Source organism: Roseibaca calidilacus (genome assembly GCF_001517585.1).
GTDB lineage: Bacteria > Pseudomonadota > Alphaproteobacteria > Rhodobacterales > Rhodobacteraceae > Roseinatronobacter > Roseinatronobacter calidilacus.
In genome coordinates this window covers 1507501-1564397 of sequence record NZ_FBYC01000004.1, presented here as the reverse complement: position 1 = coordinate 1564397, position 56897 = coordinate 1507501, and the positions used below count along the sequence as shown (strand labels likewise).

Here is a 56897-nt window from a genome sequence, read left to right as displayed (position 1 = left end):
CACTTCGCCATGCATCAGGTGTGTCGGGATCACCCCGAAGCTGCCACCACCCGCCCCAATGCAGGCACGCGCGACTTCGCCCATCAGCCCCACATCGCCCGCGCCATAGACCAGCCGCCAGCCATGGGCGGCAATTGCACGGCCCATGGCCTGTGCATCTGCGATAAAAGCCGGGTCAATCCCGGCACGCGCGCCACAAAAGACACAAATTGAAGGGGTCGGGCTTGACATGCGGGGCAGACCTTGTAGCGAAATGTTTTGCCAGCAGGTAGCTGGCTTGGTAGCTATGTGCAAGTGGCGGTATCCCTTGCATAGGGCACCGTTGGGGGTGCGTGATGTTGAAGTTTTTCCCAAAGGACGTATTGGCGCAATGGGCGGTCGGCTCTGTTGCGGTCGCCGGTGCGGCCGGCGTCGCGTATGTGGTGGTGTTCCCGCCGCAAGACGCCCCGCAACTGCCGCGCCCGGAAATTGACCTGAGCGCCCCGGCCGTGTCGGAAGCGCCATCGTCTGACACTCCTTCCGATGTCAAAATCGCAGCAATGGATGCCGTGCGCGCCGCAGCGCCGCAATTCGATATCGTGCGCGTGACCGACCTTGGCAATGTGCTTCTCGCGGGCAAGGCACCGCCGCGCGCTCAGGTCGCCGCGCTGATTGACGAGGCGCAGGTGGCCAATACCGTCAGCACCGGCGCGGGCGAATTCGTGATGATGTTCGATGTGCTGCCAAGCCGCACACCCCGCGTGCTGGAGTTGGAGGTGCGCCTGCCCGAAGGCGGGCGCGTGCGCAGTGCCGATACCATCATGCTGACCCCCAGCGCGGCGGCGATGGCCGGTGTGAATACCGATGCGCCCGCCGGGATGGTGGCGCGCGAGGTCGCCACGACCCCGCTTTTCGGCAACGCGCCCGAAACGCCCGCCCGACCTGACGTGCCTGCCGAGAGCGCAAACAACACACCGTCACGCGAAGGCACAACACCCGAACTGCCACAGACCTTGGACCGAACAGAAGAACCCGGCACCGATGCGGCACCGCTTGCGTTGTTGTTGCGCGCCGATGGCGGCGTGCAGGTGCTGGGCGAAGCGCCGCGCCTGCCCCAGACGGGGCAAGCGCAAGGCAATCAAGGCAATGTCGTGATCGATTCCGTTGTCTATGACCGCGAGGGAGAGGTCGTGATGGGCGGGCGCAGCGGACGCGGGCTGGCCGATATCCAGATCTATCTGGATAACCAGCCGATCCTGCGCACCCGTGCGGATGCAGATGGCGCATGGCAGGCGCAGCTTGCAGGCATTGATCGCGGTGTTTACCGGCTGCGGGTGGATGAACTGGACGCCGCCGCGCAAGTCACCTCGCGCGCGGAAATTCCGTTCGAGCGGGTGACACCCGATCTGGCACGCGACGCGGGCGGCCCACGCGCGCTGATTGTCCAGCCGGGCAACACGCTATGGGATATGTCAGAGCAGAAATACGGCGATGGGCGCCGCTACATGCGGATTTTCGACGCCAATCGCGATCAGATCCGCGATCCCGATCTGATTTATCCGGGGCAGGTTTTCGTGGTTCCTGACGCGCCGGCGCAATAAGCGCGCTCTGGTCATTGGCGTGCCAAGGGCCTAGATAGCCGCAAAGCCAGTCGGAAAGCCCGAACATGACCAGCCCAGACACCAGCCTTGACGCGCAAGGGACAATTCCCACCCCCTCTGCGAGCGAGGCTGCGCGCGAACGCGCCAGCGGTTGGCGCACCATTCGCCGGGTATTGCCCTATCTGTGGCCCGAGGGGCAGGATTGGGTGAAATACCGGGTCGTGGCCGCGCTGGCCATGCTGGTGTTGGCCAAGCTTGTCGCGGTCAGCACGCCGTTTTTCTACAAGGCCGCGGTCGATGCGCTCGGCGGTGATGGCACGGGCTGGTTGCTGGCGGTGGGCGCAATTGGCCTGACGGTCGCCTATGGTGTGGCGCGCCTGATGGAGATCGGCTTTCAGGAATTGCGCAACGTGCTGTTTACCCGCGTGGGGCAGCGCGCTTTGCGGCAATTGGCGCTGGAAACCTTCGGCCATATTCACCGCCTGTCCTTGCGCTATCACATCTCTCGCAAGACCGGCGGGCTAAGCCGGATCATCGAGCGTGGCGTGAAGGGCGTGGATTTCCTGCTGCGCTTCATGCTGTTTTCGATCTTTCCGCTCATCCTGCAATTGCTGATGATTATGGCAATCTTCATCTGGCAATTCGATTGGCGCTATCTTCTAGCCGTCGCGGTCACAATCGCACTGTATGTGTGGTTTACCTTCAAGGTCACGGAATGGCGCGTCAAACAGCGCCGCGAGATGAATGACCAAGATACCGACGCCAACCAGAAAGCCATCGACAGCCTGCTGAATTTCGAAACCGTCAAGTATTTCAACGCCGAAGCCATGGAAGCCCGGCGCTATGACGCAGCCATGCAGAAATACGAGGTTGCCGCCGTCCAGACCAACTACTCGCTGGCATTTTTGAATTTCGGGCAGGCGCTGCTGATTACGAGCGGGCTGGTCGTTGTCATGGTGCTGGCGGCCATCGGCGTGCAATCGGGCGATCTGACAGTGGGCGATTTCGTGATGGTCAATGCGTTCATGATCCAGATCACTTTGCCGCTGAATTTTCTGGGCACGGTGTATCGCGAGATCCGTCAGGCGTTGGTGGATATGGGCGATATGTTCGACCTGCTGGACCAACCCACCGATGTGCGCGACAAACCCGGTGCGCAGCCCCTGAAGGTGCAAGGCGCAGAGGTGGTGCTGGACAATGTGCGCTTTGGCTATGACCCCGCGCGGCCCATCCTGCATGGCGTCAGCCTGCGTGTGCCACCGGGGCAAAGCGTGGCCATTGTCGGCCCGTCCGGTTCTGGCAAATCGACCATCGGGCGGCTGTTGTTCCGGTTCTATGATGTGACGGGCGGCGCGTTGCGCATAGACGGCCAAGACCTGCGCGACGTGACACAAGACAGCCTGCACGCGGCCATCGGGGTGGTGCCGCAAGACACGGTTCTGTTCAATGACACCATTGCCTATAACATCGCCTATGGGCGCGAAGGGGCCAGCCGCGCCGATGTGGAAGCGGCCGCCAAGGCCGCGCGCATTCATGATTTCATCCTGTCGCTGCCCGAAGGCTATGACACGCAGGTGGGCGAGCGCGGGCTGAAATTGTCGGGCGGGGAAAAACAACGCGTGGGCATTGCCCGCACGCTGCTGAAAGACCCGGCGATCCTGCTTCTGGACGAGGCCACAAGCGCCTTGGACACGCAGACCGAGCAGGACATTCAAGACAGTTTGCGCCGCGCGGGACAAGGGCGCACAGTGCTGATGATCGCCCACAGGCTGTCGACTGTGGTCGAGGCTGACCGGATCGTGGTGCTGGAAGCCGGGCAGATCGTGGAAGAGGGCACGCATGAGGCGCTTCTGGCCAAGGGCGGACGCTATGCCGCGATGTGGGCGCGCCAGCGCGCAGATGCCGACAATGCCTGACCGATCAGGGGGGACGCGCAGCCACCGGCCCCTGCAAGGGCAGGGGCGCGCTGGCCGCGCGTGCCCGTTCCGCGCGGCGCCCTATGCCGATGGCGGCGCGGGGCGGCAGAAGGCGGTGTCGTGGATATTTTTGCAAGGATGAAAGGATGAGCGCGTTCGACGTTATCATTCTTGGGGCCGGGGCGGCCGGTATGTTCTGCGCGATCGAGGCCGGGCGGCGCGGGCGGCGGGTGGTGCTTTTGGATCACGCCAAGGCACCGGGAGAGAAGATCCGGATTTCCGGCGGTGGGCGGTGCAATTTCACCAATCTGCATATCGCGCCCGAGCGGTTCTTGTCGGACAATCCGCGCTTTGCCCTCTCTGCGCTGAAACGCTACACGCAATGGGATTTCATTGACCGGGTGTCGCAGGCCGGGATCGCGTGGCACGAAAAAACGCTGGGCCAGTTGTTTTGTGACGGCTCTGCGCGCGAGATCATCGCCATGCTGCGCAGCGATATGGAGGCCGCGGGCGTGACACTGGTACTGGGGGCTGAGATTGGCGCGGTAACGCAAGCGAAGGGTTTTCAGGTGGCCAGCAGCGCAGGCATGTTCACCGCGCCGCGGCTGGTGGTGGCGACCGGTGGCAAATCCATTCCCAAGATGGGGGCGACCGGCTTTGGCTACGCGCTGGCGCGGCAATTCGGGCTGGGGCTGGTCGAGACGCGACCGGGATTGGTGCCCTTGACCTTCTCGGGTGAGATGCTGGAGGAGACGCGCGCGCTGGCGGGGCTATCAGTGCCCGCCGTGGTGCGGCATGACAAAACCGCCTTCGAGGAAGGGTTGTTGTTCACCCATCGCGGTCTGTCCGGCCCGTCGATCTTGCAGATTTCCAGCTATTGGCGCGAAGGCGACGAGATTTCGGTCGATCTGGCACCGGGAGGCGCGCTTGCTGCCGCGCTGAGCGAGCAGAAAGCCCAAGCCGGGCGGGTCGAGGTTCAGACCGCGCTGGCCCGCCATCTGCCCGAACGGTTGGCGCGCGCGGTCGTGGCGCGGGCCGGGGTTTCGGGGCGGCTGGCCGACCAGACCGGACGGGCCTTGGACCGGCTGGCCACCGAAGCGCAGGACTGGCGCATCCGCCCCGTGGGCAGCGAAGGCTACCGCACCGCAGAGGTAACGCTTGGCGGCGTCGACACGCGCGATCTGGACGCGCGCAGCATGGAAGCGCGCAAGGTGCCGGGCCTGCACTTTATTGGCGAGGTGGTGGATGTCACCGGCTGGCTGGGCGGCTATAATTTTCAATGGGCGTGGTCCTCTGGTTGGGCGGCGGGGCAGGCGGTCTAAGCCGTGCCCCAGCAGCCCTAACCAGAAACCTGTTCGCGCAGCACAGACCCGGTCATGGAAGCAAAGAGATAGATGCCCGCAAAAAGCAGGAAGGCCAGCGAGGAATTGGCCAGCTTGCGCGGATAAACGGCTTCGTCCGAGGCGATGGGTTCGACCGTCAACGCCAGATAGCGCACTTGGCGGCTGACCTCCATCCGGGCGGATTCGAGTTGTTGCATCGCTTGTGCGCGCATCATCTCTCGGGTCTGCACTTCGGCTTCGGCCGTGATAAGCTGGCTTTGGATGCTGGCCAGCGACGCATCTTCCCCAGTGCCTTGGGTCATGGAATTGCGCAGCCCGTTGATCTGCTGTCGCAAGGCTTCGGCCCGGCGTTCCAGCGGGCGCAATCGCGCCGGGTTAGGCCGGGCATTGCTGCGCATTTCCTGAATGCTCAGCTGTGTCTGCGTCAATTCGGTTTCCAGCGCCACGATCTGCTGCGAGATCAGCTGCACTTCGACATCGCCCGACAGAACAGAGGATTTTTCCTGAAGCGCAACGATATCCTGACGCGCCGCGATCAGCGCGGCCTGTGCTTCTTCCAGGCTTTGGCGGGCTTCGCGCATCTGGCTGTCGCGCAGGCGCTGGGTCATCATGTCGACATGTTCTTCGGCATAGGTCAGCAGCGCGCGGGCAAAGCGTTCGCTGTCTTCGGGCGTGGCGGCGATCACCTCCATGCGGACCACGCCTTCGGTGGGATCGTAACTGATGCGCACATGCCGGCCATAGGTCTTGAACGCATCATCATTCGAGGCATCGGCAGGCAGCCTGCGCCAGATATCCAGATCGGGCTGGCTGAAATGGGCGCGAAACCCCTCTTCCTCGTTCAGGCGCAGCATGGCACCGCGCGATTGCAGAAAGCTTTGAACCGAGGCGGCCTCTTGCTGGCCCCCGATGCCCATACCGGCGGCAGAGGGCAGCATGGACCCAAGATCACTGGCCATGGAGGGGCCGGAATCTGCCTGCTGGATCACGAATTCGGATTCGGTCGCATACATGGGCGTGGCGATCATGTAGAAATAATAGGTCGCCAGAAAGGTTGGGAAGGTGACAAAGGCCAACAGCCGCGCGCCCAAAAGCAACAGCCGTTTGCGGCGGCGTTTGACGATTTCGCGCTGCATCTTCTGCAATTCGCGTTCGCGTTCGGCGGCAATGCGCGCCATCCGCTCTTGTGCAGAAGACAGCGTTTCATCGCCAATGGCCGGGGAGGTTTGCGGCGCGGTGGTCAGTGCGCGGCTGGTATCCTCGGCAGTGTCGTTGCGCACCAGTTCCAGCATGGTCGCACGCGAAAACGGGTCGACCCCGATTTTGCGCAGCGCCAGAACCGCCTCATAGGCAGAACCCGCGCGGATGCCATGCTTCTGCGCGACACGCATTGCCATACGCAACTGGCGTGCGGTCAGACCTTCTTGGCGGATGATGTCCAGATCCGACTCAGGCTTTTGGCCATCGCTGGGTTGCACCGCGGGGGGCGTGCTGGTCGGTGGCCTGTCGGCATTGACCGGCGCTGTCTGCGCTTCGGTCGAAAGGCGCGCGCGCTTTTGCAAAACGATACGCGGCTTGACAGTGGTGTCGGCGGATGAGGGCGCTGCCTTGGCTGGGGACTGGTCTTTGACCGGGGCAGGCGCGGTCGTGTCCGCCTGCGACGGTTGCGAAGGCGCACCAGCGCCGTGGCGTAGCCGAAAGCGTTTGGATTTAACCGGCGTAGTCATAAAGCTCTTTCGCCTCTTCCAGCGTATCGAAAAAATATAGCTTGCCATCGAGCAGGACGGCAGCCGTGTTGCAGAATTTCTGCAAAATTTCTTGCTGGTGCGACACGATCACCAGAGTCGAGCGTTCAAAGCGTTCGCGCATGACCGCCCCGGCCCGCTTGTTGAACGCAACATCGGTGGTTGTCGGCATCCCTTCGTCGATCAGATACAGGTCGAAATTCATTGCCAGCATCAGCGCCAGCGACAGGCGCGCGCGCATCCCGCTGCTATAGGTGCCGATGGGCATGTCGAAATATTCGCCAATATCGCACAGCCAGCGGCAAAAAGCTTCGACATAATCGGCATCCAGCCCGTAGATGGCCGCGATATAGCGAACATTTTCCGTGCCGCTATGTTTGGTGACCAGCCCGCCCATGAACCCAAGCGGAAAGGACACAGAACAATTTCGGTGGATCGCGCCGTCATCTGGCCGCTCCAGCCCGGCCATCATGTTGATGACCGTGGTTTTGCCAGAGCCATTCTTGGCCAGAATCCCAAGATTCATGCCGCGCCGAATAGAGAAACTTGCTTGTTCCAGGATGACCTTGCGCTGCGTCCCGGTCCAGAAGGATTTGCTGACATTGACGAAATCCAGCATTGCGCGACGTCACCCCGGTTCAACCTGCCTATTACGCTATACTAATGGGCGGCAAGTTTGCCGCGCGTCGTGCTTCCATGCCTGACTGTTTCTGTCCTAGCAACAGAATGCGGCGAAAATGCGTTGTGAATCAATCGCGAATGCGAAGTTGGACCCGTCTTAGCGGCCCCAAGTGCGCACCACGCCGCAATCCATATGCACGAAGTTGGACCCGGAATAACGACCGACGCCGCCAGCCTTGCACGCCACGGCAGCGCGGGCGATTTCACTGACAGAGCGTGACTGAAGCCGCACATCGGCGGCCTGACCCTTCAAGTGCAGCGAATTTCGCGCCACGCCACTTGATCGCGCGCGCAACATTGCATTGGTTTCGGGCGAGCGGTAGCCGGACAGAAGCATATAGGGTTCGTCCACGCGCAGCAGGTTATGCGCGGCGGCCAGAATATCAACTGTGCGCGCGTCAATCGTGTGGACCTTGTTGTTGCGCCAGTCGCGGAAGAAGTGATTAATCTCTGCAAGGGATTCGGGAATATACTCCCCGTCGATGCAATAGATGATGTTGATCTTCTCGCCGGTGCGGCCAGAATAGAAGTTCAACTTGCGGATATCGCCCGCCCCGCGCGCATAGGCTGTCACCCCGGGGAATTGAGGTGCCGCCGCAACAACCGTGGCCGCGAACGCGCCCAACAATGCGCGACGGGTCGTGGTTGTGCCAATGATTGGGGCCATGATGACTGTCCTCGGGTCTTTATCCGGGTTGGGCGCCTGTCGCCGCGCAGCCCGTTTATAAGTTGGTCGGGCAATGACTTGCCACAAATACTTCACGTCACCAAGGCTTTCTGAACGCGCATTCGTGGCCAAGTGAGCGGATGGGCAGAAATCCGCCAACTGGGCAGTGCGGTATTTGGGGGTGCGCGGTCTTGTCATGCGCTCAGATTGCATCAAATTTCTTAAAAAAAACTGTTTCCGGGGGATTTCCGTCTCGCAGCCTTGTGACTGGACGTGATCGGCAATAATTTGCCAATCTTCTTTGGAGCATTTTGGAGGAGGAGTTGATGTTGGTTTTGAAGGCACCGCGTGCGCTGCCACGATTTGTCGTGGCCGGGATGACAGCGGTTTTGCTGACAGGCTCTGCCGCGGTGGCGCAGCATTTCCCAGCCTTCCAGCAAGCGGTGGCCGAAGGGGTGTCGGGCAATTCTGGCCTGTCGGAGTTCTACCGCGACACCGCGTATGACGACCTGTGGACGGGGGCGGATGACGCGCCGCGCCGCACGGCATTCCTGACCGCGCTGATGCGTGCGGGCGAGCATGGCCTGCCATTGCAGCGCTATGACGTGCCCGGATTGATGGAGGCGTTTGATGCCGTGCGCAGCGAGCGGGACCGTGGCGCGCTGGAAGCGCGCATGTCGCGCATCTTTCTGCAATTCGCCACAGACCTGCACAGCGGCGTGCTGGACCCGATCCGCGTGGACCCCGACATTGTGCGGGTATTGCCGCGCCCGGATGCTGCGCAATTGATGGCCGATTTCGCCAAGGCGCCCGCTGCGGGGTTCATTCGCAATCTTGCGCCCGCCGCCCCGGAATATGCCCGGCTGTTCCGCGCCAAGCACAAGCTGGAAACGGCAATCGCCCAAGGTGGTTGGGGTCCTGCCGTGCCGCAGGTTCGGTTTGCGCCCGGCAGTTCGGGGCCAGCCGTCATTGCCCTGCGCAACCGGCTTATAGCCATGGGCTATCTGGAGCGCTCTGCTGTCGGCAGCTATGACGGTGTTTTGCAGGCCGCCGTGCAGCAGTTCCAGATGAACCACGGTATAGAGCCGGACGGTATTGCCGGGGCTGCGACGATCCGCGCGCTGAATGTTACGCCGCAAGAGCGGTTGCGCTCTGTTATCGTTGCCATGGAACGTGAACGCTGGATGAATATTCCGCGCGGCGAGCGGCATATCTGGGTTAATCTGACCGATTTCTACGCGCGCATCGTCGATAATGATATTGTCACCTTCGAGACCAAGGCCATCATCGGCGCGCGCTCTGATGACAAGCATACGCCGGAATTTTCCGAGACGATGAAATATCTCGAAATCAACCCCGACTGGACATTGCCGCGCTCGATCATTGCGCGGTCCTATTGGGGCGCGCTGGCCTCTGGCGGGGCGCGGCATTTGCAGATTGTCGATGCCAGCGGGCAGGTGGTGCCACGCGAAGCCATCAATTTCGGGCGCTACACGCCGCGCACCTTTCCGTTCAATGTGCGACAGCCTCCGGGGCCGACAAACGCGCTGGGCGAGGTGAAATTCATGTTCCCCAACCCCTATGCCATCTACCTGCATGACACGCCGGAGCAGCATCTGTTCAACACCACGGTGCGCGCGCATTCCTCGGGCTGCGTGCGCTTGGATGATCCGCGCGAATTCGCCTATGAACTTTTGTCGCGTCAAAGCGACAGTCCGCGCGAATTGTATCATTCCATCCTGAATACGGGGCAACAGACCCGCCTGTATCTGGACAACCCGGTTCCGGTGCATCTGGTATATCGCACGGCCTTTACCAATGTGCGCGGCGAACTGAACTTTCGTGACGACATTTACGGGCGTGATGACCGCATTTACCGTGCCCTTGTCGCGGAAGGGGCGGTTAACCCCGCAACCTGATCCTGCCTTGCCTATGGCCATAGCATGCCCTCTCCGGATGGAGGGGGCATGTGGCGTTTGCGCTCACTGGCACCGATTTGAGTTGTCCAATGTCATGAAGCTGTTACATTTGGAACAGATACGGGGCGCATCCCTCTTGCCAAGGAGATGCCCGATGGGACTGGACTTCATGTTGGACGAAAACGTGATCGCAACGCGGGTCAAGCAGATCATTGCCGAACAGGCGCTGGTCGATCTGGCCGATGTGCGCGAGGACATGACGCTGGAAGATCTGGAGCTGGACAGCCTTGGGCTGATCGAATGCATCTTCGGAATTGAAGAGGCTTTCGATGTCGCCGTTCCCTTCAATGCGAACAACCCCGACGAAAGCGGCTTTGACATTTCGTCGGTGGGCGCGATTATCCGGCAGGTCGAAGGCCTGATCTCGCAACAGGCCGCATGAGGCGGGTCGTCATCACCGGCGCGGGTACGCTGAACCCGCTTGGGGCCGATGTGGCGTCCACCTTTAAGGCCATGCAGGCTGGCCGATGTGCCATCGGCCCACTGACCTGCCGCGATGTTGAACGCCTGAGCGTTCAGATCGGGGCAGAGGTTTCGGGCTTTGACCCGGTCAGTCATTTCACCCGCGCACAATTACCCTTGTTGGACCGCTTTACCCAGTTCGCGCTGGTCAGCGCGCGCCAAGCGATGGCGCAAGCGGGGCTGGACCTTTCGGAAGCAGAACAGTTGCGCGCAGGCGTCGTGCTGGGCACGGCGGGCGGTGGCAACCTGACGGTTGATGATAATTATCGCACGGTCTATGAAGAAGGGAAGAACCGCGTTCACCCTTTCGTGGTGCCGCGCCTGATGCACAATGCCGCCGCGTCGCATGTGTCGATGGAATTCGGGCTGAAAGGGCCGGGCTTTACCACCTCTACCGCCTGCGCGTCGGCCAATCATGCCATGGGGCAGGCGCTGATGATGATCCGCGCGGGGATGGCCGATATCATGCTGACCGGCGGGTCCGAAGCGATGCTGGGCTTTGGCGGAATCAAGGCTTGGGAAGGTTTGCGCGTGATGAGCCGCGACACTTGCCGCCCCTTCTCGCGCGACCGCTCTGGCATGGTGCAAGGCGAAGGCGGCGCGGTTTTCGTGTTCGAGGAACGCGAGCGCGCCATAGCGCGCGGCGCGGTGATCTTGGCCGAGGTTGCGGGGTTTGGCCTGTCATCTGACGCCAGCGACATCGTCATGCCCGACCGCGACGGCCCGGTGCGCGCCATGCGCATGGCTTTGGCCGATGCCGGGCTTGCGCCCAATGCGATCGGCTATGTCAACGCCCATGGCACCGGCACGGCGGCCAATGACCGGACCGAAGCGCAGGCGCTGGCCGAAGTGATGGGCGATCATCTGGCGGTTTGCCCGGTATCCTCGACGAAATCCATGCATGGCCATCTGATCGGCGGCACAAGTGCTGTTGAACTGCTGGCCTGCCTGATGGCGCTGCAAGAGGGGGTGATCGCCCCCACCGCCAATTTCACCGAAGCCGATCCCGATTGCCAGCTCGATGTGGTGCCGAACGAAGCGCGCGCGGCGCGTGTGGACGCTGTGATGAGCAATGCTTTCGCTTTTGGCGGGTTGAATGCCGTGATGGTGCTGCGCCGCGCCGCCTGACCGACAGGTGATTTGACAGGGGTGCGCCACGCCCGCACCTTATGGGCAAAGCTTGAGGGCGCGCATGAGCAGACCGGACAGTCTTGGGATGATCCGCTTCGGCCTTGGCATGCGTCCGGGCTGGGCCGTGGTGGATGGTGCGGCGCTTCTTGCCGATCTAGACCGCGACGACCGTGCAAAGATCACCCCCTTTGCCACCCGCTTGGCCCGCGCCGCCGAACGCGCCGCTTTGCGCCGCGCACAGCGCGAGGGCCGCCGGGAGAATGCGCAAGATGCGCTGAACACGATCAACCGCCACGAGGCGCGCGACAGCCTGTCCGATCTGCGCGCGCAGATCGCGCAACTGGTCGCGGCGCCGATCGGGTTCCAAGAGCGGGTGACCGCTTTCTGGGCCAACCATTTCGCCGCCGACACGCGCCGGGGCTATTTCCGCTTTGCCCGCGCCAGCTACATCGCAGAGGCCATTCAACCGCATATCGCGGGCAATTTCGCCACGCTGTTGCGCGCGGCGGTCACGCATCCGGTAATGCAGGGGTTTCTGAACCAGAATGTGTCGGTCGGGCCGTTCAGCCGGGTCGGGCGGCGCACCGGGCGTGGCCTGAATGAAAACCTTGCGCGTGAATTGCTGGAACTGCACACACTGGGCGCAGGCTATACCCAAGCCGATGTAACCCAGATGGCGCGGCTGCTGACGGGCGTGACCTTCGATCTGGACAATGGCTACAAGTTTGACCCGCGCATTGCCGAGCCGGGCCTGATAGAGATTTTCGGCAAACGCTACGGTGGCCGCCCAGTGATGGAGCGCCATGTGTTTGACGCGCTGGACGATCTGGCCTTGCGCCCGGAAACGGCGGCGCATTTGGCGGGCAAACTGGCACGGCATTTCGTGTCGGATGATCCCGACCCGCAACTGGTGGCGCATATGCAGGCGGTCTATCTGGCCTCTGGCGGCAACCTGCGCGCGCTTTACCGCGCCATGTTGGAACACCCGGCGGCGTGGGCGCCAGAGTTGCGCAAGACCCGCGCCCCAATGCTGTGGGTCGCCGCCAGCCTGCGCGCGACAGGGGTGACGGCAGACCAGATCCGCGCGCTGTCCGACCGCGACACGCGCCGCGACCTGCTTGGACCTTTGCGGGCGATGGGCGAACGGTGGGAAGCCGTGCCATCCCCCGCCGGATACGACGACAGCGCGCGCGGCTGGATCACGGCGCAGGCCATGGCCGCGCGGATCACATGGGCGATGGGGCTGGCGGACCGTTTGCCCCATGCCCCGGACCCGCGTGATTTCGTGACAAGCGCCATGGGCGGCATGGCCAGTCGGCAGCTTGCGCGCGCCGCAGCCGGGGCAGAAACGCGCGGGCAGGGGGTGGGGATTATCCTATCCGCACCCGAGTTCAACCGCTGCTAGGGGGCAAGATGCGTTCAAAGACCAACCGGCGCGCGTTTCTGGGGCAGGTGGCCGCGCTTGGCTGCTCTGCCGCCGCCAGCCCGCTTTTGACCCCTATCGCCATGGCCAGTGCACCGGGCGAGAACCGGCTGGTGGTGCTCATCCTGCGCGGCGCGCTCGATGGGTTGGATGCGCTGCGCCCTGTGGGGGACACGGCATTCAAGGCGTTGCGCCCCAGCCTGTCCGACGGTGGCACGCCCTTGGGCGACGGGTTCTTCGCGCTGCACCCAGACTTGTCGGGGCTGGCCCCGCTATGGCAGGCGGGCGAGCTAGCCTTTGTCCCCGCCACATCCACCCCCTATCGTGACAAGCGCAGCCATTTCGACGGGCAAGACCTGCTGGAAGCCGGGATCGCGGGCGACCCGGCCCAAGTCCGCGACGGCTGGCTGAACCGCGCGCTGACGCTGATGCCGGGCACCACCGCGCGCACCGCCTTTGCCTTGGGGCGCGAACGAATGCTGGTGCTGGATGGCGCGGCCCCGATTACCCATTGGCAACCGGGCACCGAACTGGACCTTGGCCCCCAAGCGCGGCTGTTGATGGAGTATCTGTTCACCCAAGACACGCTTTTTGCCGAAGCCGGGCGGACCGCGCTGGAGATGGGCAGCGAAGCCGACATGGACACACGCGGCCCCGCGGGCGAGGTGCTGGCGCGCTATCTTGCCGAACAAATACGCGGGGAAACCCGGATCGCCAGCCTGTCTCTGTCGGGGTTCGACACGCATCAATGGCAGAAAAACCGCCTGCGCCCCGCGCTGCGCAACCTGCAAACCACGCTTTTGACCCTGCGCGCCGAACTGGGGGCCCTTTGGGCGCGCACCACGGTTCTGGCGCTAACCGAATTTGGCCGCACCGCGCGCGAAAATGGCACAAATGGCACCGATCACGGCACCGGGGGCATGGCGCTTCTGGCCGGGGGCGCGTTGCGCGGCGGGCGCATGATCGGTGGCTGGCCGGGGCTGGCAGAGTCTGCGCTGTATGACCGGCGCGACCTGATGCCACTCAGCGATGTGCGTGCCTATGCCGCTTGGGCCTTGCACGACATGTTCGGGCTGCGCGCGTCGGACCTGACGCGCACGGTCTTTCCGGGGCTGGACATGGGCGACACGCCCAGCCTGTTGCTTTAACGCTTCCAACACACGCCCACGCAGCCTATATGCGCCCCATGGCACAAGCACCCCTGTTACAACTCTCTGGAATCGGCCTTGGCTTTGGCGGCAACCCGCTGCTGGAGGGGCTGGATATGAATGTTCAACCCGGCGACCGCGTGGCGCTTGTGGGGCGCAACGGGTCGGGCAAATCCACCCTTATGAAGATCATGGCCGGGCTGGTCGAACCCGACACCGGCACCCGCACCCTGCCGCCGGGCATGTCGGTGGGCTATATGGAGCAAGACCCGGATTTCGCGGGGTTTGCGACATTGGGCGACTACGCCATGCAAAGTCTGGACCCGTCGGAACAATGGCGCGTGGATATTGCCGCCGAGGGGCTGGAATTCGACCCGGAGCTTGATCCCGCGCGTGCCTCTGGCGGGGAACGCCGCCGCGCGGCGCTGGCGCGGCTGCTGGCCGAAGCGCCTGACCTGATGCTGCTGGACGAACCGACGAACCATCTGGACATCACCGCCATTCACTGGCTGGAAGCGCGCCTGCGCGAAACCCGCGCGGCCTTTGTGCTTATCAGCCATGACCGCGCCTTCCTGCGCGCGCTGACCCGTGCCACGCTTTGGGTGGACCGGGGCCAGGTGCGCCGCCGCGAAGCTGGGTTCGACGGGTTCGAAGACTGGCGCGACAAGGTCTGGGCGGAAGAAGATGATGCCCGCCACAAGCTGAACCGCAAGATCAAGGCCGAAGCGCGCTGGGCGGTCGAAGGCATCTCTGCCCGCCGCAAACGCAATCAGGGCCGGGTGCGCGCGCTGGCCGAGCTGCGCGCCGAACGCGCGGGCCAGATAAAGCGCCAAGGCACGGCGGCGATGGCCTTCGACGCAGCACCCGCCTCTGGCAAGCTCGTGGCGGAACTGGACGGCGTGTTTAAGGCGTATGGCGACCGGACCATCCTGCGCGATTTCTCGTTGCGGGTGATGCGCGGCGAATGCGTGGCCATGATCGGCCCCAACGGCGTGGGCAAGACCACGCTTTTGCGCCTGATGACCGGGCAGGAAGGGGCCGACCAAGGCACGATCAGGCTGGGCACCAACCTGCAAACCGCCGTGTTCGACCAGACCCGCGCGCAGCTCGACCCCAATTCGTCACTATGGGAGAACCTGACGGGCGATCCGCTGATGGCGGTGTCAGGGCAGGCCGATCAGGTCATGGTGCGCGGCACGCCCCGGCATGTGGTGGGGTATCTCAAGGAATTCCTGTTTGACGAATCTCAGGCACGCGCGCCGGTGCGGTCCCTGTCGGGGGGCGAAAAGGCGCGGCTTCTGCTGGCGCGGATCATGGCGCAACCGGCGAACCTGCTGGTGTTGGACGAACCGACGAACGATCTGGACGTGGAAACGCTGGACCTGCTGCAAGACCTGCTGGGCAGCTTTGACGGCACGGTGCTGCTGGTCAGCCATGACCGCGATTTCATCGACCGGCTGGCGACGACGACGCTGGTGTTCGAAGGGCAGGGCCGCGTGACCGCCTATGCGGGCGGTTGGTCGGATTATCTGGCGCAACGGGCAGAAACGGCGGCACCTGCAACCGCGCCTGTGGCGAAGGCGGGGAAGGCTGTGAAGCCTGCGGTGAAACCTGCGGCGAAGGCGAAGGGGTTGTCGTTCACCGAATCGCACCGGCTGGAGAAGCTGCCATCCGAGATTGCCCGGCTAGAGGCCGAGATCGCCAAGCTGGAGGAGCTGTTGTCAGATGCCGAGCTGTTCACCCGCGAGCCGGTGAAATTCCGCAAGGCGACCGAGGCTTTGACCGCGCGCCAAGAGGCGCTGGCGGCGGCGGAAGAGGACTGGCTGGATTTGGCGGAACGGGCGGAGGCGGGGTAGGGCCGACCCGGTTCGGCCTTAATTATTGATGCAAGATTTAGGTAACATAACTAATCATAAAACCTCTTACCTATCTCTTTGAAAAGCTTCAAGAAGGGCTGGTATTCTTCCTTCGAAAGACTAGTCACTTTAAACTTCTCAAGTGTGAGTTTTTTAAGCTCGTTCTTCGCGTGCTTCTTCCCTGCTCCATCAGAAGCAAGTGCCATAACCAAGTCCGGATTTTCAGAGTAGACTGCCGATCTCACTGACGCTGGCGTTAGACCTTCAACGCAATCACAACCGGGTTTTGCTATTCCGATCGCACAAAAATCCACGTCTGGCGACAGTCCAATTCTTTTGAGGGCTGTTGAGCAACTATCGAAGGCGTCAAGGTCGAAAGTAATAAAAACTCGCTCAAAACGGCTGATTACAAATTTGATTAACGTTGAGTTCTTTAGTGTATCTTTTCCGCCATATGGAATAAACTCAACCGCTTCCGGGAGAATGCTCTTGAATTCCTTTTGATCTCGGAGATGGTCAAAGTACTCTTTGTCAATTGGTCCTTCAACCAAAACCGCAAGACTTGCTTCCTTTGTAAAGATACTGGCTAACGATGCAAAGTCTTCTGGGATAATTCCAAGGTTCTCTGAAAACGGACGCATCCAGTTCTTCTCAGATGTGTCAATTCTATATGTTTCCTTGGGGAGTCCCCGAAAAGTCTTACGATCCAACAAAATATTAGCGCTTGGATTGACTTGATTAAGCATGTAAGGACTGTGGGTTGTGGCGATGATCTGTATCTTTAGCTCAGTTGACATTTGATTAAGGATTTTTCCGAACTCAGCTTGTGCGGACGGATGGAGAAAACTCTCTGGCTCCTCAATTATAACGACTGGCGTGACGCGGTCACTTCTATCAGTTGTTGCGCGCGCCCTTGCTGCTGAGAAGACTGATATCAAGGCTCTGGTGCGGTTTTGTGTTCCTGCGCCCCATTCCCTTATAGGTACTTCCACACTCTTATCAGTTAATTTAATGCTCAGTGGAATGTTGTTTTTTCCAAACTGCTCTGGTGGAGAAAGTTCTACTTCAAGTCTGTCTTTAAGTCGTCCAAGGTGTTCACTCAGCGCAGTTTTGTGTCGTTGTGCGGCTTTCTTGAACTGGTTTTGTAGTCTAGTTTTCGCATCATTTATTTTCTTATTGTCGTCATCGCTGAAGTTAGCCTCAATTATCTCAACTATATCATCACCAGAATAATACATTCTGCTTCTTGGGTTTGTTGAGTTGTGCATTATAAGATTTTGAGCAGAACGAAATTTCTTAATTATCTCGACAGAGTCTAAGTCTTCAAGAACTTTACCATTTAGAGAGACGGTGTTTGACGTCTTGTTTTCGTCAAACTTGCTTTTAAAAATTACTATGGCAGGCTCTTCTTCGAGTGGTGTCTGAGATATTCTTCCGACGAAGTAGTAGAGTTCGGAGTCGTCATCTGGGTAAATTGTTATCTCAAGTGATATTTCTATTTCGCCTTTTTCCCACTGTGTTGTGTCAGTTTTATATCTTATGGGGTTTTGGTCTGAAAAGTAGAAGTTTTCCTCTTCTTGAAGAAAAAAGGAAATAATTTTTACAAAAGCGCTCTTGCCGGAGTTGTTTTTTCCAGAGAGAGTACAATAGCTTCCATCAATATCTAGTTCAATATCTTTGAGTGTTCTAAAGTTTTTGGCAGTAATTCGATTTATTTTCATCTAACCATCCATCTTCAACGCTGAAATAAACGCCTGCTGCGGGATCTCCACTTTGCCGAACTGGCGCATCTTCTTCTTACCCGCTTTCTGCTTGTCCAACAACTTCCGCTTGCGCGAGACGTCGCCGCCGTAGCATTTCGCCGTCACGTCCTTGCGCAAAGCTGCCAAAGTCTCGCGCGCGATGACCTTGCCGCCAATCGCCGCCTGAATCGGGATTTTGAACATGTGGCGGGGGATCAGCTCTTTCAGCTTTTCGCACATCACCCGGCCCCGCCCCTCGGCGCGGTCGCGGTGGACCATCATCGACAGCGCATCGACGGGTTCGTCATTGACCAGCACCTGCATTTTCACAAGGTTGTCCTGCCGGTAGCCCGTGATCTCATAGTCAAAAGACGCATAGCCCTTGGTGATGGATTTCAGCCGGTCGTAGAAATCGAACACTACCTCGTTCAGCGGCAGGTCATAGACGACCATCGCGCGCGCGCCCGCATAGGTCAGTTCCTGCTGGATGCCGCGGCGGTCCTGACACAGTTTCAGCACATCGCCCAGGTAGTCATCGGGCACAAGGATCGTGGCCTTGATGCGTGGTTCTTCCACATGGTCAACATGGGTTAGGTCGGGCAGGTCGGCGGGGTTGTGCAGTTCGATCACTTCGCCCGATTTCATATGCACATGGTAGACGACCGAAGGGGCGGTGGTAATCAGGTCAATGCCATATTCGCGTTCCAGACGGTCGCGGACGACCTCTAGGTGCAGCAGCCCGAGAAAGCCGCAGCGAAAGCCAAAGCCAAGCGCGGCAGAGCTTTCCATTTCATAGGTGAAGGACGCGTCGTTCAACGCCAGTTTCTCGATCGCGCTGCGCAGGTCTTCGAATTCGGCCGAATCGACCGGGAACAGCCCGCAGAACACCACCGGCACAGAGGGTTTGAACCCCGGCAGCGCCTTGGCGCAGGGTTTCTTGTCATGCGTGATCGTGTCGCCCACCTTGGTGTCGCGCACCTGCTTGATGCTGCCGGTGAAGATGCCGATCTCGCCCGGTCCCAGTTCGGGAACATCGACCATGGCGGGTTTCAGCACCGCCAGCTTGTCGATGCCGTATTTGGCGCCCGTCTGCATCATGCGGATGTTGTCGCCCTTGCGGATGACGCCATCCATCACGCGGATCAGCACGACCACGCCTAGGTAAGGGTCATACCAGCTATCGACCAGCATGGCTTTTAGCGGCGCGTCGCGGTCGCCTTGTGGCGCGGGCAGGCGTTTGACAATGGCTTCCAGCACATCGGGAATGCCAAGGCCGGATTTGGCGGAGATCAGCACGGCATCGGACGCATCCAGCCCGATCACATCCTCGATCTGGGCGCGCACGGCATCGGGTTCGGCGGCGGGCAGGTCGATCTTGTTCAGGACGGGGACAATCTCGTGGTCGGCATCGAGCGCGGTATAGACATTGGCCAATGTCTGCGCTTCGACACCTTGGGACGCATCCACCACCAGCAAAGACCCTTCGACCGCCTGCATGGAGCGCGACACTTCATAGGCGAAGTCCACATGCCCCGGCGTGTCGATCAGGTTCAAAACGTAATGGTCCCCGTCCTGCGCGATATAGTCGATGCGGACCGTGTTGGCCTTGATCGTGATACCGCGCTCGCGCTCGATATCCATCGCGTCAAGCATCTGCTCTTTCATGTCGCGGTCGGATACGGTGCCGGTGGACTGGATCAGCCGGTCCGCCAGCGTGGATTTTCCGTGGTCAATATGCGCCACGATCGAGAAGTTCCGGATATGGGAAAGCTGTGTCATGTCCGCTGATATGTCGCGCTTTCCCGTCCCGGTCAATATGGCTTGAAAGGCTGGCGCTATTCGGGCGCGTGGCGGCGCGAATAGCGGTTGTTCGACGGCGCATACCAGCCGTCCAACTGGCCTGCCTTCGGGGCGTAAACGGTCACATCCAGTGGGTGGCAGGTGGCGGCGTCAGAGCTGTGTTCAGACCCGCAATCGCCGCCGGGGCAGGCGGACAGCACGCCCAGCAGGTCGATTTCGGCGAAGAATTCGATGTAATCGCCCGCGCGCGCCGGGCTGGCCTTCATGAAATACTGGCCGGTGTCGCGGGTAAAGCCGGTACACATGAATACATTCAGCACATCGTGAATATGCGCTTCGGCCTCTGCCAGCGGCAGGCGCATTTCTTCGGCCAGCGCGCGGGTCAGGTTGGAATGGCAGGTATTGTGGTAGTCCTGCCCGCTAAGCAAATGGTGGGTATAAGGATCGCAGCGCGTGCCGATCACGTCATGCACCCGGCCGCCATATTCGTCCTGCCCATACCATGCCAAGCTGTCGGCGGTGATAGTGGCCATCGGGCGCAGATAGGGCAGGCAGGACCACAGCCGGTTGCCCACGCCCACATGGCTGCCATAGAGCGCGCGGGTTTTGCCGGAAAAGAACCGCTCTTCCAGATTGCGCGCGGCAAACAGGTTCAGATCGCCCACCTGCGCACCTTCGGGGCAGGAAATGCGAAAGAAGCTGCCCGCCGTGACGTGAAAGCAGCGCGCTTCGCGCGGGGGGATGCGGGTTTGCGCCGTGGCCTGTGCGGTGGCGCGGGCCGCGCGATACTGCTCCATCGGCGGCAGGCGCAGCGTGTCATTCGGATAGCAGATCACGGGCGCCACGGCGCGGCGGGCGGCGGCATCGGCGGGCGTGTTGGTCATGGGCGATCTCCGGCCAAGCAGTGCTTGGGGCTTTTTCCATTTGGCAGCGCCAGTTCGGCCCCGCAGGCGGCGCAGAGATGCAGCACCCGACCATCGGCCAGCGCGCGCCTGTCCTCGCGCCAGCGGCAGCCGCGCCGCTGCCATGGGCGCAGGATCAGGATAACGGCAAAGACGACAAGCAGGCCAAGGATCAGGATCATACCTTGGAAATTGGACCGCTTGCGCGGCGATTTCAAGCCATCCCGCCCGCTGCTATTGTCGCGCCGCCCAAGAGAGCGAGGCCCGGTTGCGGGTGTAGAACTCTCCGAGCATCCCCACAATGATAACGCACAAGCTGAAGATAAGAGGGTAATAGAGCCATGTATTCATCGGGTTGTAATTGATGAAGGCAAAGCCGCGCGCTTGGTCGATCGCGTGAAACAGCGGGTTCCACAGGAAATACGGCAACACGCTGGAGGGCAGCGTATTGGCCAAAAAGAACTTGCCCGATGCCACCATGTTCAAGCGCGAAATCAGCGTGGTCAGCAATTTGGCGGCAGAGGGGAACCAAGGCTTGAGCGCATACATCACGATGCCGATGGCCAGCCCCGAGAACCAGACCGACAACAGCATGGCGAAAGCGCCGAAGGGTTTGTCGATCTCTACGGGTGTCCAGATCGTGTGATACAGGAACAGAATAACCGCGACAGACAACACCTGAATATATAGCTCTGCCAGTGCCGCGCCGCCTATGGCGACGATCGGGTTCATGGGCCGGTGTTTCATCATGGCCGAATTCGGCCCCTCGGCTGTGGCGACCGCCGATAGGGTCTTGATATGTGCCATGAACAGGACAACCCCGCTCATCAGGTAGATCAGCGTATCCCCCCGGATCGCCGCCCCGCGCGCGCCGGCAAAAACGAAGATCAGCAGGAACACGCCCACAAGGATCATGGTCTGGGCAATGTTCAGCAGCAGCCCGATGATGGCATTGCCATGGCTCTTGCGGACATTGCGCACCGATTGGGTGAAGATCAGCTCCAGCGTGTGCCAAAGCCGCCACCAGAATGAGCGCGAGGTTGAGGGGCTGAACATATGGGCCGGTTTCCGATTGTCGCCTGTTAATCCTGTCACTATAGAAAAATTTAGACGAAATCACGGCAGGGAACAATCTTGCCAGCGCCGAAAGGAATTTGCATGTTGCCTGCCGCCGACCGTGTCGCCCTGTTTCGCCGACTTGCGCTGGAAGCGGGCGCGCAGATCATGCAGGTTTACGACAGCGCCGATATGGGCGTCGAAAGCAAGGCCGATGACAGCCCTGTCACACGGGCCGATCAGTTGGCGGATGATGTCATCAGTGCGGGGCTGCGGGCCCAGATGCCCGATATCGCCCTTGTGACCGAAGAACAGGCCGCGACCCATGGTGCGACCGCCGCGACCTTCCTGATCGTGGACCCGCTGGATGGCACCAAGGAATTCATCCAGCGGCGCGGGGATTTCACCGTCAATATTGCGTTGGTCGAAGATGGTGTTCCGGTGGCGGGGATTGTCTATGCTCCGGCAAAGGGGCGCATGTTCTACACCGCAGCCGACGGCACCAGTGTTGAAGAAATTGGCCCGTTCGACCCAGACACCCCCGGCGAAACGCGGCCATTGGCGCTGAGTGCGCCCAATGCGGATGCGCTGATCGTGGTCGCGTCAAAGTCGCACCGCGATGCCGCGACAGATGCCTATATCGCGCGCTACAGGGTAGCCGATATGCGCAGCGCCGGATCGTCGCTGAAATTCTGCCTTGTCGCAGCCGGAGAGGCCGATCTTTACCCCCGCCTTGGCCGCACGATGGAATGGGACACGGCGGCGGGCGATGCGGTGCTGCGCGGGGCGGGCGGGCAGGTGCTGCGCTTTGACGACCATACGCCCTTGCGCTACGGCAAACCCGGCTTTGAAAACCCGTTTTTCATTGCGCGCAACCCGGCTGTGACGTTGGTTGCCCCGGAATAAGGCAGCGCGCGCTTAAGAAATCGTTAACATTTACCAATCTGCTCCGATTTCCACCGTAAACCTGCCGTATTCCACGGGCCTTCTGGCGCCATATCAACTGGCACCAGAATGGAGCATGGAATGAAACGCAAGGTCACGAAAGCCGTCTTCCCTGTCGCAGGCATGGGCACCCGCTTCCTGCCCGCCACAAAGTCGGTCCCCAAAGAGATCATGACCCTTGTCGACCGCCCGCTGATCCAATACGCGATCGACGAGGCCCGCGCTGCCGGCATTACCGAATTCATCTTTGTCACCTCGCGCGGCAAGGGCGCGTTGGAAGATTATTTCGACCGCGCGCCAGAACTCGAAGCTTCGCTATTGGCCAAGGGCAAGACCGCGCTGTTGGAAACGCTGGAAGCGACCAACATGGATAGCGGCGCGATTGCCTATGTCCGCCAGCATCAGGCGCTGGGCCTTGGCCATGCCGTATGGTGCGCGCGCCATCTGATTGGTAATGAGCCCTTCGCGGTGCTGCTGCCCGATGACGTGATCGCGGCGGACAAGCCCTGTCTGAAGCAAATGGTCGAAGCCTATGCGGAAACCGGCGGCAATATGATTGCGGCGATGGAAGTCGCGCCGCATATGGCGTCAAGCTATGGCATTATGGATGTGCCGCCCACGATTGGCCGCACCCTGCCGATGCGCGGCATGGTCGAAAAACCGGCACCGGGCACGCAGCCTTCCAACCTTGCCGCGATTGGTCGCTATATCCTGTCGCCCGATGTGATGACGCATTTGGGCGAAATTAAACCGGGCGCGGGCGGTGAAATCCAATTGACCGACGCGATTGCCCGCGAGATTGCCGAGAAACAGAATGTCTACGGCTATCGTTTTGATGGCGAACGCTACGATTGCGGCTCTAAGGCCGGGTTCCTGCAAGCGACCGTGGCCTTCGGCCTTGCCCGCGCAGAATTGCAAGAGGAACTGGACGACTTCCTGACCGACCTGATGGCGCAGCGTCAGGCCGCGCAGTAACACCCGTAAGCCCAGTGTAAGGGGGGCGCTTTGCTGGCGTCCCCTTTTGCTGCGCGTCTTGGTGCTTGCGCTTGCCCCTTGGGCGGGGTTGACTGGCGCAAATCAGGACAGGCGCGCATGTTTTCTGAACTGCCCCCTTTGCAGGACCGTTGGTTTCGCTTCCGGATGGACTGGAAGCGCCGCCGCTACCGTGCGCGCGCCATCGCCAAGGCGCACGAACTGCGCGCCGCCAAGCGCGGGCGCTGGGGCAGGGGGGCGATCCTGCTGTTTTGCACCATCCGCAATGAAGCGGAGCGCATCGACTGGTTCTTGCATCATTATCGGGGGCTGGGGGTGGATCATTTCTGCTTTGTCGACAATGGCAGCGATGACGGCACGCTGGAAACGCTTTTGGCGCAGCCCGACGCCTCTGTCTGGCGCACGCAGGCCAGTTATCGCGCGTCGCGCTTTGGCGTGGACTGGCTGAACTGGCTGATGCTGGCCCATGCCCGCGGGCATTGGTGCGTGGTCGCCGATGCCGATGAACTGCTGATCTACCCGCATTGGCAAACCCGGCCCCTGCGCGCGCTGACCGATTGGCTGGATGGCCAAGGCCAGCCGATCTTGCCCGCGATGATGCTGGAACTCTATCCCAAGGGTGCGCTGGACAGCCGACGCGTGGTGCCCGGCCAAGACCCGCTGGATGTGCTGCACTGGTTTGACCCCGGCAATTACACGATCACGCGCAAGCCGCTGCTGGATTGCCTGCTGATCCAGGGCGGGCCGCGCGCGCGGGCGTTTTTCGCAGACCAACCCAACCGCGCGCCAACCCTGACCAAACTGCCGCTGGTGAAATGGTCGGCGCATAACGCTTGGGTCAATTCGACCCATTCCATCCTGCCGCGCCATTTGAACGCGGTCTATGCGCGGGGCGCGGGCGAAGGGATTTCAGGCGCGCTGCTGCACACCAAATTCATGGCCCAGATCGTGGACCGTGCCCCGGTGGAAAAGGCCCGCGCCGAACATTTCGGCAATGCACCGGTTTTTGACAGCTATTACGATGCCGTGGCACAGGCCCCCGATCTGTGGTGCGAACACTCGGCCCGGTTTACAGGCTGGCAGCAATTGGAAGAGCTTGGCCTGATCTCGCGCGGGGGGTGGGCCTGATGACACTGATTTACGCAACAAAAACCCGAATGGGGCAAGATTGTTGCAATTGTTCCGCCGCTCGGGCATGACAAGATCAAGGCCGCCACAGTTGGCCGAATTACGGGTGCGAGTAGTGTCATGGGATTGAAAACGCAGTTGAAATTGCGCGCCCGGCGGCAGGTCAAGCTAATGCGCGCCCTGCGCAAAAGCCTAGAGTTGCGCGCCCGCGTCAAACGCACTGATCGCATTCGGCAAGGCGATATCCTGTGTTTCACCACGCTGCGCAACGAATTTGTGCGCTTGCCCTATTTCCTTGAGTATTATCGGAATATGGGTGTGGCGCATTTCCTGATGGTCGATAACGGGTCCGAGGACGGGTCTGCCGAATATCTGGAAACGCAGCGCGACGTGTCGCTCTGGACCACGCAGGGCAGTTACAAGGCATCGTCTTTTGGGGTGGATTGGCTGAACCACCTGCAATGGCGCTATGGCGCGGATCATTGGTGCCTTGTGGCGGATGTGGATGAATTTCTGCTCTATCCTTATGCCGATACCCGGCCGTTGCACGCGCTGACCGACTGGCTGGACAGCCAAGGACGCAAGTCCTTCTCGGCCATGTTGCTGGATATGTATCCCAAAGGGCCGATTGCCGCGCAGCCCTATCGCGCCGGGCAGAACCCGTTCGAGATCGCGCGCTGGTTCGATGCCGCGAATTACTCGCTTCGGAAAAACCCGCTGATGGGCAATCTGTGGATACAGGGCGGCGTGCGCCAGCGCCTGTTCATGTCCGACAGCCCCGAACAGGCCCCGGCGCTGAACAAGGTGCCGCTGGTGCGCTGGTCGCGCAAATATGCCTATGTCAGTTCCAGCCATATGGCATTGCCGCGCGGGCTGAACCGGGTCTATGACGAAAGCGGGGGCGAGCAGGCCTCTGGCGTGTTGCTGCATGCCAAGTTTCTGGACACGATCATGGACAAGGCGAATGAGGAATTGCAGCGCGGCGAACATTACGCCGAAAGCCGGGAATACCGCGCCTATGACCTGACCTTGCGCGACGGGCAGAACCTGTGGTGCGAACACTCGACCGAATACATCAACTGGCGCCAGTTGGAAATTCTGGGGCTGATGTCGAAAGGGGATTGGGCATGACGGCGGCGGCCCCGACTTTGGGTGTGGTCATGCTGTGCCACACGGCGCTGGACCGCGCTGCGCAGGTCGCGCGCTTCTGGCTGGATGCGGGCGTTGCCGTGGCGCTGCATGTCGATAGCGCGGTGCCGCAGCCACAGGTTGCCGCGCTTCAGGCGGGACTGGGCGCGCACCCGTTGCTGCGCATGGTCCCGCGCCATCGCTGCGACTGGGGGTCATGGGATATTGTCGCCGCCAGCCAGACCGCTGCGGAAATGCTGCTGCGCGATTTCGGCAGTCTTGGGCATGTGCTGCTGACTTCGGGGGCCTGTCTGCCGCTGCGCCCGGCGGCAGAGCTTGTCGGCCATCTGCGCGCAAGCGAGGGCACGGATTTCATTGAATCGGTGGCTGTCGACCATGGTGACTGGATCACCGGCGGGCTGTCGCGCGAACGGTTCACGCTGTATTTTCCGTTCTCTTGGCGCAAACAGCGCTGGCTGTTCGACGCTTGGGTTGATCTGCAACGCCGCTGGGGTATCGCCCGCGAAATTCCCCGCCCGCTAGAGCCGCATATGGGCTCGCAATGGTGGTGCCTGTCGCGCGCCACGCTGGAAGCGATCCTGACCCACCCCAAGCGCAAGCGCTACGAGCGCTATTTCAAAGGCTGCTGGATTCCCGATGAAAGCTATTTCCAGACCCTTGCGCGCCTGCATGGACAGCGCATTGAAAGCCGGTCGCTGACGCTGGTGAAATTCGACCGCAACGGGCGGCCCAACCTGTTCTATGACGACCATTTGCAGCTTTTGCGCCGCTCTGACCGCTTTTTGGCCCGCAAAATCTGGCCGCAGGCGCACAAGCTTTACGATTTCTTCCTGACCGATGCGGCGGGCAAACTGGCCCCTGTGCCAGCCGAACCGGCCAAGATTGACCGCTATTTCGAACTGGCCGAACGCCAGCGCACCGAAGGGCGGGCGGGTCTGTATATGCAAAGCCGCTTTCCAAGCGACGATAGCGGACAGGCGGTCACGGCGGGGCCGTATTCGGTGTTCAGCGGCTTTGACCAGTTGTTCCGCGGCTTCGACTATTGGCTGGGGCAGGCGACGGGCACGCGGGCGCATGGCCATCTTTATGCACCGGAACGCGTCAATTTCCATGGCGGGGCCAAGGTCTGGCACGGGGCCATTTCCGACAGTGCCGCCCTGCGCGACTACAATCCGCGCATGTTCCTGACCAATCTGCTTTGGGCCACGCGCGGCGAGCGGCAGTGCTTTTCGATCAGCGCGCGCGACAATGTGCCCCCGGACCTGATGTGGTTCATGGCCAAGGACCGCAACGCGCAGATATCGCTGATAAGCGGCTGCGCTTTGTTGCCGTTGTTTCGTGGCGATTACCGGCCTGACGACCTGCTAGGCCATGTCGCATGGTTGCAAAAGCGCGAGCAGCACATGCTTTCGGTGCTGCAATCGCGCTGGGTCAATGCTGATGTGCGGGTCTGGACGCTTGCGGAATTTCTGGAAGCACCGGAACGCAACCTGTCGGCGGTTCTGACCAAGATCGTGCCCCAAGCCTTCGTCACCGACGCGGGCCTGCCACAGATGCAATCGCTGGACGGGTTGGAGGATTTCCTGAAAGAGTTGCGCAACAAGGGATTGCCCCCGGCGCTGTTGCGCGATTTTGAGGGCCTTTCAATTGCCTGATAGGGTCGCGCAATGACAGATGATTCCCCATTCGACTATTTCGTGGTGCTGGCAGAGATGCGGACAGGGTCCAACCTTGTCGAGGCCAATCTCAACGAATTTGACGGCATCACCTGCGAGGGCGAGGTGTTCAACTCGCATTTCATCTCGCATGAGGGTAAGGGTGAGCTGTATGGTGTGACGCTGGCAGAACGCGACCGCAATCCTATGGCGCTGCTTTTGGCCATTCGCACGCAGCCCGATCTGACCGGGTTCCGCTTCTTTCACGACCATGATGCACGGGTGCTGCCTACGTTCATGCACGATCCGCGCTGCGCCAAAATCATCCTGACGCGCAACCCGCTGGACAGCTATGTGTCGCTGAAGATCGCGCAGGCCACGCAGCAATGGAAGCTGGGCGATGTGAAAACCAAGCGCACGGCGCAGGTCGCGTTTGACCCGGCAGAGTTCGAAGCGCATGTGACCCGCATTCAGGAATTCCAAACCCATATTCTGCGGATGCTGCAAACCACCGGGCAGACCGCGTTCTACCTTGCCTATGAAGATGCCAATGATGTCGAGGTGTTGAACGGGCTGGCCGCTTGGCTGGGCGTGCGCAGCCGGATTGACGCGCCCTCGCGCAAGCTGAAACGCCAGAACCCCGAACCGCTGGACCAAAAGCTGACCAACCCCGAGGCGGTGCGCGACGGCATGGCGCGGCTGGACCGTTTCAACCTGTCGCGCACACCGAATTTCGAACCGCGCCGGGGCCCGATGGTCTGGGGTCTGCGCGCTTGCGCGACCTTGCCCCTGGCCTACCTGCCAATGCCCGGTGCCGCCGATCCGGGCGTGCTGGACTGGATGGCGCAGTGCGACGGCGGGCGGTCCGTACAGGCCGAATTCACCGCCCAAAGCTGGCGTGACTGGCTGCGCGCGCATCCGCGCCGCAGCGTCTTTACCGTGCTGCATCATCCGTTGGCTCGCGCGCATGAGGTCTATCTGCGGCAGATCGTGCATGGCCAACGCGCGAATGTACGCGCGTTTTTGGCCCGCGTGCATGGGGTTGACCTGCCCGAGAAAGACGCGATGGACAGCTATGATACAGCGCTGCACCGCGCCGGGTTTTTGGCGTTCCTGCGTTTTGTGGCCGCCAATCTGAACGGTCAGACGGCCATTTCGGTGCTGCCCGCATGGGCCAGCCAGACAAAGGTGATCGAAGGCGTCATGGGGCAAGCGCCGCTGCATCGCTTGCTGCGCATGGGCAGCTTGGCGCGGGACCTGCCCGATCTGGGCCGCGATCTTGGGCTGAACCTGCCCGAGTTTGCGCCCATGACCCAGCCGCGCCGCTTCACGCTCGGCGGGATATACGACGCCGAGATTGAGGCCGCAGGCCGCGCGGCCTATGCCTTGGATTACGATGCGCTGGGCTTTCAGGATTGGACCGGCTGAATTCTGGCCGCTGTCGCAAGGGGGCTTTGCCCCCCGCCCAAGCTTGGCCCCCAATTCGTGTAACGAGGATAGGGCAGGGTCAAAGGCGCGCGAGGCGCTCTGTCAGAAGCGTGAAGAAGCCATCTGCATCGACATCGCCGATAAACAGCGCGTTGGGCGCGCGACCTGTCACGCGCCACCAATCCGCGACCGTCATGCCAAGGGTCAGGTCCGATCCGGTCTCGATCTCGACATTGATATGTCGGCCGGTGAACAGGTCGGGCTGTAGAAGATAGGCGATGGTGCAGGGGTCGTGCAGCGGCGCACCGGCGGAGCCGTATTTTTCCTTGTCGAAGCGTTCGAAGAAATCTGTCCAACTGGCGACCGCCGGGCCGACCTGACCGGGCAAGGCGCGGAAGGCGGCAATGCGCGGCGCGGTCACCAGCGCCTTGTGGGTCACATCTAGCGGCATGACCACAAGGTCAACGCCTGCGCCAAAGACGATCTTGGCGGCTTCCGGGTCGACATAGATGTTGAATTCCGCGGTGGGGGTGATGTTGCCGACCTCGAAATAGGCGCCGCCCATCAACACGATCTGCTGAATGCGCGGGATGATGTCGGGGGCGCGCTGCATCGCCATGGCGATATTGGTCAGCGGGCCGATGGGCACGAGCGTGACGGTGCCGGGCGCTTCGCGGCGCAGCGTGTCGATCAGGAAATCGACCGCGTGGCCCTCGGCCAGTGGCAGTGTGGGGGCGGGCAGATCCACGCCATCCAACCCGGTCTTGCCATGCACATGTTCCGCCGTTACCAGCTTGCGCACCAAAGGGGCATCGCAACCGGCATAAACCGGGATATCCGCCCGCCCCGCCAATTCGCAGACGCGGCGCGCATTCACATGGGTCAGCGGCAGCGGCACATTGCCCGCGACGCAGGTGATGCCCAGCAGCGTCAGTTCCGGCGCGGCCAGCGCGAGCAGAATGGCCACCGCGTCATCCTGTCCGGGGTCGGTGTCGATGATGATCTTGCGTGTCATGGCATGTCCTTGTTTTGTGCCGCGCAGGATGCGCAGCCTATGCGCGCGGCGCAAGGGCTGTTGATCCGCGCGCGGTGCCGATTTTGTCGTGATTACGCAATCGCGCCGTGCCAAGCTGATGCGGTCACGTTATCGGAAAGGGAATCGTCATGATGCGTTGTCTATTCTTTTGTGTGCTGTTGCTGTCTGGCCCGGCGGCGGCGCAAGACCTGTCCTTTCAGATTGCGCCGACCGAATCCTGCCTGTGGGACAGCGGGAATACGGGCGAAAAGCGCGCCTGTATCGGGCGTGCGGCGGCGGCCTGCATGGAACAGCCGGGTGGCAGCAGCACCGTGGCGATGGGTTTTTGCCTAGATCAGGAACTGGCCTATTGGGATGACATGTTGAACGACGCATATGGTCAGTTGATGCAGGCGATGCGCGCGGCTGACGAAGGCTTGCCCTCGCATTTGGCTATACAGGCCAACAGCTTGCGCGACATGCAGCGCGCGTGGATCCCGTATCGGGATGCGCGCTGCACGCATGAGGCCTCGCTTTGGCAGGGCGGCACCGGGGCCAGCCCGGCCTATCTGAATTGCATTTTGCACGAAACCGGCGAACAGGCGCTGTATCTTGGGGCGCTTTATTCCGGCGAGGGGTGACATGGTCATGGTGTCGCTGCTGCACTTGCGGCGAAAACCCTTCGCAGGCGCGGCAAGTCATTCAAATTAATGAATGTTGAATGTATGCGATGGTATCCCGATATGTGTTTTTCCGCGATCAGGCGGGCTAGTTCAGTTGACCAGTCCATCGTTGCGGAGTAGATGGTGGGCAGCCAATGCTGGCGTGGCACTCTCGCTGGCAAAGTTCGGTGCAGCATACGCTGCCTGCGAAAGGAGCCAAAGGTGCAAGACCTCCTCGCGTCCTACCTGCCCATCGTGATTTTTCTGGCCATTGCCGTGGGCCTTGGCCTTGTGCTGCTTCTGTCGGCCATCGTGATCGCCGTGCGCAACCCCGACCCGGAAAAAGTGTCGGCCTATGAATGCGGGTTCAACGCATTCGATGACGCGCGCATGAAATTCGATGTGCGGTTTTATCTGGTGTCGATCCTGTTCATCATCTTCGACCTAGAGATCGCGTTCCTGTTCCCATGGGCCGTGGCCTTTGGTGACATGTCGATGACGGCGTTCTGGTCGATGATGGTGTTCCTTGCAGTGCTGACCGTTGGCTTTGCCTATGAATGGAAGAAGGGGGCGCTGGAATGGGAGTGATGACTGGCGCGAACACAGCCGGGGCCGACCGCGAGGTTGCCACGCAATCGCTGAACCGCGAGTTGCAGGATAAGGGCTTCTTGCTCACCTCGACCGAGGATATCATCAACTGGGCGCGCAATGGCAGCTTGCACTGGATGACATTCGGCTTGGCCTGCTGCGCGGTCGAGATGATGCACACTTCAATGCCGCGCTATGACCTTGAGCGCTTCGGCACCGCGCCGCGCGCCAGCCCGCGCCAGTCGGACCTGATGATCGTGGCGGGCACGCTGACCAACAAGATGGCCCCTGCTTTGCGCAAGGTTTACGACCAAATGCCAGAGCCGCGCTATGTGATCAGCATGGGAAGCTGCGCCAATGGCGGGGGCTATTACCATTACAGCTATTCCGTGGTGCGCGGCTGCGACCGCGTGGTGCCGGTGGATATCTATGTGCCCGGCTGCCCGCCAACGGCCGAAGCACTGCTGTATGGTATTCTGCAACTGCAACGCAAGATTCGCCGCACCGGCACGCTGGTGCGCTGAGGGGGGCTTATGAGCACAGAATTGCAAGATATCGCCGCCCAGTTGGATGCACGCATGTCCGATGCGGTTGTTGGACATGACATTGCTTTTGGGGAACTGACCGTGACGACGACACTGGCGCATCTGCCGGTTCTGGTGCATTGGTTGCAAACCGATGAAGCGATGCGCTTTTCCACGCTGGTAGACATTACGGCGGTGGACTATCCCGGCCGGGCGGATCGGTTCGAGGTGGTCTATCATTTCTTGTCGATGTATCGGAACCACCGCATCCGGGTAAAGCTGATGGCGGGGGAGGATGACATCGTCCCGTCCATTACCGGCCTTCACCCGTCGGCCAATTGGTTCGAGCGAGAGGTGTTCGACATGTTCGGCATCCTGTTCTCGGGCCACCCCGATCTGCGCCGCCTGCTGACCGATTACGGGTTCCGTGGCCACCCGCTGCGCAAAGATTTCCCGACCACCGGCTATACCGAGGTCCGCTATGACGAAACCTTGAAGCGCGTGGTCTATGAACCCGTGTCGCTGGTGCAGGAATATCGGCAATTCGATTTCATGTCGCCTTGGGAAGGGGCCGAATATGTCCTGCCGGGTGACGAGAAGAAGGAGGCTGCGACATGATGGATGGCTCCTACACGCCGGACACGCTGACGCATGAACAGCGCATCCGCAATTTCAACATCAATTTCGGCCCGCAACACCCTGCTGCGCATGGTGTGTTGCGTCTGGTTCTGGAATTGGACGGTGAGATTGTCGAACGCTGCGACCCGCATATCGGCCTGCTGCATCGTGGCACCGAAAAGCTGATGGAATCGCGCACCTACCTGCAAAACCTGCCGTATTTCGACCGGCTGGATTATGTGGCCCCGATGAACCAAGAACATGCTTGGTGCTTGGCGATCGAACGCCTGACTGGGGTCGAGGTGCCGCGCCGCGCGCAGTTGATCCGGGTGCTCTATTCCGAGATCGGGCGCATCCTGTCGCATCTGCTGAACGTGACCACGCAGGCCATGGACGTGGGCGCGTTGACGCCGCCGCTCTGGGGTTTCGAGGAACGCGAGAAGCTGATGATCTTCTACGAGCGGGCCTGCGGCGCGCGCCTGCACGCGGCCTATTTCCGCCCCGGCGGTGTGCATCAAGATCTGCCGCCCGCGCTGATCGACGATATCGAGGCTTGGGCGCATGAATTCCCCAAGGTGCTGGATGATATCGACACGCTGCTGACCGAAAACCGCATTTTCAAGCAGCGCAATGCCGATATCGGGATCATCACCGAGCAGGAAATTCTGGATTGGGGCTATTCCGGCGTCATGGTGCGCGGGTCCGGGCTGGCATGGGATTTGCGCCGCGCGCAGCCCTATGAATGCTATGACGAATTCGACTTCAAAATCCCTGTCGGCAAGAATGGCGATTGCTACGACCGCTACCTGTGCCGGATGCAGGAAATGCGCGAGTCGACCTCGATCATCTTGCAGGCCATCGAAAAGCTGCGCGCGTCCGAAGGGCAGGGCGATGTTCTTGCACGCGGCAAGATCACGCCGCCGTCGCGGTCAGACATGAAAACCTCCATGGAAAGCCTGATCCATCATTTCAAACTGTATACCGAAGGGTTCCATGTGCCCGCGGGCGAAGTTTATGCCGCCGTGGAAGCGCCCAAGGGCGAATTCGGCGTGTATCTGGTCGCGGACGGCACCAACAAGCCCTACCGCGCCAAACTACGCGCGCCGGGCTACCTGCACCTGCAAAGCATGGACCATGTGGCCAAGGGCCACCAATTGGCCGATGTGGCCGCCATTATCGGCACCATGGATGTCGTGTTCGGAGAGATTGACCGGTGAACAAAGACTATCGCTCAATCTTGGCCATTAGCCTAGCGGCTGTTGTAGCTAAGCCAGTGGTTGTGGCAGCGCAGGAAAACTCAGTTGCGTCAGCATGCATTGACGTCACGGAGTATGCTTATCAACTTGGCTTGGCAATGTTCATGGCAACAAGAGGAAGCGATCAAGAGCAAGGTGTAAGAATATTTCGGCAAGCTCAAAACGATTTTTCTAGGAAGCTTTTGAATTTCCGAATTATTGCTGGTCCAAGGGCCTCTAACTTTGTTTTTACGCCAATAGAAGCACTAGGGAAAATTGAACAGCAGACTGAGGAATGTGTCTTGCGATCAGAGTGTCCTACCGACATCGCTTATTTGTTGGCAAACTTTCAAAACTCAGTGATCGAGCTTTGTGCAGAAGATCATCAAGGAAGTAAATAAATGCTACGCCGACTGCACTCAGACCAGCCCAACAGCTTCGCCTTCACCCCGGCCAATCAGGCATGGGCGGACGCGCAGATCGCCAAATACCCGGCGGGCCGTCAGGCCAGTGCCATTATTCCGCTTTTGTGGCGCGCGCAGGAACAGCATGGCTGGCTGACCCGCGCGGCGATTGAACATGTGGCATCTATGCTGGATATGGCCTATATCCGGGCGCTGGAAGTGGCGACCTTCTACTTCATGTTCCAGCTGCAACCCGTTGGCAGCGTTGCGCATTTCCAGATTTGCGGCACCACGCCCTGTATGCTGTGTGGCTCGGAAGAGCTGATCAAGGTCTGCCGCGAGAAGATTGCCAAGCAGCCGCATAAATTGTCGGCAGATGGCAAGTTCTCGTGGGAAGAGGTGGAATGCCTTGGCGCCTGTTCCAACGCCCCCATGGCGCAGATCGGCAAGGATTATTACGAGGATCTGGACGCCGAGAGCTTCGCCAAGCTGATCGACGATATGGCGGCGGGCAAAGTGCCGACGCCCGGTTCGCAAAAAGGGCGTTTTGCATCCGAACCTTTGGGCGGGGCGACCACGTTGAAGGATTACACCGGGCAGACGCAGAACGGTTCTGTCGCGCTGGCCACCGGAATTGGCGATACGCTCAAACGCATTGACGGCACCGAAGTGCCGCTGGTCGCGCCATGGCGTGACCACCCGCGCGCCGATGGGCAGCCGATGGGCGGCGACGTGGCCGAGATGACCAAACCCGCCGATCCCGAAGCCGCGCCCAAAGCCAAGGGCGACAGCGCCACTCTGCGCGTCAAGCAAGAGATCGCAACCCCCGCGCCCAAGGCCAAAATCGTGGAGCCTGCACCCGAGATTGCCGAAGAGATGCCCGAAATGCTGGCAGAGGCACGCGGCACGCCGGATGATCTGAAAAAGATCAAGGGTGTCGGCCCCAAGCTGGAAGGCGTGTTGAACGAACTGGGCGTGTGGCATTTCTGGCAGATCGCACGCTGGACCGAGGCAGAGATCGCTTGGGTCGATACGCGGTTGAAGTTCAAGGGCCGGATTGAGCGCGACGAGTGGATCGCACAAGCCAAGATCCTCGCCGAGGGCGGCGAGACCGAATTTTCGAAACGCTCCTGACAGATAGATCGGATGGGGCAAGGGATATGGGCATGACCAAACCCAGCGAACAGGACATGGCGCTCGCGCGGCAGGCTCGGCTTGCCGGCGCGGTGATGGCCGTGGCAATTGTCGCTTGGGTCGGTCTGCAATTTCTGGGTGGGCAATTGGGCTGGCAGGCGCGCTATGCGTTTCTGGTCGATTTTGCCGCCCTTGCCGCCTTTGCCTGGGGCTTGATCGTGACTTTCCGCATCTGGCGGCTGAAGGGCCGCTGAGCGCGCAGATAGGGATACGCATATGCTGGACGACAAGGACCGCATCTTTACCAACCTTTACGGCATGCATGACCGCTCGCTGAAAGGCGCGCAGGCGCGTGGCCATTGGGATGGCACCAAGAAGATCCTTGAAAAGGGCCGCGATTGGATCATTGACGAAATGAAGCAATCGGGGCTGCGCGGGCGCGGCGGGGCCGGGTTCCCGACCGGGCTGAAATGGTCCTTCATGCCCAAGGAAAGCGACGGGCGTCCGGCCTATCTGGTGGTAAACGCAGACGAATCCGAGCCGGGCACTTGCAAGGACCGTGAGATCATGCGCCACGATCCGCATACGCTGATCGAAGGGTGCCTGATCGCGTCTTTCGCCATGAATGCCCATGCCTGTTACATCTATATCCGCGGCGAGTATATCCGCGAGAAAGAGGCGCTGCAAAACGCCATTGATGAGGCTTACGACGCGGGTCTGGTCGGCCCGAATGCTTGTGGTTCTGGCTATGATTTCGACATCTACCTGCACCATGGGGCGGGGGCCTATATCTGCGGCGAGGAAACGGCGCTTCTGGAAAGCCTTGAAGGCAAGAAGGGCATGCCGCGCATGAAACCGCCATTTCCAGCGGGGGCGGGGCTGTATGGGTGCCCGACCACGGTGAACAATGTCGAATCCATCGCCGTTGTGCCCACCATCCTGCGGCGCGGTGCTTCGTGGTTTTCCGGCTTTGGCCGTCCGAACAATGCGGGCACCAAGATTTTCGCCATTTCCGGCCATGTGAACACGCCCTGCGTGGTGGAAGAGTCCATGTCGATCAGCTTTGAAGAGCTGATCGAAACCCATTGCGGCGGCATTCGCGGCGGCTGGGACAATCTGCTGGCGGTCATTCCCGGCGGGTCGTCGGTGCCTTGCGTGCGCGGCGAAAACATGCGCGACGCGATCATGGATTTCGACTATCTGCAAAAAGACCTGCGCTCGGGCCTTGGCACGGCGGCGGTGATCGTGATGGACAAATCCACCGATATCGTGGCCGCGATCTGGCGCTTGGCCAAGTTCTACAAGCATGAAAGCTGTGGCCAGTGCACGCCTTGCCGCGAGGGCACGGGCTGGATGATGCGCGTCATGGAGCGCCTTGTGCGCGGAGAGGCCGAGATCGAGGAAATCGACATGCTGTGGGACGTGTCCAAGCAGGTCGAGGGCCATACAATCTGCGCGCTGGGGGATGCAGCCGCATGGCCCATTCAGGGCCTGATCCGCAATTTCCGCCCCGAGATCGAAGATCGCATCCGCGCCAACAAGGCCGGTCGCGTGGCGGCGGAGTAAGAAGATGGTGCGCGCAACGCTCTTGGCTGGACTTGCGGTTGCCGCTTCGGTGGCGACCGGCAGCGCGGCGCAATCCATGACGCAAGCCGAGGTCAACGAGCTGCTGCGCGGCACGCCAGAGGTGTATAACGGGTTGTTCACGGCGGCGATCATCAAGCATATCGCCGATAGCTGCGAAGACAGCATCGACCCGCCGGGCATGTTGGCGCGCGTTTCGTATTTTCTTGGGCTGTACAACAAGGCGCGCGCGCTTGGCCCTAGCCGTCGCCAGATCGAAGCCTTTGTCGAGGACGAGGCCGAACAAGAGCGCATGCGCGAGTTGGTCTATACCTATCTGCGGGCCGCCGATGTGGACCCGATGAACGAACAGGCTGTCTGTGCCTATGCAAGCAACGAGATTGCCCAAGGCACCGCCTTGGGCAGCCGGTTGCGGGAGAAGTGAGTTATGTCTGACCTTCGCAAGATCATCATCGACGGGCAGGAAGTGGACGTCCCCCAGACCATGACGCTGATTCAGGCGTGCGAGATGGTGGGGATCGAGATTCCGCGCTTTTGCTACCATGAGCGTTTGTCCATCGCGGGCAATTGCCGCATGTGCCTGGTCGAAGTGCAGCCCGGACCGCCGAAACCGGCGGCAAGCTGCGCGATGCAGGTCAAGGACATGCGCCCTTTCCCCGATGGCAGCCCGCCGCAGGTGAAGACCAACACCCCGATGGTGAAAAAGGCCCGTGAAGGCGTGATGGAGTTCTTGCTCATCAACCACCCGCTGGATTGCCCGATCTGCGACCAAGGCGGCGAGTGTGATCTGCAAGATCAGGCTATGGCGTATGGCGTCGATTTTTCGCGCTTCCGCGAACCCAAGCGCGCGACCGAAGATTTGCAGCTTGGCCCGCTGGTTGAAACCCATATGACGCGCTGCATTTCCTGCACCCGCTGCGTGCGCTTTACCACCGAAGTTGCGGGCGTTCAGGTCATGGGCCAGACCGGGCGCGGCGAGGATGCCGAGATCACGACATACTTGGGCGCGCTGATCGAATCCGAGATGGTCGGCAATATCGTGGATCTGTGCCCGGTGGGGGCGCTGGTGTCCAAACCCTATGCCTTTACCGCCCGCCCGTGGGAGTTGACCAAGACAGAAACCATCGACGTGATGGATGCTTTGGGCTCTAACATCCGGGTGGATACGAAGGGCCGTGAGGTCATGCGCATCCTGCCGCGCAACCATGACGGCATCAACGAAGAATGGCTTGCCGACCGCTCGCGCTATGTCTGGGACGGGCTGAAGCGCCAGCGTCTGGACCGCCCATACATTCGCGAAAACGGCAAGCTGCGCCCGGCCACATGGCCCGAGGCGCTGTCGGCGGCGGCCTCTGCCATGAAGGGCAAGAAAGTGACCGGGCTGGTCGGCGATCTGGTGTCGGTCGAAGCGGCCTATGCGCTGAAAACGCTGGTCGAAGGCTTGGGCGGCACCACCGAATGCAGGGTCGATGGCGCGAAGCTGCCCGCGGGCAACCGATCCGCCTATGTCGGCACGGCGACGATCGAAGATGTGGATCATGCGCAGAAAATCCTGCTGATCGGCACCAACCCGCGTGCTGAGGCGCCGGTGCTGAATTCGCGAATCCGCAAGGCTTGGTTGCATGGTGCCGATGTGGTGCTGGTGGGCGAAGCGGCCGATCTGACCTATGACTATGAGCATATGGGCAATGACCGCGCGGCGCTGGCGCATGTGCGGGATCTGGACATGTCCGATCTGGCCGACAAGGAGTGCATTGTCATCGTCGGCCAAGGTGCTCTGCGTGAGGGCGATGGCGCGGCAGTTCTGGCCACGGCCCAAGCGATTGCAGAGAAATCGGGCGCAAAGCTTCTGGTGCTGCATACCGCCGCGTCCCGCGTGGGTGCGATGGATATCGGCTGCACCACCGAAGGTGGCCTGCCCTCTGCTACCGAAGGGGCAGAGGTGATCTACAACCTTGGCGCGGATGAGGTGGAGATTCAGCCCGGAGCCTTCGTGATCTACCAAGGCAGCCATGGCGACCGGGGCGCGCACCGCGCCGATATCATCCTGCCCGGCGCGGCCTATACCGAAGAAAACGGCCTGTTCGTGAATACCGAAGGCCGCCCGCAACTGGCGCTGCGCGCGGGCTTTGCCCCGGGCGAGGCCAAGGAAAACTGGGCGATCCTGCGCGCATTGTCGGCGGAAGTGGGGGCCACTTTGCCTTTCGACACGCTTGGCGCGTTGCGCAACCAGTTGACGGCGGCGGTGCCCCATCTGGCCGATATCGATGAGGTGCCGGAAAATGACTGGCAGGCATTGCCGCAAGGCACATTGGCGCAAACCGCCTTCAAACCCGCGATTGCCGATCACTACCTGACGAATCCGATCACCCGCGCGTCCAGCCTGATGGCGGAATTGTCGGCCATGGCCAAAGCGCGCGCGCAAACCGCGCTTGCAGCGGAGTAACCGATGTTCGCCAGCACCCTGCCAGCCAAAGCCCTGACCCTCGCCGCCTGCGGCGGGCTGTTGGGCTGTGCCGGCGGGGCGCGCGCACCAATAGACCCACCCGCGCGCACGCAATATCTGGGCGTGGATACCCGCCTGCTAGAGGGGGATCTGGTCAGCTTTATGGTGCAGGTCGCGGGTGATGACGGGCAGCAGGCCGCAATCGGCTACACCCGCTGTGCTGCGGCGCAATATGCGCTGATCCGGGGGTATAGTTTTGCGCGCCATGTGCGCACCAGCACTGCGCAAAAGGGTGGCATCTGGGAAGCGGATGGGGTTTACACCATCTCGCCCGACCTGCCGCGCGGAACACGAACAATAGATGCGGAAGTGGTCGCGGATGACTGCAAGGCGCAGGACATTCCAACGGTCTGAGGAATAGAGGGACGCATGGCTGAATTTCTGGATACCGGGCTGGGCATAACCGTGTTGATCGCGGCGCAATCGCTGCTGGTGGTTGGGTTTGTCATGATCAGCCTGATCTTTCTGGTCTATGCCGACCGCAAGGTCTGGGCCGCGGTCCAGATGCGGCGCGGCCCGAACGTGGTGGGGCCATGGGGCTTGCTGCAAACCTTTGCCGATGCGATCAAATTCGTCGTCAAGGAAGTGGTCATCCCGGCCGGCGTGGACCGCCCGGTCTATTTTCTGGCCCCGTTGCTTAGCTTTGTTCTGGCCGTTCTGGCTTGGGCCGTGATCCCCTTCAACGATGGCTGGGTTCTGGCCGATATCAACGTGGCGATCCTGTTCGTCATGGCGATTGCGTCGCTGGAAGTGTATGGCGTCATCATGGGCGGCTGGGCGTCGAACTCGAAATACGCCTTCCTTGGCTCTTTGCGGTCGGCGGCACAGATGATCTCTTACGAAGTGTCCTTGGGCCTGATCGTGATTGGCGTCATCATCTCGACCGGGTCGATGAGCTTTGGCGCGATCGTCGGCGCGCAGGATACGGGCTATGGCCTGCTGGGCTGGTATTGGCTGCCGCATCTGCCGATGGTGGTGCTGTTCTTCGTCAGCGCGCTTGCTGAAACCAACCGCCCACCGTTTGATCTGCCCGAAGCGGAATCCGAACTGGTGGCCGGGTTCATGGTCGAATACGGCTCCACGCCTTATTTGCTGTTCATGGCGGGCGAATATATCGCCATCTTCCTGATGTGCGCGCTGATGAGCTTGCTGTTCTTCGGCGGCTGGCTGTCGCCCATTCCGGGGCTGGCGGATGGCTTCCACTGGATGTTCATCAAGATGGCCTTCTTCTTTTTCATGTTTGCCATGGTGAAGGCCATCGTGCCGCGCTACCGCTACGACCAGCTTATGCGCATTGGCTGGAAAGTGTTCCTGCCGGTGTCGCTGGCTTGGGTGGTGCTGATTTCCTTCCTTGCAAAATTCGAAGTGGCCGGCGGCTTCTGGGCCCGCTGGGCGATTGGGGGTTAATATGGGGTTCGATTGGGGTCGCGCGGTTAAATACGCGCTGATGACAGACTTCATCAAAGGCTTTGGGCTGGGCATGCGCTATTTCGTGGCGCCCAAACCGACCATAAACTACCCGCATGAAAAGGGGCCGCTGTCGCCGCGCTTTCGGGGTGAGCACGCGCTGCGCCGCTACCCGAATGGCGAGGAACGCTGCATTGCCTGCAAGCTGTGCGAGGCGGTCTGCCCCGCGCAAGCGATCACCATCGACGCCGAACCGCGCGATGACGGGTCACGCCGCACCACGCGCTATGACATCGACATGACCAAATGCATCTATTGCGGCTTTTGCCAAGAAGCCTGCCCGGTAGATGCCATTGTCGAAGGCCCGAATTTCGAATTCGCCACGGAAACCCGCGAAGAGCTGTTCTACGACAAGGCCAAGCTGTTGGAAAACGGCGAACGCTGGGAAGCGCAGATCGCGCGCAATCTGGAAATTGACGCCCCTTACCGCTAAAGCCGCGACACCGATACGAAGGACCCGACAAGATGGGCATAGCCGATATCACATTCTACGCATTTGCGGTCACGCTTTTGGGCGCGGGCTTTCTGGTCACGATCTCGCGCAACATGGTGCATTCGGTGCTGTGGCTGATCCTGACCTTCCTCTCGGCGGCCGGGCTGTTCGTGCTGTTGGGGGCAGAGTTCATGGCGATGCTGCTGATTATCGTCTATGTCGGCGCGGTCGCGGTGTTGTTCTTGTTCGTGGTGATGATGCTCGACATCGACTTCGCGTCCTTGCGCGGAGAGATGGCGCGCTATTTCCCCATCGCGGCCATTATCGGCGTGGTGCTGATGTTGCAGATGGGGATGCTGTATAGCGCTTGGTCATCCTCTGACATGGCCGAAGGGCTGCGCCAAGCGCCGACCCCCGACATGGCCGAAGTGCATAACACCAAGGCGCTGGGGATGATAATCTATGACCAGTATTTCCTGCTATTCCAGATCTCTGGGCTGATCCTGCTGGTCGCCATGGTCGGGGCCATCGTGCTGACGCTGCGCCACCGCAAGGATGTGAAACGCCAGAACGTGATCGCGCAGATGCACCGCGACCCGGCCAAGGCGATGGAACTGAAAGATGTCAAACCGGGGCAGGGGTTGGGCTGACGCCCCCCGCCACCGAACCGCCAGAGCCGCAAAGGCCGCGCACAGAACAATATGAGGGACGACCATGGTAGGACTTGAACATTACCTGACGGTGGCGGCGGCGCTGTTCGTCATCGGGATTTTCGGCATATTCCTGAACCGCAAGAACATCATCGTCATCCTGATGTCGATTGAACTGATGCTGCTGGCCGTGAATATCAACCTTGTCGCCTTTTCCAGCTTCCTGAACGATCTGGTGGGGCAGGTGTTCACCATGTTCGTGCTGACCGTGGCCGCGGCCGAAGCGGCCATTGGTCTTGCGATCCTTGTGTGCTTCTTCCGCAACCGTGGCACGATCGACGTCGAAGACGTCAACGTGATGAAAGGCTGATCCGATGGCGACGATTGTTCTTCTGGCGCCTTTGGTGGGCGCGATCCTCGCCGGGTTGTTCTGGCGCGTGACGGGCGAGAAAGCCGCGCAGGTCATTGCCACGGGTCTGCTGTTCTTGTCCGCGATCCTGTCTTGGGTCATTTTTCTGACGCATGATGGCGGGGTCGAGCAGATCACGCTGATGCGCTGGATCGACAGCGGCACGCTGGTGGGGGACTGGGCAATCCGGCTGGACCGTCTGACAGCGGTGATGCTGATCGTCATCACCACGGTATCGGCCTTGGTCCACCTGTATAGCTTTGGCTACATGGCGCATGACAGCCATTTCGCGGATGATGAAAGCTACCGCCCACGGTTCTTCGCCTATCTGTCGCTGTTCACCTTCGCCATGCTGATGCTGGTGACGGCGGATAACCTTGTGCAGCTCTTCTTCGGCTGGGAAGGCGTGGGTCTGGCATCTTATCTGCTGATCGGGTTCTACTTCCGCAAGCAAAGCGCCGGGGCCGCCGCGATGAAAGCGTTCATCGTCAACCGCGTGGGCGATATGGGCCTGATTATCGCGCTGATGGTCACGTTCTATTTGGTCGACTCCATCGCCTATGATGATGTGTTCGCCGCCGCCCCCATGCTGGCGGAAACCACCGTCAGCTTTTTGTGGACCGAATGGAACGCCGCAAACCTGATCGCGTTTTTGCTATTCGTGGGCGCGATGGGCAAATCGGCGCAGTTGTTGCTGCACACATGGCTGCCCGACGCCATGGAAGGCCCGACGCCAGTGTCAGCCCTGATCCACGCCGCGACCATGGTGACGGCGGGTGTGTTCCTTGTCGCGCGCTTCTCGCCGCTGATGGAATACACGCCCGATGTGACCGGCTTTATCGTGCTGATCGGTGCGTTGACCGCCTTCTTCGCCGCAACCGTGGGCCTGGTGCAAAACGACATCAAGCGCGTGATCGCCTATTCCACCTGTTCGCAGCTTGGCTACATGTTTGTGGCCGCAGGCATCGGCGTTTATTCGGTCGCCATGTTCCACCTGCTGACGCACGCCTTCTTCAAGGCGATGCTGTTCCTTGGGGCAGGGTCGGTCATTCATGGCATGCACCATGAACAGGACATGCGGAACTATGGCGGGCTGCGCAAGAAGCTGCCCATGACCTATTATGCCATGCTGATCGGCACACTGGCCATCACCGGCGTGGGCATTCCGCTGACGACCATCGGTTTTGCCGGGTTTGTCTCGAAAGATGCAATCATTGAAAGCGCCTTCGCTGCTGGCACGACCTATGCCTTCTGGATACTGGTGATCGCGGCGCTGATGACCAGTTTCTACAGCTGGCGGTTGATGTTCATGACCTTCTTCGGCACCCCGCGCGGCGACAAGCATACGCATGAGCACGCGCATGAAAGCCCGCTTGTCATGCTGGTGCCGCTGGCGGTGCTGGCGGTGGGGGCCGTTTTGTCGGGCGTCGTGTTCTACGGGCCATTCTTCGGCTCGACCGAGGCGGTGCGCGAATATTTCGGCGCGGCGATCTTCCTGGCCGAAGAAAACGACCTGATCCATGACGCGCATTATGTCGAGAAATGGGTCAAGGCCGCGCCCTTCGTGGCCATGTTGCTGGGCCTTGGGCTGGCGTGGCTATTCTACATCCGCAATACCGAATTGCCCAAGAAACTGGCCGAAACCTTCCCCGGGGCCTACCAGTTCCTGCTGAACAAATGGTATTTCGATGAGATTTACGACGCGGTCTTCGTGCGCCCGGCCAAGGCCATTGGCACCTTCCTGTGGAAGAAGGGCGATGGCGGCACGATTGATGGCGGCATCAACGGTCTGGCTATGGGGATCATCCCGATGCTGACCCGTCTGGCGGGCCGCGCGCAATCGGGCTTCGTGTATCACTATGCCTTTGCCATGGTGCTGGGCATTGTCGCCATCGTGACTTTCGTCACGCTGGGCGGAGGGGCAAACTGATGCTGAACCTGCTTTCCATCATCACCTTCACCCCTGCCATCGCGGCCCTGATCCTTGCGGTGTTCCTGCGCGGCGACGATGACGCGGCGCAAAACAATGCCAAATGGGTGGCCTTCGTGGCCACATTGGCGACCTTTGCCGCGTCGCTGATCCTGCTTGTGGGGTTCGACCCGGCTGATACCGGTTTCCAGTTCGTCGAGGAACATGAGTGGATTCTGGGCCTGACCTACAAGATGGGGGTAGACGGCATTTCGGTTTTGTTCGTGATGCTGACGACCTTCCTGATGCCCATCACCATCGCGGCCTGCTGGAATGTGACGCACCGGGTGAAGGATTACATGATCGCCTTCCTGCTGCTGGAAACGCTGATGATCGGCGTGTTCACGGCGCTGGACATGGTGCTGTTCTACCTGTTCTTTGAAGCGGGCCTGATCCCGATGTTCCTGATAATCGGCATCTGGGGCGGCAAGGAACGCATTTACGCGGCGTTCAAGTTCTTCCTGTATACCTTCCTTGGGTCGGTGCTGATGTTGGTCGCAATGATCGCGATGTATGTGGACGCGGGCACAACCGACATTCCAACCTTGTTGACCCACCAGTTCAGCACGGAAACCTTCAGCGTTATGGGCTGGCAGGTCATTGGCGGTATGCAGACGCTGCTGTGGCTGGCCTTCTTCGCATCATTCGCGGTGAAAATGCCAATGTGGCCGGTGCATACATGGTTGCCCGATGCCCATGTGCAGGCCCCGACCGCAGGGTCGGTGGTGCTGGCGGCGGTGCTGTTGAAAATGGGCGGCTACGGCTTCCTGCGCTTCAGCCTGCCCATGTTCCCGGTGGCGTCTGACATTTTCGCGCCACTGGTGCTGTGGCTGTCGGCGATTGCCATTGTCTATACCAGCCTTGTGGCGCTTATGCAGACCGACATGAAAAAGCTGATTGCTTATTCCTCGGTGGCGCATATGGGCTTTGTGACCATGGGGATCTTTTCTGCCAACCAGCAAGGGGTGGATGGCGCGATCTTCCAGATGTTGTCGCATGGGTTCATTTCCGGTGCGCTGTTCCTTGCGGTGGGCGTGATCTATGACCGCATGCACACCCGAGAGATCGACGCCTATGGCGGCTTGGTCAACCGCATGCCGGTCTATGCAGCGGTGTTTTTGCTGTTCACCATGGCCAATGTGGGCCTGCCCGGCACCAGCGGGTTCGTGGGCGAATTCCTGACCTTCATGGCGGTGTTCCAAGTGAACACATGGGTTGCCACGGTTGCTGCAACCGGGGTCATCTTGTCGGCAGGGTATGCGCTGTGGCTCTATCGCCGGGTGGTGATGGGCGAGCTTATCAAAGCGAGCCTGAAAGGCATCTCCGACATGGACCGCCGCGAAAAAGCGATGATGGCGCCGCTTGTGGCAGCCACGCTTATTCTTGGGGTCTATCCGGCCTTCATTACCGATATCATCGGCCCCTCGGTCAGCGCGCTGGTCGACGGGCATGCCACGGCGTTGCAGGCCCATGAGGCCGCAACCCAACTGGCACAGAACTGAAAGGGCCCGACATGATCGGAGCAGATCTGACAACCGCGCTGCCAGAGATCGTTCTGGCGCTGTTCGCCATGGCCATGCTGATGGTGGGCGTCTATGGCGGCAAGGACAAGCTGGCCGAACCCATCTTGTATGCGACCGCCGCGATTATGGTGATGCTGGCGCTCTATTCCGGCACCCAATCGCTGGACCCGCTGACAGCGTTCAACGGCACCTATCTGAAAGACGGGTTCGCGCAATTCGCCAAGATGCTGATCTTGGTCTCTGCCGCTGTGGTGCTGATTATGGGCAAATCGGTCATGGCGGAAACGGGCCTTTTGAAGTTCGAATACCCGATCCTGATCGCGCTGTCGGTCGTTGGCATGATGCTGATGGTCTCGGCCGGTGATCTGATTGTGCTGTATATGGGGTTGGAACTGCAATCACTGGCGCTTTACGTCGTCGCCACCATGAACCGCGATTCCACGCGTTCGACCGAAGCGGGTTTGAAATACTTCATCCTCGGTGCGCTGGCTTCTGGCCTGCTGCTATACGGCGCATCGCTGACCTATGGCTACGCGGGCACGACCGTTTTCGCAGGTATCTTAAGCACGATTTCAGAAGATGGCATGTCGGTCGGCCTGCTGATGGGTCTGGCCTTCATGCTGGCGGGGCTGGCCTTCAAGGTCTCTGCCGTGCCGTTCCACATGTGGACGCCCGATGTGTATGAGGGCGCGCCAACGCCTGTGACCGCGTTCTTCGCCACCGCGCCGAAAGTGGCCGCCATGGCGCTGATCGCGCGGCTGGTGCATGATGCCTTCGGCACTGTGCCGGGCGACTGGTCGCAGATCGTTGCACTTCTGGCGGCGGCATCCATGTTCGTGGGCGCGATTGCCGCGATCGGGCAGCGCGACATCAAGCGGCTGATGGCCTATTCTTCGATCAGCCATATGGGTTTTGCGCTGGTTGGGCTGGCGGCAGGCACCGCGCAGGGCGTGCAAGGCATGCTGGTCTACATGGCGATTTATATCACCATGAATATCGGCGTCTTTGCCTTTATCCTGACCATGCGCCGCGATGGAAAACCCGTGACCGATATTTCCGAGTTGAACCAACTGTCCAAGGCCGAACCCTTGCGCGCCTTGGCACTTCTGGTGCTGATGTTCAGCTTGGCCGGTGTGCCGCCCTTGGTGGGTTTTTTCGGCAAGTTCTACGTGCTTTGGGCCGCGGTCAATGCCGGGCTGACATGGCTGGCGATTGCAGGCGTGATCGCGTCGGTCATCGGGGCGTTCTACTACCTGCGCATCGTCTACTATATGTATTTCGGGGCCGAGGCAGAACCGCTCGACACCGTGCGCGCGCCAGTGCAGGCGACCCTTTTGGTCGCCTCTGCCGCGATCATGGTGCTTGGCGTCATCAACCTGTTCGGCATTGACGGAATGGCAGCGTTGGCGGCGGATGCTCTTGTCCGCTAACTGGCCCAAGGGGGTAGGGCGGTCGGTCCTGCCCGAAATCGACAGCACCAATGCCGAGGCCGCGCGCCGTGCGGACCGGTTTGCCGGTCCGGAATGGATACTTGCGCTGCACCAGACGAAAGGGCGCGGGCGCAGGGGGCGCGCATGGCACGACCCGGCCGGCAATTTTGCCGCCAGTTACCTGCTGCGCCCGGATATGGCACCTGCGCAGGCCGCGCTCTATTCGTTCGTGGCCTCTTTGGCGCTGCAAGATGCTTTGGTGACCGCGACAGGCCGCGCTGAAAGCTTTGCGCTGAAATGGCCCAATGACGTGCTGCTGCACGGCGCAAAGCTGGCGGGAATTTTGCTGGAAACGAGTGGCCCTTACTTGGTCATTGGGATTGGCGTGAACCTTGTAGACCATCCCGAACCCGAACCGGGCGCGCTGCGCCCCGTCAGCCTAATGGGGGAAACCGGGTTGCGGGTGACACCAGAAGAGCTGTTGGACCTGCTGGCCCCTGCCTTTGCGCATTGGCAGGCGCAATTCACGGCCTACGGGTTCGCCCCCATCCGCACCGCATGGCTGGCCCGCGCGGCGCGGTTGGGCGAACGGATCGTGGCGCGCACCGTGACCGACACCCATGACGGCACGTTTGAAGGCATTGATGCCGATGGCGCGCTCCTTCTACGCGCTGCGCATGGGCTTCGCACCATTCCCGCCGCCGATGTCTTTTTCTAAGGACCGCCCATGCTTTTGACCATCGATTGTGGCAATACCAATACCGTGTTCTCGCTTTGGGATGGCGATGCCATCTTGCAGACATGGCGCACCTCGACTGACCATCGGCGCACGGCGGACCAGTATTTCGTCTGGCTGTCCACGCTGATGCAGGTGCGCGGCATCAAGGCCGATGTGACCAGCGTCGTGATCTCGTCCACCGTGCCGCGCGTGGTGTTCAACCTACGGGTGCTGTGTGACCGGTATTTCGACTGCCGCCCCTTGGTGGTGGGCAAGCCCGAATGCAGGCTTCCTGTCCCTCCGCGCGTGGAAGAGGGCGTGCGCCCCGGTCCCGACCGCTTGGCCAATGCCGCCGGCGCCTTTCAACGCCATGGCGGGCATGTCGTGGTGGTGGATTTCGGCACCGCCACGAATTTCGATGTGGTGGCCGAAGATGGCGCCTATATTGGCGGAGTCATCGCGCCGGGGGTCAACCTAAGTCTGGAAGCGCTGCATCAGGGTGCCGCGGCCCTGCCGCATGTGGATATATCCCGCCCAGAGCGCGTGATCGGCACGAATACCGTTGCCTGCATCCAATCGGGGGTGTTCTGGGGGTATACAGGGCTGATCGAAGGGATTACCCAGCGTATAAAGGCCGAATATGGCCGCCCCATGAAAGTGATTGGCACGGGCGGACTGGCCGCGCTGTTTGCGCAGGCCGAAGACCTGTTTGACGAAATCGAGGATGACCTGACGATGTATGGCCTGCGGGTGATTCATGACTATAACATGGCCATGACGATATAGGAGCAGCCATGAGCGCTGAAAGATTGATCTACGTCCCTCTTGGGGGCGCAGGCGAGGTGGGCATGAATGCCTATCTGTATGGATATGGCCCCAAGGGGCGCGAGCGGTTCATCCTTGTGGACCTTGGCATTACCTTCCCCGATATGGGCGGGCAGCCCGGTGTTGATGTCATCCTGCCCGACCTGACTTGGCTGGAAGAGCGCCGCGACCGGCTGGATGCGATTTTCATCACCCATGCGCATGAAGACCATGTGGGTGCCGTGGGCCAGATGTGGGACCGCCTGCAAGCGCCGGTTTACGCGCGCGATTTCACGGCGCGCATTGCGCAGTTGAAAATGCAAGATCAGGGGCAAGACCCGGCGCAGATCAAGACCGTGGGCAAGATGGAACCGGTCAAGGCCGGGCCTTTCACGGTGCAGTTCTTCCCTGTCGCGCATTCGCTGCCTGAAGCGTCGGGCATGATCATCGACACGCCGGCAGGGCGGGTTGTCCATTCGGGCGATTTCAAGGCCGATACCACGCCGGGTGTGGGCGAGCCGCATGACCCGGCCATGCTGGCAGAGATCGGGCGTTCGGGCGTCAAGGCGCTGATGTGCGACAGCACCAACGTGATGAACAAGCACGCTGGCCGGTCAGAGGCGACATTGGCAGGCCCGATTGCCGATCTGATGCGTGACGCCAAGGGCATGGTCGTGGCGACGACATTCGCGTCCAACGTGGCGCGGCTGAAAACGCTGGCAGTGGCCGCGCAAGAGGCCGGGCGCTCTGTCTGCCTGATGGGCCGCGCTATGCTGCGGATGACGCAGGTCGCGACCGAAGCGGGCATCCTGAAAGATTTTCCGCCCACCGTCAGCCCCGAGCAGGCCAAGGATATCCCGCGCGAAAACCTGCTTCTGATCGTGACCGGCAGCCAAGGCGAGCGGCGCGCGGCCAGTGCGCAACTGGCGCGCGGCACCTATATGGGGCTAAGCATGAAGGAAGGCGACACCTTCCTGTTTTCCTCCATGACCATTCCGGGCAATGAGCGCGAGGTGGGCCGGATTGTGAACGGTTTGTCGGAAATGGGTGTCGATGTGATCGACAATGCCGAAAGGCTATACCATGTCTCGGGCCATGCGAACCGCCCCGATCTGGAAGCGATGCATGACCTGATTCAGCCAGCGATCCTTGTGCCCATGCATGGCGAACACCGGATGATGCGCGAACATGCGAAACTCGCCCTCTCTCGGGGGATGCGGTCTGTCGTGGTGCCGAACGGGTCGGTGTTGGACCTGACCGATGATGTGCCGGTTCTGGTCGATGAAATCCCAACCGGGCGCATTTATCTGGATGGCAGCCGTCTGATTGGCGCGATGGACGGGATCGTGCGCGACCGTATCCGCATGGCCATTGGCGGACATGTGTTCGTCACCGTCATCATGGATGAAGTGGACGAGGTTCTGGGCGATCCATGGGCCGAAATCGCGGGTCTGCGCCCCGTGGCCAAGGGAGGTCAGCCGCTGAACGAGGTCATTGAGGATGAATTGTCCGATTTCTTGGAACGCGCCAGCCGCAAGGTTCTGGCCGATGACGACAAGCTGAATGACGGCCTGCGCCGCGTAGTGCGTCAGGTGGTCATGGAAGAGTTGGGCAAAAAGCCGGAAGTGACCATCGTCGTCAGCCGGTTGAGCGCCGAGTAGATGTAACCAAGCGGAGGGCTTTCGCCCAAGGCTATATTTCAGGGGGCTGCCACCCCCAAATCGGCCCTGTCGGGGCCGATTTTCCCCCACGCGTTGTTCCGGCAAGATGATGTCAGCGCCAGAATGTGGTGCGGCTGGCCAGCAATCCTTGCGCCTTTGCAAGGATACGCAAGACAGGGGGCTGCGACGCTTGGTTTGATACAGTCAGACGCTCCAGCGCCAGTTCCGGGCTGCACGGCAGGCGCGTGACAGGGTCCAGATAGCGCGGATAGGCGATCAGCACGGCATGGGCAAGGGTGGGCAGGTCTGGCCGCGCGTTGCGGCGCGCGGGCACCGGCCCCAGATCGCGGGTCAGCCCCCAGCCCGCGTAGAAGGGCGCGCCAAGGCAGGTCACAGCTTTGCCGCGCAACAGCGCTTCGAACCCCAAGGTCGAGGTGACGGTCCAGACCTCTTGCACCTGTTCCAGCAACCAGCCCGTGTCGGTCGCAGACAGCACCATATCTGCGGCGCGGGTATCGGTCAGCGTGCCCGGGCGCAGGCACGCTTCGACATCGGGATGGGGTTTGTACAGGATCACCGCATCGGGGTTTTCCGCCCGCACCTTGGCCAAAAGCGCCGCATTTGTTGCAACCCCGCCTGCGCCAAGCCGGATTGAAGCGTCATCCTCGACCTGCCCGGGAACAAGAATGCGGTGGCCTTCGGGCAGGGCAGGGCGGTCACCTGCAAGGTTATACTTGGTCGCCCCGCTGGCACGCAGCCGCGCGATCAGCCGCGTGGCGCGGTCGGCCCCGCCGGGGGGCAGGGGGCTTTCGATCAGGCTTTCCAGCCGAGAGGGGCGTGTAGGGTCGTAATAAATGCCCAAATCATCCCGCACCAGCGACAGGGGCGGGGTCAGCGCGGCACCCAAGCCCTTTGAGCGCAGGATGCCGTCTTCGATGCGGATATCACCGTCGCCCGCGCCCCAGACCATGCTGCGCCGCGCGGAGGTCTTGCGAAAGCGCAAGGGCGTCCAACGCCCGAAAAACGCTTGCAGATGGGCCCGTTTCCACAGCCGCATGTTCAGCGCGTCATAGCCTGCCTGGTCTTCGCGCCACGCGCGGGCGAGCGCTTCTAGATGGTCGATCAGCACTGGCAAATCGCACAGCCGATCACGGCACGGGTCATACCATTTGGGATACAGCAGCATCGCGGCGGCAAATAGCTGGGTGCGGGTCAGGGTGCGGCGGCGGCGCGGGTGCGGCGCTTGGTCATCACTCAGCCCCCAGCCCGCATAGAAGGGCAGCCCCCAGACATGCGGGCGATGGCCCGCAAGGATCGCTTCGAACCCCATCTGGGAACTGACGGTATAGACGGCAATCGCACCTTCCAGCAGGTCCCATGGCGAGCACCCCGCATCGTGAAGGGTGATACGCTCGGACTGGTCTTGTGCGGTGAAATGACCGGGGCGCAGACCTTGCGCGTTTTCTGGATGCGTGCGGATGACAATGCGCGCGGTCGGGTGGTCAAGCTGCGCCTGCACCAGCATTTCGCGGAAGATATGCGGCGAAAGCGGGCCATGCAGCCCGCCATGGCGAAGCGAGGCGTCGCCCCGCACTTGGTCTATCACCAGCACATAGCCGGGCGGCGGAGGCGGTATTTTCGGGTCGGTGCCGGAATATTTGCTAAGGTGGTGCGCGCGCAGCCGTGCCATGCAAAGCCGCGCGGTTTGCAGCAGGGCGTGGTCGTCCAACGGGTGGGTGGCCAGAAGCGTTTCCAGATCGCTGGGCCGGGAGGGGTCGTAATAGATGCCTTGCTGGTCAAGCAGCAGGCCAAGGGTCGGCTCCCCCCGGCGGCCGGGAAACAGCGAGCGCAGGAAAGCATCTTCCACGCGCAAGATGGCGGCACCTGTATGGCTGGCCAAGGCTTCGGCGCGGGCGGCGCGGGGCGCGTGGCCCCATGCCGCGATCAGGTCGGATGTTTTGGGCCAACCAATGCGAATAGGGTAACCCGCCAAGGCCATGATCCGGCGAATGCGCCGCGCCTGTGCCGATGGCCCGAGGAACCCGCCAGAGACGGCATGGACCCTCGGGCGCATCGCGTTAGTCGTCAGCGCTTCGGGCGAGGGCGCGCACGGAACCGGCCGCGGTGAGCGACCCGGTGAGCGCAGAGATCTGGCGCCCCCAAAGAACCGAAGAGGCTTCGGTCACGAAGATCGTGTCGCCGTCGCGGATCTTGAAATCGCGCGCGTCGAACATTCCGGTGGGTTTGGTCAGGTCCAGCACATAGACAAAACGCACATCGGTCACGAACTGGCCGATGCCAAGGATTTCGGTCGCAATTTCGGGGCGCTCATCGCGGAAGATAAACACGCCTTTGGGGTCGGCGCGCAGCGGATCAAGCCCACCGACAGAGGCCAGCGCCTCGATCGCGGAAATCTGCTGGGTTTCGAAGGTCACGCGGTTGGCGGTGCCGGTGGCACCCAGCACGGAAAAGCTGCGCTCGTCTTGTTTGACCAGAACGCGGTCGCCCCCGCGCACGGCAATGTCCAGCGCGGGGTTAGCGAAAATGTCTTCCAGCCATGCGCTGTCTTGCCGGCTTCCGCGTGTGACCAGCACTTGCGCGGTTTCCAGCGGAATGCTGATGCCACCTGCACTGGCGATGACCGAAGACAAGCGGTTCGATGCGCGGGTGATTGGATAGACCCCTTGCGCGGTTACGCCGCCCGTGACCGACACGGTCGATCCGTCGCCTTGCGTGCGGGCAACAAGCACTTGCGGGTCGGGTGTTTGTTCATCCAGCGAACGGGTAAGGATGCGGCGCAGCGCTTCGGGCGTTTGCCCGGCGGCACGAATGCGCCCGGCATAGGGCACGAAGATGAAACCGGCATCATCAACCTGCAAGGTTTCGATGATGGCGTTATTCGTCGCTTCCGGCGCCAGCAAACCTTCGGGCACGTTTTCGAACACGTTGAGCGTGATCGTATCGCCGGGGCGGATGGTATCGCCGCCCAGAAGGCCGCCCGCCTGCAAGGCATGGCTGAAGCCCAGTGTTTCGGGCCTGTTGGCGATCTGGCTGACGCGCTTGGTGACGGCAATGATATGCGCATCGCCGCTGCGCATGACAGAGCCTTCGTAGATTTCATTGGCGGTCGGACCATCGCGCGACACGTCGCATGAGGCGACCACAACGCATGCCAGCAGGGCCATGGCGTGGCCAAGGGATTTAGATATAACAAACACTGCTCGGGCTCCTGAAAAAGGACTTGCCTCTGATTATTGGTGTCAACATACAGTTACCCGCGCTTTTCGCCAAGGTATGAAATGGGTTAGCGGCTATCGCACCATGCGCAACTGTTGCCGGGGTGCCGCGTCGCCGGTGATAAGCGCGGTGTAAGGATCGTGCGGGGCCAGCATCAGGTCCACCACATGTCGCATAAGCTGCCTGCGCCCCCGCAACGAATAGTAGCCACCGGGCACCTGAGAGGTTTCCAGCAAGAAATGCCGGTATCGCCGGTAGGCGCGGGCATCTGGCCGGGACGGGCGCTTGAAAAACTGTTCTAGCGGTTGGGTCGAGACGAATTCGGGCTTGTCGAACACCGCCCGCCCAAAGGCCTTGAGCGGCATTCCGCGCCACAGCACCTGCTGTGCCGCCGTGGAATTCACCGTGACAGCGGATCGCGCATGGTTCAGCAATAGCGCCAGTTTGCCGCCCCGGACAAAATGCACCCGGCCGGTTAGCCCGTGGTCTTGGGTCAGGCGCCGGATGGTGGCGCGCAAGGGCTGCCGCCCGTCTTCCAAAGGATGCGCCTTGATGACCAAGTGATGATGGCGCGGCGCGCCACGCGCAAAACCTTCGAACACGGTTTGCAGGAATTGCTCTTGCGTTTCAAACGGTCCATGGGCGCGGAAACTGCTGTCATGGGCCAGTTGCAAAAGCACAAGATGGTACGGAAAGCCCCCGTTGCGAATGCGCCAAGAAGCCACGCGCCGCTCCAGCGAGGTCAGCGGCATGGCCCAAAGCCGTTTCAGATACAGCCGGAATTCCTGCGCCACGGTCAGGTCACGATGCGGTTTGAACTGCCGATACCCCTTGTTCAGGGCCATAACGCAGAAATGGTAGATCGCGCCGTAAAAGATATGATGCCGCATATCGCCCCAATGCGCGGGCGGGTCTGGAAATTCCAGATCGCATTTTTCCAGCGCGCGGCGCATGTCTTCAACGCTCATAGTCATAAGCCTTGAATTGCCATTCGCGCCGTCGCGTTCATAGGTTACCCAATAGGGGCGCAGATAACCTTCCTCGAACACATGAATAGTAATCCCGTGTTCGCGGGCCAGCGCAATGGCTTGGGCATGGATGGGCCGCATATCGCCATAAAGCGCAAGATCGGTAATGCCATAGTGGGTGAACAGCTCGGCGCAGGTTGCGCCCCAATTCTCTGGCGCGCCGGTATAAGGAATGTAGCTGGCCCGGTCGCGCCAGAATACGGCATCGCCCCGGTTGAACCCCACGCGCCACACCTGCGCGCCAGCGGCGCGCAGCATCCGGCCAAGCCGGTTGAAAAACGGACCATGCGGCCCCTGCAAAAACAGAAAGCGCCGCGATGCGGTGTCTGGTGCCATGGCATTTTGCCTGTTTATGTCCCTATCTTGCAGAATAGGGCTGCTCTTTTGAAGGAAGGTAAACGAAAAGCGCAGCCCCGTCATCAAAAACGAATGCGCCGCAGCGGGCTGTTGCTTGCAATGCCACAGGCGCTAAGATTAGGTGCGCGCCAAGCACAGGGGAAAGAGCTATGTTCACAGGCATCATCACCGATATCGGCCGCGTGCATTCGGTTGTGCAAGAAGGCGATTTGCGCGCCCGTATCCAAACCGGCTATAATACCGCGCGCATAGAGATTGGCGCGTCCATCGCCTCTGACGGCGTTTGCCTGACGGTCGTGGCGCTGGGGCCAGACTGGTATGACGTGCAGGTTTCTGCCGAAACCGTGGCCAAGACCAACCTTGGCGCATGGGTGCCGGGCAAGCGCGTGAACCTTGAACGTGCGCTGAAAGTGGGCGACGAACTGGGCGGGCACATCGTGTCGGGCCATGTTGACGGGCTGGCCGAGGTGATCGCGCTGGCCGATGAAGGCGGCAGCACCCGCATCCGCTTGCGCGCGCCCGACCATCTGGCCGGGTTTATCGCGCCCAAAGGGTCGGTTGCGCTGAACGGCACCTCGTTGACCGTGAACGAGGTCGAGGGCGCGGAATTCGGGATCAACCTTATTCCGCATACCAAGCAGGCCACCACATGGGCCGACACCAAGCTGGGCGATCAGATCAACCTAGAGATTGACACGCTGGCGCGCTATGTGGCCCGGTTGCAAGATTGGGCCGGACGTTAAGCAAGGCATACGGCGTGATAGACCTTGCGCGTGGTTGCGCGTAAACTTGGTCGCATGAGTAACGATTGGGACAGTCTGGACGCACGCCGCGCAGCCGAGGAGCTGATCGTCGATGTCAACGGCTTTGAAGGGCCGCTTGACCTGCTTCTGACCCTGTCGCGCAGCCAGAAAGTGGATTTGCGGCGCATTTCCGTTCTGCAACTGGCAGAGCAATATCTGGGCTTTGTCGAAGACGCGCGCGCCTTGCGGATTGAACTGGCGGCGGATTACCTTGTTATGGCCGCATGGCTGGCATACCTGAAATCGCGGTTGCTGCTGCCCCCCGACCCGACCGAAGAGGGACCAAGCGGCGCAGACATGGCGGCCCATCTTGCTTGGCAGTTGGAACGGTTGCAGGCCATGCGCGACGCCGCCGCCCGCCTGATGGGGCGCGACCAATTGGGGCGTGATTTCTTCGCGCGTGGCCAGCCCGAATCTGTTGCCGTCACGCGCCGGACCGAAATGCAGGCCAGTCTGCTGGACCTGATGCGCGCCTATGCCAGGCTGCGCACCCGCGACGAGTTCCGCCCCTATGCGTTCGACCGCAGCGATATCTACGCGCTCGACGCGGCCTTGGAACGACTGTCGCAGCTTTTGCCGGTCACGCTTGATTGGGCTGATCTTGCGCGCTTCCTGCCCGAGGGCTGGGCCAGCGCCCCAGACCGGCGCCGTTCGGCCATGGCCTCGACCTTTGCCGCGTCGTTGGAACTGGCGAAACAGGGCCGGGTAGAACTGCGCCAGCTGGAAGCCTTTGCGCCGCTACATCTGCGCGGCAGGGAAGGGGTGTGATGCAGGGTCTCGATGCAGGCGGCGAATCGGCCCCGTCCTTTGCCGCACAGGAACGCATGGTCGAAGCGATACTTTTCGCCTGCGAGCAGCCGCTCTGCAGCGCGGAAATCGCCGCGCGTCTGCCGCAAGGCTGCGATGTGCCGGAAGTGTTGGCGCGGCTGCGCCAGCACTACGCCAGCCGCGGGGTCCAGCTTGTGCGGGTGGGCGACAAATACGCGCTGCGCACCGCCCCCGATCTGGCTTGGCTTATGCAATCCGAACGGGTCGAGCAGCGCAAATTGTCGCGCGCGGCCATCGAAACATTGGCAATCATTGCCTATCACCAGCCTGCAACCCGTGCCGAGATCGAAGAAATCCGCGGCGTGGCCGTGTCGCGTGGCACTTTGGACCAGTTGCTGGAATTGGGCTGGGTGCGCCTTGGGCGTCGCCGCCAGACCCCGGGGCGACCCGTTACCTTTGTCGTGACCGATTCCTTTCTGGATCATTTCGGCCTCGAATCAGCCCGCGATCTGCCGGGGTTGCAAGAATTGCGGGCCGCAGGGCTGCTCGACAGTCGGCCCATGTCGGGCATGGCGATGCCAACGGGCACAGAGACAGAGGCGGATGACAGCCCGGATGCCGCACATTTCCCACCCCGCGGG

At 61.1% G+C, this 56897-nt stretch carries 53 protein-coding genes (2 of these 53 only partly in view); 40 read left to right on the top strand and 13 right to left on the bottom strand.

Annotation, left to right across the window (positions count from 1 at the left end; all coding sequences use genetic code 11):
• A protein-coding gene (locus AWT76_RS11250; RefSeq protein WP_072246430.1) for an LOG family protein crosses the window boundary here: on the bottom strand, positions 1-231 show its start. The gene continues 330 nt to the left of window position 1, outside the view; 231 of the gene's 561 nt are visible here — the first part of the coding sequence; the start codon lies at positions 229-231; its stop codon lies off the left edge, out of view.
• A gap of 104 nt (positions 232-335) precedes the next feature.
• On the opposite strand from AWT76_RS11250, the gene AWT76_RS11245 reads away from it, so the two are divergent.
• The 3 genes from AWT76_RS11245 (at position 336) to AWT76_RS11235 (ending at position 4818) form a co-directional block, all read left to right on the top strand.
• Positions 336-1580 (top strand): LysM peptidoglycan-binding domain-containing protein, encoded by a 1245-nt coding sequence (locus AWT76_RS11245; protein WP_072246429.1) that lies wholly within the window; start codon positions 336-338, stop codon positions 1578-1580.
• Positions 1581-1645: 65 nt separating this feature from the next.
• Complete coding sequence (locus AWT76_RS11240) at positions 1646-3496, top strand: ABCB family ABC transporter ATP-binding protein/permease (RefSeq protein WP_072246428.1); 1851 nt, start codon at positions 1646-1648, stop codon at positions 3494-3496.
• Positions 3497-3642: 146 nt separating this feature from the next.
• The gene (locus tag AWT76_RS11235) at positions 3643-4818 is read left to right on the top strand and encodes a BaiN/RdsA family NAD(P)/FAD-dependent oxidoreductase (protein WP_072246427.1); all 1176 of its coding nucleotides are present in this window, start codon (positions 3643-3645) and stop codon (positions 4816-4818) included.
• Between the two features lie 17 nt (positions 4819-4835).
• Here AWT76_RS11235 and AWT76_RS11230 read toward each other — a convergent pair whose 3' ends face one another.
• From AWT76_RS11230 to mepK, 3 genes are all read right to left on the bottom strand, one after another.
• Positions 4836-6566 carry a KpsE/RkpR family capsule polysaccharide export protein gene (locus AWT76_RS11230; protein ID WP_072246426.1) on the bottom strand — a complete coding sequence of 577 codons (1731 nt, stop codon included), beginning with the start codon at positions 6564-6566 and terminating at the stop codon, positions 4836-4838.
• The gene (locus AWT76_RS11225) at positions 6550-7203 is read right to left on the bottom strand and encodes an ABC transporter ATP-binding protein (RefSeq protein ID WP_072246425.1); all 654 of its coding nucleotides are present in this window, start codon (positions 7201-7203) and stop codon (positions 6550-6552) included. The genes AWT76_RS11230 and AWT76_RS11225 overlap by 17 nt, the downstream gene beginning before the upstream one ends.
• A 159-nt stretch (positions 7204-7362) precedes the next feature.
• Positions 7363-7932: a peptidoglycan L,D-endopeptidase MepK gene (gene mepK / locus AWT76_RS11220; protein WP_072246424.1), complete on the bottom strand. Its 570-nt coding sequence runs from the start codon at positions 7930-7932 to the stop codon at positions 7363-7365.
• A 326-nt stretch (positions 7933-8258) separates the two neighbouring features.
• Here mepK and AWT76_RS11215 point away from each other — a divergent pair, with 326 nt between their 5' ends.
• The 6 genes from AWT76_RS11215 (at position 8259) to AWT76_RS11190 (ending at position 15931) form a co-directional block, all read left to right on the top strand.
• Positions 8259-9851: a L,D-transpeptidase family protein gene (locus AWT76_RS11215; RefSeq protein WP_072246423.1), complete on the top strand. Its 1593-nt coding sequence runs from the start codon at positions 8259-8261 to the stop codon at positions 9849-9851.
• Between the two features lie 154 nt (positions 9852-10005).
• Positions 10006-10293 (top strand): acyl carrier protein, encoded by a 288-nt coding sequence (locus AWT76_RS11210; protein WP_082700178.1) that lies wholly within the window; start codon positions 10006-10008, stop codon positions 10291-10293.
• Positions 10290-11501 carry a beta-ketoacyl-[acyl-carrier-protein] synthase family protein gene (locus tag AWT76_RS11205; RefSeq protein ID WP_072246422.1) on the top strand — a complete coding sequence of 404 codons (1212 nt, stop codon included), beginning with the start codon at positions 10290-10292 and terminating at the stop codon, positions 11499-11501. The genes AWT76_RS11210 and AWT76_RS11205 overlap by 4 nt, the downstream gene beginning before the upstream one ends.
• 64 nt (positions 11502-11565) lie before the next feature.
• The gene (locus tag AWT76_RS11200; protein ID WP_072246421.1) at positions 11566-12909 is read left to right on the top strand and encodes a DUF1800 domain-containing protein; all 1344 of its coding nucleotides are present in this window, start codon (positions 11566-11568) and stop codon (positions 12907-12909) included.
• Between the two features lie 8 nt (positions 12910-12917).
• Positions 12918-14075, top strand: a complete 1158-nt coding sequence (locus tag AWT76_RS11195) for a DUF1501 domain-containing protein (RefSeq protein WP_072246420.1) — start codon at positions 12918-12920, stop codon at positions 14073-14075.
• A 38-nt stretch (positions 14076-14113) separates the two neighbouring features.
• Entirely contained in the window at positions 14114-15931 is a 1818-nt protein-coding gene (locus tag AWT76_RS11190) for an ABC-F family ATP-binding cassette domain-containing protein (protein WP_072247657.1), read from the top strand.
• A gap of 50 nt (positions 15932-15981) precedes the next feature.
• Here the strand turns inward: AWT76_RS11190 and AWT76_RS11185 are convergent, their stop codons facing one another.
• Genes AWT76_RS11185 through AWT76_RS11165 form a run of 5 tightly spaced genes read right to left on the bottom strand, consistent with a single transcriptional unit; the run spans position 15982 to position 21431 of the window.
• Positions 15982-17652, bottom strand: coding sequence for an ATP-dependent nuclease (locus AWT76_RS11185; RefSeq protein WP_072246419.1), 1671 nt, complete (start codon positions 17650-17652; stop codon positions 15982-15984).
• Positions 17653-19452 carry a translation elongation factor 4 gene (gene lepA / locus AWT76_RS11180; protein WP_072246418.1) on the bottom strand — a complete coding sequence of 600 codons (1800 nt, stop codon included), beginning with the start codon at positions 19450-19452 and terminating at the stop codon, positions 17653-17655.
• A gap of 56 nt (positions 19453-19508) precedes the next feature.
• A complete protein-coding gene (locus tag AWT76_RS11175; protein WP_072246417.1) occupies positions 19509-20357 on the bottom strand; it encodes an urea carboxylase-associated family protein in 849 nt (282 codons plus the stop codon).
• Positions 20354-20593, bottom strand: coding sequence for a hypothetical protein (locus AWT76_RS11170; RefSeq protein WP_245638810.1), 240 nt, complete (start codon positions 20591-20593; stop codon positions 20354-20356). The genes AWT76_RS11175 and AWT76_RS11170 overlap by 4 nt, the downstream gene beginning before the upstream one ends.
• A 16-nt stretch (positions 20594-20609) precedes the next feature.
• Positions 20610-21431 carry an ABC transporter permease gene (locus AWT76_RS11165; protein ID WP_072246415.1) on the bottom strand — a complete coding sequence of 274 codons (822 nt, stop codon included), beginning with the start codon at positions 21429-21431 and terminating at the stop codon, positions 20610-20612.
• Between the two features lie 102 nt (positions 21432-21533).
• Between AWT76_RS11165 and cysQ the strand changes: the two genes are divergently transcribed.
• The 6 genes from cysQ to AWT76_RS11135 all read left to right on the top strand — a co-directional run bounded on the left by cysQ (position 21534) and on the right by AWT76_RS11135 (position 28729).
• Positions 21534-22337 (top strand): 3'(2'),5'-bisphosphate nucleotidase CysQ, encoded by an 804-nt coding sequence (gene cysQ, locus AWT76_RS11160; protein ID WP_072246414.1) that lies wholly within the window; start codon positions 21534-21536, stop codon positions 22335-22337.
• A gap of 120 nt (positions 22338-22457) precedes the next feature.
• The gene (locus AWT76_RS11155) at positions 22458-23351 is read left to right on the top strand and encodes a UTP--glucose-1-phosphate uridylyltransferase (RefSeq protein WP_072246413.1); all 894 of its coding nucleotides are present in this window, start codon (positions 22458-22460) and stop codon (positions 23349-23351) included.
• Positions 23352-23468: 117 nt separating this feature from the next.
• Positions 23469-24497 (top strand): glycosyltransferase family 2 protein, encoded by a 1029-nt coding sequence (locus AWT76_RS11150; protein WP_072246412.1) that lies wholly within the window; start codon positions 23469-23471, stop codon positions 24495-24497.
• A 120-nt stretch (positions 24498-24617) separates the two neighbouring features.
• Positions 24618-25628 carry a glycosyltransferase family 2 protein gene (locus tag AWT76_RS11145; RefSeq protein WP_072246411.1) on the top strand — a complete coding sequence of 337 codons (1011 nt, stop codon included), beginning with the start codon at positions 24618-24620 and terminating at the stop codon, positions 25626-25628.
• A complete protein-coding gene (locus AWT76_RS11140; RefSeq protein WP_072246410.1) occupies positions 25625-27301 on the top strand; it encodes a DUF5927 domain-containing protein in 1677 nt (558 codons plus the stop codon). The genes AWT76_RS11145 and AWT76_RS11140 overlap by 4 nt, the downstream gene beginning before the upstream one ends.
• 12 nt (positions 27302-27313) lie before the next feature.
• Positions 27314-28729, top strand: a complete 1416-nt coding sequence (locus AWT76_RS11135) for a hypothetical protein (RefSeq protein WP_072246409.1) — start codon at positions 27314-27316, stop codon at positions 28727-28729.
• 79 nt (positions 28730-28808) lie between these two features.
• On the opposite strand, the gene AWT76_RS11130 is transcribed toward AWT76_RS11135, so the two are convergent.
• Positions 28809-29744 carry a nucleoside hydrolase gene (locus AWT76_RS11130; RefSeq protein ID WP_072247656.1) on the bottom strand — a complete coding sequence of 312 codons (936 nt, stop codon included), beginning with the start codon at positions 29742-29744 and terminating at the stop codon, positions 28809-28811.
• 149 nt (positions 29745-29893) lie between these two features.
• Here AWT76_RS11130 and AWT76_RS11125 point away from each other — a divergent pair, with 149 nt between their 5' ends.
• The 22 genes from AWT76_RS11125 to AWT76_RS11025 all read left to right on the top strand — a co-directional run bounded on the left by AWT76_RS11125 (position 29894) and on the right by AWT76_RS11025 (position 50063).
• Positions 29894-30385, top strand: a complete 492-nt coding sequence (locus AWT76_RS11125; RefSeq protein WP_245638809.1) for a lysozyme inhibitor LprI family protein — start codon at positions 29894-29896, stop codon at positions 30383-30385.
• Positions 30386-30628: 243 nt separating this feature from the next.
• Positions 30629-30994 carry an NADH-quinone oxidoreductase subunit A gene (locus tag AWT76_RS11120; RefSeq protein WP_072246408.1) on the top strand — a complete coding sequence of 122 codons (366 nt, stop codon included), beginning with the start codon at positions 30629-30631 and terminating at the stop codon, positions 30992-30994.
• Complete coding sequence (locus AWT76_RS11115; protein WP_176699388.1) at positions 30985-31518, top strand: NuoB/complex I 20 kDa subunit family protein; 534 nt, start codon at positions 30985-30987, stop codon at positions 31516-31518. Before AWT76_RS11120 ends, AWT76_RS11115 begins: the two co-directional genes overlap by 10 nt.
• A gap of 9 nt (positions 31519-31527) precedes the next feature.
• Positions 31528-32136, top strand: a complete 609-nt coding sequence (locus tag AWT76_RS11110) for an NADH-quinone oxidoreductase subunit C (RefSeq protein WP_072246406.1) — start codon at positions 31528-31530, stop codon at positions 32134-32136.
• A complete protein-coding gene (locus AWT76_RS11105; RefSeq protein WP_072246405.1) occupies positions 32133-33353 on the top strand; it encodes an NADH-quinone oxidoreductase subunit D in 1221 nt (406 codons plus the stop codon). The genes AWT76_RS11110 and AWT76_RS11105 overlap by 4 nt, the downstream gene beginning before the upstream one ends.
• The gene (locus AWT76_RS16765) at positions 33350-33772 is read left to right on the top strand and encodes a hypothetical protein (RefSeq protein ID WP_141655944.1); all 423 of its coding nucleotides are present in this window, start codon (positions 33350-33352) and stop codon (positions 33770-33772) included. The genes AWT76_RS11105 and AWT76_RS16765 overlap by 4 nt, the downstream gene beginning before the upstream one ends.
• The gene (locus tag AWT76_RS11100) at positions 33773-34909 is read left to right on the top strand and encodes an NADH-quinone oxidoreductase subunit E (protein WP_072246404.1); all 1137 of its coding nucleotides are present in this window, start codon (positions 33773-33775) and stop codon (positions 34907-34909) included.
• A 32-nt stretch (positions 34910-34941) separates the two neighbouring features.
• The gene (locus AWT76_RS11095) at positions 34942-35163 is read left to right on the top strand and encodes a DUF5337 domain-containing protein (protein WP_072247654.1); all 222 of its coding nucleotides are present in this window, start codon (positions 34942-34944) and stop codon (positions 35161-35163) included.
• Between the two features lie 22 nt (positions 35164-35185).
• Positions 35186-36475: an NADH-quinone oxidoreductase subunit NuoF gene (nuoF, locus tag AWT76_RS11090; RefSeq protein WP_072246403.1), complete on the top strand. Its 1290-nt coding sequence runs from the start codon at positions 35186-35188 to the stop codon at positions 36473-36475.
• A gap of 4 nt (positions 36476-36479) precedes the next feature.
• Positions 36480-36917 carry a DUF5333 family protein gene (locus AWT76_RS11085; RefSeq protein WP_072246402.1) on the top strand — a complete coding sequence of 146 codons (438 nt, stop codon included), beginning with the start codon at positions 36480-36482 and terminating at the stop codon, positions 36915-36917.
• 3 nt (positions 36918-36920) lie between these two features.
• Positions 36921-38939 (top strand): NADH-quinone oxidoreductase subunit NuoG, encoded by a 2019-nt coding sequence (gene nuoG, locus AWT76_RS11080; protein WP_072246401.1) that lies wholly within the window; start codon positions 36921-36923, stop codon positions 38937-38939.
• Between the two features lie 3 nt (positions 38940-38942).
• Positions 38943-39353 carry a hypothetical protein gene (locus AWT76_RS11075; RefSeq protein ID WP_072246400.1) on the top strand — a complete coding sequence of 137 codons (411 nt, stop codon included), beginning with the start codon at positions 38943-38945 and terminating at the stop codon, positions 39351-39353.
• 15 nt (positions 39354-39368) lie between these two features.
• Positions 39369-40406, top strand: a complete 1038-nt coding sequence (gene nuoH, locus AWT76_RS11070; RefSeq protein ID WP_072246399.1) for an NADH-quinone oxidoreductase subunit NuoH — start codon at positions 39369-39371, stop codon at positions 40404-40406.
• Position 40407: 1 nt separating this feature from the next.
• The gene (nuoI, locus tag AWT76_RS11065; protein WP_072246398.1) at positions 40408-40899 is read left to right on the top strand and encodes an NADH-quinone oxidoreductase subunit NuoI; all 492 of its coding nucleotides are present in this window, start codon (positions 40408-40410) and stop codon (positions 40897-40899) included.
• 32 nt (positions 40900-40931) lie between these two features.
• A complete protein-coding gene (locus AWT76_RS11060; protein WP_072246397.1) occupies positions 40932-41549 on the top strand; it encodes an NADH-quinone oxidoreductase subunit J in 618 nt (205 codons plus the stop codon).
• A 64-nt stretch (positions 41550-41613) separates the two neighbouring features.
• The gene (nuoK, locus tag AWT76_RS11055; RefSeq protein ID WP_072246396.1) at positions 41614-41919 is read left to right on the top strand and encodes an NADH-quinone oxidoreductase subunit NuoK; all 306 of its coding nucleotides are present in this window, start codon (positions 41614-41616) and stop codon (positions 41917-41919) included.
• 4 nt (positions 41920-41923) lie between these two features.
• On the top strand, positions 41924-43888 hold the full coding sequence (nuoL, locus tag AWT76_RS11050) for an NADH-quinone oxidoreductase subunit L (RefSeq protein WP_072246395.1): 1965 nt from the start codon (positions 41924-41926) through the stop codon (positions 43886-43888).
• Positions 43888-45429, top strand: coding sequence for an NADH-quinone oxidoreductase subunit M (locus AWT76_RS11045; RefSeq protein WP_072246394.1), 1542 nt, complete (start codon positions 43888-43890; stop codon positions 45427-45429). The genes nuoL and AWT76_RS11045 overlap by 1 nt, the downstream gene beginning before the upstream one ends.
• Before the next feature lie 11 nt (positions 45430-45440).
• Positions 45441-46880, top strand: coding sequence for an NADH-quinone oxidoreductase subunit NuoN (gene nuoN / locus AWT76_RS11040; protein ID WP_072246393.1), 1440 nt, complete (start codon positions 45441-45443; stop codon positions 46878-46880).
• A complete protein-coding gene (locus tag AWT76_RS11035) occupies positions 46864-47598 on the top strand; it encodes a biotin--[acetyl-CoA-carboxylase] ligase (protein WP_072246392.1) in 735 nt (244 codons plus the stop codon). The genes nuoN and AWT76_RS11035 overlap by 17 nt, the downstream gene beginning before the upstream one ends.
• Positions 47599-47607: 9 nt before the next feature.
• The gene (locus AWT76_RS11030) at positions 47608-48384 is read left to right on the top strand and encodes a type III pantothenate kinase (protein WP_072246391.1); all 777 of its coding nucleotides are present in this window, start codon (positions 47608-47610) and stop codon (positions 48382-48384) included.
• Between the two features lie 8 nt (positions 48385-48392).
• The gene (locus tag AWT76_RS11025; protein ID WP_072246390.1) at positions 48393-50063 is read left to right on the top strand and encodes a ribonuclease J; all 1671 of its coding nucleotides are present in this window, start codon (positions 48393-48395) and stop codon (positions 50061-50063) included.
• 112 nt (positions 50064-50175) lie between these two features.
• Here the strand turns inward: AWT76_RS11025 and AWT76_RS11020 are convergent, their stop codons facing one another.
• The 3 genes from AWT76_RS11020 to AWT76_RS11010 form a co-directional block, all read right to left on the bottom strand.
• A complete protein-coding gene (locus tag AWT76_RS11020; RefSeq protein WP_072246389.1) occupies positions 50176-52137 on the bottom strand; it encodes a capsular polysaccharide biosynthesis protein in 1962 nt (653 codons plus the stop codon).
• A gap of 4 nt (positions 52138-52141) precedes the next feature.
• Positions 52142-53281, bottom strand: coding sequence for a polysaccharide biosynthesis/export family protein (locus tag AWT76_RS11015; RefSeq protein ID WP_342667166.1), 1140 nt, complete (start codon positions 53279-53281; stop codon positions 52142-52144).
• A 93-nt stretch (positions 53282-53374) separates the two neighbouring features.
• On the bottom strand, positions 53375-54664 hold the full coding sequence (locus AWT76_RS11010) for a capsule biosynthesis protein (protein WP_072246387.1): 1290 nt from the start codon (positions 54662-54664) through the stop codon (positions 53375-53377).
• A gap of 170 nt (positions 54665-54834) precedes the next feature.
• Between AWT76_RS11010 and AWT76_RS11005 the strand changes: the two genes are divergently transcribed.
• The 3 genes in view from AWT76_RS11005 to scpB are tightly spaced (at most 54 nt apart) and all read left to right on the top strand, a layout consistent with a single transcriptional unit that may run on beyond the window.
• The gene (locus AWT76_RS11005) at positions 54835-55428 is read left to right on the top strand and encodes a riboflavin synthase (RefSeq protein WP_072246386.1); all 594 of its coding nucleotides are present in this window, start codon (positions 54835-54837) and stop codon (positions 55426-55428) included.
• Positions 55429-55482: 54 nt separating this feature from the next.
• A complete protein-coding gene (locus AWT76_RS11000) occupies positions 55483-56256 on the top strand; it encodes a segregation and condensation protein A (protein WP_072246385.1) in 774 nt (257 codons plus the stop codon).
• Positions 56256-56897, top strand: partial view of an SMC-Scp complex subunit ScpB gene (gene scpB, locus AWT76_RS10995; RefSeq protein WP_082700177.1) — the 5' portion only. Its footprint extends 24 nt past the window's final position; only the first 642 of its 666 coding nucleotides appear in the window; the start codon lies at positions 56256-56258; its stop codon lies beyond the right edge, outside the window. The genes AWT76_RS11000 and scpB overlap by 1 nt, the downstream gene beginning before the upstream one ends.

What these genes read in the sequence shown, in the direction of transcription:
- AWT76_RS11130 (WP_072247656.1), bottom strand. Translation starts at nt 29,744, where the DNA reads ATGACACGCAAGATCATCATCGACACCGACCCCGGACAGGATGACGCG.
- nuoL (WP_072246395.1), top strand. Translation starts at nt 41,924, where the DNA reads ATGGCGACGATTGTTCTTCTGGCGCCTTTGGTGGGCGCGATCCTCGCC.
- AWT76_RS11115 (WP_176699388.1), top strand. Translation starts at nt 30,985, where the DNA reads ATGGGAGTGATGACTGGCGCGAACACAGCCGGGGCCGACCGCGAGGTT.
- nuoH (WP_072246399.1), top strand. Translation starts at nt 39,369, where the DNA reads ATGGCTGAATTTCTGGATACCGGGCTGGGCATAACCGTGTTGATCGCG.
- AWT76_RS11005 (WP_072246386.1), top strand. Translation starts at nt 54,835, where the DNA reads ATGTTCACAGGCATCATCACCGATATCGGCCGCGTGCATTCGGTTGTG.
- nuoF (WP_072246403.1), top strand. Translation starts at nt 35,186, where the DNA reads ATGCTGGACGACAAGGACCGCATCTTTACCAACCTTTACGGCATGCAT.
- AWT76_RS11225 (WP_072246425.1), bottom strand. Translation starts at nt 7,203, where the DNA reads ATGCTGGATTTCGTCAATGTCAGCAAATCCTTCTGGACCGGGACGCAG.
- AWT76_RS11175 (WP_072246417.1), bottom strand. Translation starts at nt 20,357, where the DNA reads ATGACCAACACGCCCGCCGATGCCGCCGCCCGCCGCGCCGTGGCGCCC.
- AWT76_RS11060 (WP_072246397.1), top strand. Translation starts at nt 40,932, where the DNA reads ATGGGCATAGCCGATATCACATTCTACGCATTTGCGGTCACGCTTTTG.
- AWT76_RS11165 (WP_072246415.1), bottom strand. Translation starts at nt 21,431, where the DNA reads ATGTTCAGCCCCTCAACCTCGCGCTCATTCTGGTGGCGGCTTTGGCAC.
- AWT76_RS11140 (WP_072246410.1), top strand. Translation starts at nt 25,625, where the DNA reads ATGACGGCGGCGGCCCCGACTTTGGGTGTGGTCATGCTGTGCCACACG.
- AWT76_RS11095 (WP_072247654.1), top strand. Translation starts at nt 34,942, where the DNA reads ATGACCAAACCCAGCGAACAGGACATGGCGCTCGCGCGGCAGGCTCGG.
- AWT76_RS11205 (WP_072246422.1), top strand. Translation starts at nt 10,290, where the DNA reads ATGAGGCGGGTCGTCATCACCGGCGCGGGTACGCTGAACCCGCTTGGG.
- AWT76_RS11215 (WP_072246423.1), top strand. Translation starts at nt 8,259, where the DNA reads ATGTTGGTTTTGAAGGCACCGCGTGCGCTGCCACGATTTGTCGTGGCC.
- AWT76_RS11235 (WP_072246427.1), top strand. Translation starts at nt 3,643, where the DNA reads ATGAGCGCGTTCGACGTTATCATTCTTGGGGCCGGGGCGGCCGGTATG.
- AWT76_RS11195 (WP_072246420.1), top strand. Translation starts at nt 12,918, where the DNA reads ATGCGTTCAAAGACCAACCGGCGCGCGTTTCTGGGGCAGGTGGCCGCG.
- AWT76_RS11245 (WP_072246429.1), top strand. Translation starts at nt 336, where the DNA reads ATGTTGAAGTTTTTCCCAAAGGACGTATTGGCGCAATGGGCGGTCGGC.
- AWT76_RS11085 (WP_072246402.1), top strand. Translation starts at nt 36,480, where the DNA reads ATGGTGCGCGCAACGCTCTTGGCTGGACTTGCGGTTGCCGCTTCGGTG.
- AWT76_RS11035 (WP_072246392.1), top strand. Translation starts at nt 46,864, where the DNA reads ATGCTCTTGTCCGCTAACTGGCCCAAGGGGGTAGGGCGGTCGGTCCTG.
- nuoG (WP_072246401.1), top strand. Translation starts at nt 36,921, where the DNA reads ATGTCTGACCTTCGCAAGATCATCATCGACGGGCAGGAAGTGGACGTC.
- AWT76_RS11185 (WP_072246419.1), bottom strand. Translation starts at nt 17,652, where the DNA reads ATGAAAATAAATCGAATTACTGCCAAAAACTTTAGAACACTCAAAGAT.
- AWT76_RS11145 (WP_072246411.1), top strand. Translation starts at nt 24,618, where the DNA reads ATGGGATTGAAAACGCAGTTGAAATTGCGCGCCCGGCGGCAGGTCAAG.
- nuoN (WP_072246393.1), top strand. Translation starts at nt 45,441, where the DNA reads ATGATCGGAGCAGATCTGACAACCGCGCTGCCAGAGATCGTTCTGGCG.
- AWT76_RS11020 (WP_072246389.1), bottom strand. Translation starts at nt 52,137, where the DNA reads ATGCGCCCGAGGGTCCATGCCGTCTCTGGCGGGTTCCTCGGGCCATCG.
- AWT76_RS11240 (WP_072246428.1), top strand. Translation starts at nt 1,646, where the DNA reads ATGACCAGCCCAGACACCAGCCTTGACGCGCAAGGGACAATTCCCACC.
- AWT76_RS11000 (WP_072246385.1), top strand. Translation starts at nt 55,483, where the DNA reads ATGAGTAACGATTGGGACAGTCTGGACGCACGCCGCGCAGCCGAGGAG.
- AWT76_RS11025 (WP_072246390.1), top strand. Translation starts at nt 48,393, where the DNA reads ATGAGCGCTGAAAGATTGATCTACGTCCCTCTTGGGGGCGCAGGCGAG.
- AWT76_RS11135 (WP_072246409.1), top strand. Translation starts at nt 27,314, where the DNA reads ATGACAGATGATTCCCCATTCGACTATTTCGTGGTGCTGGCAGAGATG.
- AWT76_RS11200 (WP_072246421.1), top strand. Translation starts at nt 11,566, where the DNA reads ATGAGCAGACCGGACAGTCTTGGGATGATCCGCTTCGGCCTTGGCATG.
- lepA (WP_072246418.1), bottom strand. Translation starts at nt 19,452, where the DNA reads ATGACACAGCTTTCCCATATCCGGAACTTCTCGATCGTGGCGCATATT.
- AWT76_RS11075 (WP_072246400.1), top strand. Translation starts at nt 38,943, where the DNA reads ATGTTCGCCAGCACCCTGCCAGCCAAAGCCCTGACCCTCGCCGCCTGC.
- nuoI (WP_072246398.1), top strand. Translation starts at nt 40,408, where the DNA reads ATGGGGTTCGATTGGGGTCGCGCGGTTAAATACGCGCTGATGACAGAC.
- AWT76_RS11230 (WP_072246426.1), bottom strand. Translation starts at nt 6,566, where the DNA reads ATGACTACGCCGGTTAAATCCAAACGCTTTCGGCTACGCCACGGCGCT.
- AWT76_RS11110 (WP_072246406.1), top strand. Translation starts at nt 31,528, where the DNA reads ATGAGCACAGAATTGCAAGATATCGCCGCCCAGTTGGATGCACGCATG.
- AWT76_RS11125 (WP_245638809.1), top strand. Translation starts at nt 29,894, where the DNA reads ATGATGCGTTGTCTATTCTTTTGTGTGCTGTTGCTGTCTGGCCCGGCG.
- AWT76_RS11155 (WP_072246413.1), top strand. Translation starts at nt 22,458, where the DNA reads ATGAAACGCAAGGTCACGAAAGCCGTCTTCCCTGTCGCAGGCATGGGC.
- AWT76_RS11150 (WP_072246412.1), top strand. Translation starts at nt 23,469, where the DNA reads ATGTTTTCTGAACTGCCCCCTTTGCAGGACCGTTGGTTTCGCTTCCGG.
- mepK (WP_072246424.1), bottom strand. Translation starts at nt 7,932, where the DNA reads ATGGCCCCAATCATTGGCACAACCACGACCCGTCGCGCATTGTTGGGC.
- nuoK (WP_072246396.1), top strand. Translation starts at nt 41,614, where the DNA reads ATGGTAGGACTTGAACATTACCTGACGGTGGCGGCGGCGCTGTTCGTC.
- AWT76_RS11210 (WP_082700178.1), top strand. Translation starts at nt 10,006, where the DNA reads ATGGGACTGGACTTCATGTTGGACGAAAACGTGATCGCAACGCGGGTC.
- AWT76_RS11190 (WP_072247657.1), top strand. Translation starts at nt 14,114, where the DNA reads ATGGCACAAGCACCCCTGTTACAACTCTCTGGAATCGGCCTTGGCTTT.
- AWT76_RS11105 (WP_072246405.1), top strand. Translation starts at nt 32,133, where the DNA reads ATGATGGATGGCTCCTACACGCCGGACACGCTGACGCATGAACAGCGC.
- AWT76_RS11100 (WP_072246404.1), top strand. Translation starts at nt 33,773, where the DNA reads ATGCTACGCCGACTGCACTCAGACCAGCCCAACAGCTTCGCCTTCACC.
- cysQ (WP_072246414.1), top strand. Translation starts at nt 21,534, where the DNA reads ATGTTGCCTGCCGCCGACCGTGTCGCCCTGTTTCGCCGACTTGCGCTG.
- AWT76_RS11045 (WP_072246394.1), top strand. Translation starts at nt 43,888, where the DNA reads ATGCTGAACCTGCTTTCCATCATCACCTTCACCCCTGCCATCGCGGCC.
- AWT76_RS11030 (WP_072246391.1), top strand. Translation starts at nt 47,608, where the DNA reads ATGCTTTTGACCATCGATTGTGGCAATACCAATACCGTGTTCTCGCTT.
- AWT76_RS11010 (WP_072246387.1), bottom strand. Translation starts at nt 54,664, where the DNA reads ATGGCACCAGACACCGCATCGCGGCGCTTTCTGTTTTTGCAGGGGCCG.